Here is a 57,671-nt window from a genome sequence, read left to right as displayed (position 1 = left end):
GTCCAACCCCACCTCGATTTCGCAGGTGGCGGCGGAAGCGGCGTTAAACGGCGATCAATCCTTTATCGGAATGATGACCGAGGCGTTCAAAAAGCGGCACGATTACGTTTTCGGCGCGCTGAAGGCGATGTCGGGCGTTCAGGTCGCGCCCGCCGATGGCACCTTCTACATCTTCCCCAGCTTCCAGAAAGTGATCGAACGGCTGGGACTGGCGAACGATATCGCCTTCGCGGAATTGTTGCTCAATGAAGTCGGCGTGGCGCTGGTGCCGGGTTCGGCCTTCGGCGCGGAAGGCTGCGGGCGGATTTCCTTCGCCACCAGCATGGACAATCTGACCAAGGCGCTAGAGCGGATCGGCCGGGTCGTCGCCCGCTGATTCCCGATTGACAGGGTATACGGGTATCCATAGAATGCTCGTTCTCCCTTTCCCCGGTAGCTCAGTCGGTAGAGCAAGTGACTGTTAATCACTGGGTCCGTGGTTCGAGTCCGCGCCGGGGAGCCAATTCATTCAAAGCCTTGCGGCAGTGCAAGGCTTTTTTATTTCCGGTCGGGCACCCACTGAGGCATCGCGGACGGCCAAGCACTCAGGACGAATCTAGTCAACCCCGGTCAAACCGATTCCGACCCAACTCCCGCAAGCGTTCCTCACGCTCATGGCGAGTTTGCCGCTGCGTTTGATGAGCGCGTTTGTGTTGCGCCTCCCGCAAGCGGGATTCCCGCCGCCACGCAGATTGCGGCCCCTCGACCTCGTCCGAATCATCGGCTCGCGCCATCCTATTGAGAGTGAAGGTGAGCGACGCGCCAGCAGTGGCGGTCAACACGGTTTTCATAAAGCCTCCTGTCAAAAAGAGACCTTACGATAATCGATCCAAGCTGAACGCCAGCCAAATGACGCCCTGGTTTTGCCGGCGCCCGCGCGAACCACGAACCAAGTCCTACCTTCTCGCCAAGCCTGAGCGTCCCTCTATCCCAGAATGCGGGCTGGTCGTAGAATGAAGCTTGAGGCCCATCGCCGCACCCTCCAGCCAACGGATCACAGCGGACCTAAACTCTTTCAGGCACTATTGAGAGACAATCCGAAACCAGCCAGGAGTGACGATCATGAGTAAAAGCGCTGACATCAAAAAAGAAACCAAGAAAAAACCGGCTAAAACCATGAAGGAAAAGAAAGCGGAGAAGAAATCCAAGAAAGAAAGCAAAGGTTCCATGGAGTAGCGAAGCAAAGTTGTCCGGACCCTTTCACGATCGCCTATTTCCCAATACAAAAACTCGAAAAAATTCGCGACAACAAATCCTCACTACTGAAGTCGCCGGTAATTTCGGATAGCGCGTTTTGGGCTTCCCGCAATTCCTCGGCGACCAACTCACCCGCTCGGAAAATAGCTAACTGTTCCGCCGCTCGTTCCAGCGCCGCCGCCGCCCGTTCCAGGGCCTCCAAATGGCGGCGACGGGCCATGAAGGTTCCTTCTCCGCCGCCGTGATAGCCCATGCAAGATTTCAGATGCTCGCGCAGCAACTCCAATCCCGCCTCGGTTTTGGCCGATAACCGAACCTCGGTTCCCCATGCCCCTTCTCGAACCGACGGAGCTTGGCCGCTGAGGTCGATCTTGTTGTAAAGCACCGTCACCGGTGTCGCAGCCGGCAACCGCTCTCGCAAGCCCGCTTCTTCCGCCGCCAATCCCAACCGATCATCCACCACCATCAAAATCCGGTCGGCGGTGTCGATTTCCGCCCAAGCGCGGCGGATGCCTTCCCGTTCCACCGGATCGTCGCTGTCGCGCAAACCGGCGGTGTCGATCACATGCAGCGGCATTCCGTCGATGCTGATGTGTTCGCGCAGCACGTCGCGCGTCGTACCGGGGACGGCGGTGACGATGGCCGCCTCGCGGCCGGCCAAACGATTGAGCACGCTGGATTTACCGGCGTTCGGCCGCCCGGCGATCACCACCGTCATGCCATCGCGCAACAACCGCCCCTGCCCGGCGGCGGCTTGCAATACCCGCAAGCGTTCTTGCAACTCGGCCAAGCGCGCCGCAACCATTCCATCGGCCAGAAAATCGATTTCTTCTTCGGGAAAGTCGATAGCCGCTTCAACGTACATCCGTAACGCGATCAAGCCTTCAACCAACCCGTTGACCCGTTGCGAAAACTCGCCTTGCAGAGAACGAAGCGCGGCGCGAGCGGCGGCGGCGGTATCGCTGGCGATCAGATCGGCAATCGCTTCCGCTTGCGCCAAATCGAGCTTGTCATTAAGAAACGCGCGTTCGGAAAACTCGCCGGGCCGGGCCGGTCGCGCGCCCAGCTCGACTACCCGCTCCATCAGTAAATCCAGCACCATGGGCCCGCCGTGCCCCTGAAACTCCACCACATCCTCACCGGTGAAGGAATGCGGCGCGGGAAAATGCAGGATGACGCCTTCGTCGAGAATTTCTCCGTCACTCGAACGAAAGCGCCGCACGACAGCCTGACGGGGCGGGGGCAGAATGCCGCTAACAGCTTCAACGATAGCGGCACTGAGCGGACCGGAGACGCGAAGGACGCCGATGCCACCCCGTCCGGGCGGGGTGGCGACAGCGGCGATGGTATCGGTCATGATTAAAGACGCCCTCCCCGCCAGCGGGGCGGTGATCGGGCGGGGCGGATAAAGTTACTTCTTGCGATTGCCAGAATTCTTCTGATCGGGCAACGCCTGCTTGGCCAATGTCAACAGCTTCTTGGCCTGCTCGCCCACGACAGAACCTACTCCCGATTTTTCCTTGGCCTTGAGCGCAGCGGCGTCGGCCCCCGATTCCACCCGCTTGGTGATGACCCACTGCTGGGCGATGGAAAGGATGTTGTTCACCACCCAGTACAGCACCAAACCGGCCGGGAACCACAGGAACATGAAGGTGAACACCACCGGCAGCGCCATCATCACCTTGGCCTGCACCGGATCGGGTGGAGCCGGACTCAGCTTCTGCTGCACGAACATGGTCACGCCCATGATCAGCGGCAGCACGTAGTACGGATCCGGGATCGACATGTCCTTGATCCACAGCATGAACGGTGCCTGCCGCAACTGCACGCTTTCCACCAGCACCCAGTACAGCGCGATAAAGACTGGAATCTGCACCACAATCGGCAAACAGCCGCCCAGCGGATTGACCTTCTCCTTCTTGTACATGTCCATCATCGCCTGATTCATCTTCTGCTTGTCGTCGCCGTACAACTCCTTGAGGCGGCTCAGCTCCGGCGCCAGCCGGCGCATGTTGGCCATGGAGCGATAGCTGGTCTCCGACAATTTATAGAACGCCAACTTGATCAAGATGGTCAGGAAGATGATCGCCCAGCCCCAATTGCCGACCACCCAATGGATCGCCTTCAACAACCAAAACAGCGGCTCGGCGATGATGGTCAATATGCCGTAATCGACAGTCAGTTGCAGGTTGGGCGCGATCTTGGACAGCACATCCGTCAACTTCGGTCCCACGTACAAGCGGGTACGAAAATCGCCGGTTGCGCCGGGTGGCACGGTCTGGACCGCGCCGCGCATCCCCACCAAATACCGATTGCTGCCGACGGCTTTGGTGTAAAATTCCTCGGCTTCGCCCGGATTCGGCACCCATGCCCCCAGAAAATAATGCTGGATCATGGCGACCCAGCCGTCCTTGACGGTCTGGTTCAACTCCTGCTTGGCGATCTGGTCGAAAGAGATTTTCTCGTAGCGTTGTTCCGGGCTGGAAACCACGGCGCCGGTATAAGTCACTACACCGCTGCCAAAATAACTGCTGACGGCCTTGGGTGGTGTGCGTTGGAACTGGCGGTACTGGCCGCCCTGCCACGGCTCCAAACTGCCGTTCTCGACCCGCTGGTTCACATCCACCAGAAAGCTGCCCCGATGGAAGGTGTAGGTCTTGACCGCCTTCACGCCGGATGGATCCGACCAGTTCAGCCGCACCTCCAGCGTATCCTGGCCGTCCGCCAAACGGTATTCAGCCCGCTCGGGTATGAAGGTAGCGTAGTGATTGGGTGCGGGGCCATTGTTCGACGCCACCAAGCCGGATTGAGCGATGAACAAATCCGGCCCGGTGTCCTTCAGCAGTAGAAATGGTTGATCCGGCCGCTGCACGGAATCCGGATAGGTGCGCAAGCCGGCCTGACGCAGATCGCCGCCCACCGTATCGATCTCGATTTCAAACAGATCCGTGGTCACATGCACGCGCTGGCCGCCACCGAGCGCTTGCGAACCCGGTAGCGCGCCCGCGACCGGCGCGCCGGTCGGGATATCCTGACCGGGAACAGGCGCTGACACGCCGGCGGGAGCAGCGGAACCCGCCGGCGCCGCGGCGACTGTCGGCGCGGGTGGCGGATGCTTTTTGGCCTGAAATTCCAGCCAGTTCTGCCAGAGCAGAAACACGACGAACATCAGGGCCGCGAACAGAATCAAACGTTGGTTTTCCATCAACGGTCCTTCGGGGAAGGTTCGGGAACGGGATCGACACCGCCCGGATGCCAGGGATGGCAGCGCAGCACGCGCCGGATCGCCAGCCCCACACCGCGCGGGACGCCATGACGCTCGACGGCTTCACGGGCGTATTGCGAACAACTCGGATAAAAACGACAGTGGTTGCCCAGCAAAGGGCTCAATGACAGCTGATAAACGCGGATCAGTGCGATCAAGAAGGCGCGCACGGCCGAGCGAACCTCCGCCAATGCCGCTCCAGCGACGCAAACAGAACCGCGTTCTCCTGCTCGCTCGCACCGGGTCGGCCCACCACCACGCAATCCAAACCGCCGAGCGCTCGCTGGTGACGGCGGAAGCTTTCGCGCGCGATCCGTTTCAGCCGGTTGCGCGCCACGGCGGCCTTGGCGATCCTGCGGGACATGGCCAAGCCCAAGCGCGGGTAAGCCAGATCGTTGGGTCGAGTCAGCACGGTAAAATAGCGGTCGCTGGATTTGCTGGGCTGGGCGAAGACACCGGCAAAGGCGTTTCGGCCGGTCAGCCGGGCGCGACGCGGAAAGCAGGCGTCGCCGGCTGGGGCGTTCAGGGCGCCAAACGGGCGCGGCCCTTGGCGCGGCGCGCTTTCAGAACGAGGCGACCACCCTTGGTGGCCATCCGGGCGCGAAAGCCGTGAGTGCGCTTGCGGTGGATGATGCTGGGCTGGAACGTTCGCTTCATGGCGATTCCTTAAGAACGGTGCGGGACGACACGGGTTGTGCTATTCAACGAAAACGGCAAAATTACTGATTGAGAGGCAATTTTGTCAAGTGGTTCCCGCTGGCCGCGCGCGTGGCGCTGTGGATAACCGGAGCTTAAGCCATTAAACTGCATGGTTTCTTCCAAAGCATCGCAAGGAGGATCATTAGTGGACCATGCGTTGTGGAAATCCTGTTTGGAATGTCTGGAACGCGAACTGTCCGAACAACAACTGAGCACCTGGATCCGGCCGTTGCACGCCCGGCAGGAAGGCGATACGTTGCGCCTGCTCGCTCCCAACCGATTCGTGCTCGATTGGGTCAAGAAGCATCATCTGGCGCACATTCAGACGGTGTTGGAACGCCTCAACCCCGAACAACCCGCGCCGGTGCTGCTGGAAATCGGCAGTGGCGTCCTGACCGACGAACCCGCCATCGAGAGTGAAGAACAACCGCCAGAAGAACCGAGCGGCGCAGGCGCGGCCAACCTCAACGGTGGGGAGCTGCTGAAAAGCGGCGTTCTCAATCCCGATTTCACCTTCGCGACCTTCGTCGAGGGCAACTCCAACCAGATCGCCCGCGCCGCCTGCCTGCAAGTCACCCAAAACCCCGGCCGGGCCTATAATCCGCTGTTCATCTACGGCGGCACCGGTCTGGGCAAGACCCACCTCATCCATGCGGTCGGCAACATGCTGCGCGAGCGCAATCCCGAATCGCAGATCGTGTTTCAGAACTGCGAGCATTTCGTGGCCGACATGGTGCGCTCCCTGCAACATAACGCCATCAACGAATTCAAGCGGCGCTATCGGTCGCTGGATGCGCTGCTGATTGACGACGTGCAGTTTCTGGCCGGCAAGGAGCGCTCCCAGGAGGAATTTTTCTACACCTTCAACAGCCTGCTGGAAAGCCGCCAGCAGGTGATCCTGACCTGCGACCGCTACCCCAAGGAAGTGGCCGGCCTGGAAGACCGGCTGAAATCGCGGTTCGGTTCTGGCTTGACCGTCGCCATCGAGCCGCCGGAACTGGAAACGCGCGTCGCGATTCTCAAAAGCAAGGCCGAACAAGCTCAACTCGGCCTGCCGGATGAAGTGGCTTTCTTCATCGCCCAGCGCGTTCGCTCCAACGTCCGCGAATTGGAAGGGGCGCTGCGGCGGGTCTACGCCAACGCCCAGTTCACCGGAAAAGCGATCACCCTCGGTTTCGTCAAGGAGGCCTTGAGCGATCTGCTGACCTTGCAGGACAAGCTGGTCACCATCGAGAACATCCAGAAGACCGTCGCCGACTACTACAAGATCCCGGTCAGCGATCTGCTGTCCAACAGCCGGTTGCGCACCCTGTCGCGACCCCGGCAGATGGCGATGGCGCTGACCAAGGAACTGACCGCGCTCAGCCTGCCGGATATCGGTGAAGCGTTCGGCGGGCGCGATCACACCACGGTGCTGCACGCCTGCCGCAAAATTCGGGAACTCCAGCACCGCGACCCGGAAATCCGTGACGATTACACCAATTTGCTCGGGACGCTGACTAATTAGAAAATAGCCTGTGGATAAGTCCTGTGGATAAGTGGAATAACTTTTCCACCGGCGATTTCGGCCCGTTTAATGCTGAGACTATAATTTAAAAAAACAGTAAAATTATTGCCTTGAAACTGTAATATTCGAAAATAGCAGCCTGTCGAGCGCCCTAGATGTTTCACGCCGTTATAATAGCAAAAATGCCCTGTGGATAACTCTGTGGATAACTTGGCCATTTCTGTGGATAACTCGGCCAAACCTGTGGATAACTCTGTGGATAACTTTTGACCCCTAAAAAGTTATCCACAGGAAAAGTGACTTATCCACATTTTATCCACAGACTTATCCACAGGAAAAAATCGTCCAATTATTTGAATTGAAAAAAATAAAAAAAGTTATCCACAGAAAATGGGCTCCCTAATAATAATAATCTTTTATATATATAAGAGAAGTTCTTTACTGATTGGGGAACGGCAAAACTGACTCGCTTACAGGAACAAAAATTTTTTAACCCCTGACAACAGTCAGGAATTGACCGCCCCGGATCGAAGCCGTGGGCTTGGAACCTATCGGGAGAATCCATGAAACTGGAAGCCAAGCGCGAGCACTTGCTCAAACCGCTCCAGCAAGTGATCGGAGCGGTCGAGCGCCGGCAAACGCTGCCGATCCTGAGCAACGTGCTGCTGTCGGCCACCGAGCGTGAACTGACCCTGACCGCCACCGATCTGGAAGTCGAGCTGTCGGTCAGGCTCGAACTGCCGGTGGAGGCGCCGGGTGAAATCACCCTCCCCGCCCGCAAGCTGCACGACATTCTGCGCGCCTTGCCCGAAGACGCGATGGTCGCGCTGAGCGTCGAGGGGGAGAAGGCGACCGTGCGCTGCGGTCGCAGCCGCTTCACTCTGGTCGCGCTGCCGGCCGCTGATTTCCCCACGCTGGAGGATTTGCCGTTCGGCGTGGGCATCCCGCTAGAACAGGGAACCCTGCGCGGGCTGATCGAGCGCACCCACTTCGCCATGGCCCAACAGGACGTGCGCTACTACCTGAACGGCTTGCTGCTGGAAGTGAGTTCCGGCGTGCTGCGGGTGGTCGCCACCGACGGTCACCGGCTGGCCTTCCAGGAATTGCCCATCGGAGCCGAGGCGGTGGAGCACCGGCAAGTCATCATGCCGCGCAAGGGCGTGCTGGAACTGATGCGGCTGCTGGCCGACAGCGAGGCGGAAGCGGTGCTGGCGCTCGGCGCCAACCACATCCAGGTGGCCATGGGCGATATCCGCCTGACTTCCAAACTGATCGATGGCAAGTTTCCCGACTACCAGCGGGTCATCCCGCGCGATGCGGCGCGGACTGTGATCGCCGACCGCATGGTGCTGCGGGCCGCTCTGGCGCGGGCCGGCATCGTGCTCGACGACAAGAGCCAAGGAATTCGCCTGCAACTGGAAGACTGGACCCTGCGGGCGCAAGCCCAGAACTCGGAGCAGGAAGAAGCCGAGGAAGAAATCGAAATCAACTACAGCGGCGGCCCCATGGAAATCGGCTTCAACGTGAGCTACCTGCTCGACGCGCTGGGCGCGCTGGGCGGGGAACTGGCGAAACTGTCCTTCACCGATTCCGGCGGCAGTTGCCTGATCGAGGAAAGCGAAGGCGGTAACAGCAAGCACGTCATCATGCCCATGCGGCTGTAAGCCCGCGCCTCGGATGCGGGTCGCTTCGCTCGACATCGCCGGGTTTCGCAACCTGCGGCGGATCGACCTGCCGTGCGCGCCCGGCCTGAACCTGCTGATCGGTCCCAACGCCTCCGGCAAAACCAGCCTGCTGGAGGCGTTATATTTTCTGGGTCGGGGCCGTTCGTTTCGCACCCGTCAGCCGCGCGAATTGATCCAGACCGAGTCCGAGCTGTTCCGCATCGTGGCGATGATGGCCAGCAACGACGGTCGGCGGGTGCCGGTCGGGGTCGAGCGCGGACCGCGCGAACTGGTGGCCCGTGTCGGCGGCGTTCCAACCCGCTCGCTGGCCGACTTGGCCCGGCAGGTGCCGGTGTTGTTGCTCAATCCCGACAGCCATCGCTTGCTGGAAGATGGCCCGCAACTGCGGCGTCGCTTCATGGATTGGGGGTTGTTCCACGCCGAGCCAGCGTTTCTCGACGCTTGGCGGCGCTACGGCGCGGCCCTGCGCCACCGCAATGCCGCCTTGCGCGCTCGTTGTCCCGACCGGGTGGTGGATGCTTGGGACGGCGAACTGACGCTGGCCGCGGCGGCCCTCGACCGATTGCGCGAAACCTTCTGTAAGGCCCTAGAAAGCGTTTTAGGGCCTTTGGCGGAGTCGACCCTCTGTGGGGTAAGGGTCGAGGTCGATTATCGCCGTGGCTGGCCTCTAGAGCCGCCTGAGCGGGATTTTGCGGAGTGGTTGCACGCCGGTCGCGATCAGGATCGCCAGCAAAGCCATACCCGGCTGGGGCCGCACCGGGCGGATTTCAGTATCCGGGTCGACGGGCGGCCTTTGTCGGAAGCGCTGTCGCGCGGCCAGCAGAAGCTGCTGGTCATCGCTTTGTTGCTGGCGCAAGCGCAGTTGTACCGGCTCCGTGCGGGAGATGCCAGCATCTTGTTGATCGATGATCTGCCCTCCGAGCTCGACCCCGCCAATCGAGCGCGGGTGATGCGGGTGTTGGCGACGCTCGACAGCCAGTTGTTCGTGACCGCCATCGAGCCGGGCTTGCTGGATATCGCCGCTTGGAGCGAGGCGAAAACGTTTCATCTCACGCACGGAGAGCTGGGCAAAATGGTATAATCCGCGCCTACATTACGGATTGGAGAAGCGGAGTTTTATGAACGATTCGTCTTACACCTCGTCGAGCATTACGGTCCTGGAAGGGCTAGACGCGGTACGCAAACGGCCCGGCATGTACATCGGCGATACCGACGATGGCACCGGCTTGCATCACATGGTTTTCGAGGTGGTGGACAACTCCATCGACGAGGCGCTGGCCGGGTACTGCACCGAGATCAGCGTGGCCATTCACGCCGATGAATCGGTGACGGTGACCGACAACGGCCGCGGCATTCCCACCGACGAGCATTCCAAGGGCCGCTCCGCCGCGGAGGTCATCATGACCGTGCTGCACGCCGGCGGCAAATTCGACGACCGTTCCTACAAGGTGTCCGGCGGCCTGCACGGGGTCGGCGTGTCGGTGGTGAACGCGCTGTCCGAATACCTGCAACTGACCATCCACCGCGACGGCAAGCTCCACCGCCAGGATTACCGGCTCGGCGACCCGCAAGCGCCGTTGCAAGCCGTCGGCGAGACCGAGCAGACCGGCACCGAAATCCGCTTCAGGCCTAGCGCCACCGTTTTCACCAACATCGATTTTCATTACGACGTGCTGGCCAAGCGCTTGCGCGAGCTGTCTTTTCTCAACTCCGGGGTCTGTATCCGCCTGCGCGACGAGCGCACTGGCAAGGAAGATGTCTTTGAGTACCAAGGCGGTATCAAGGCGTTCGTCGAACACCTGAACCGCAACAAAACCCCGCTGCACGACAGTGTGTTCTACCTGAACACCGCCCGCGACGATATTCAGGTCGAACTGGCGATGCAGTGGAACGACTCCTATCAGGAAAACGTGTTTTGCTTCACCAACAACATCCCGCAACGCGACGGTGGCGCCCATCTGGCGGGCTTGCGCGGCGCGCTGACCCGCACCCTGAATCAGTACATGGACGCGGAAGGGATTCTCAAGAAAGCCAAGGTCGAAACCAGCGGCGATGACGCCCGCGAAGGGCTGACCGCCGTGCTGTCGGTGAAGCTGCACGATCCAAAATTCTCGTCGCAGACCAAGGACAAGCTGGTATCGTCCGAGGTCAAGCCGGCCGTCGAATCGGTGGTGGCGGAGAAGCTCCAGGAATTCTTGCTGGAAAATCCCAACGAGGCCAAGGCGATCACCGGCAAGATCATCGACGCCGCCCGCGCCCGCGAAGCCGCCCGCCGCGCCCGCGAGATGACCCGCCGCAAGGGGGCGTTGGACATCGCCGGGCTGCCGGGCAAGCTGGCGGATTGTCAAGAGAAAGACCCTGCGCTGTCAGAGCTGTTTCTGGTGGAGGGCGATTCCGCCGGCGGCTCGGCCAAGCAGGGCCGCGACCGGCGCTTTCAGGCGATCTTGCCGCTGAAAGGCAAGATTTTGAACGTTGAAAAAGCGCGTTTCGACAAGATGTTGGCCTCGGTGGAAGTCGGAACCTTGATCACCGCCCTGGGTTGCGGCATCGGCCGAGAAGAGTTCAACCCCGACAAGCTCCGTTATTTTCGCGTTATTCTGATGACCGATGCCGATGTCGATGGGTCGCATATTCGTACCTTATTACTGACATTTTTCTATCGACAGATGCCGGAGTTGATCGAGCGCGGCCATATCTACATCGCCCAGCCGCCGCTGTACAAGATCAAAAAAGGCAAACAGGAAAACTACGTCAAGGATGATACGGAACTGTCGGACAATCTGCTGCAAGCGGCGCTGGACGGCGCGGCGCTGGTTCCTAAAGGCGGCGCTGGCGTTCCTGTGACCGGTGAAGCACTAGAGGAGTTGGCGCGCGACTACATGGCCGCCACGGCGGTGATCCAGCGCTTGTCGCGCCGCTATGACAGCGTTGTGCTCGAACAGTTGATCTATATGCCGCCGTTGGACGCCGGTCGATTGCGCGGTGATGGCGCGTTTTTGAGCGGTTGGGTCAATACGTTGATCGGGCGATTGAACGCTAGCGCGGGCGAGCGCACGATTTACCAAGCGGCTAGCGAGCCGCGACTGGAAGGGGAAAGTTTTAGTTTGCTAGTCGGTCGCCGAACCCATGGGCTGGACCGTCAGTTTCGGCTTTCCGCCGAATTTTTCGGGTCTTCCGAATACGCCACCCTCGCCCGTTTGGGCGTGAGGTTGAGCGGCTTGTTCGACGGTGGGGCGGAAGTGCGGCGCGGCGAGCGCGAGCGCGCCGTTCGCGATTTTCGCGAGCTGATGGATTGGTTGTTGGAAGAAGCCAAGCGCGGCCAGCACATTCAGCGCTACAAAGGGTTGGGCGAGATGAACCCGGAGCAACTGTGGGAAACCACCATGAATCCGGCCACCCGCCGCCTCCTGCAAGTGCGGATCGAAGATGCAGTCGCCGCCGATGAGATTTTCACCACGCTGATGGGCGATCAGGTCGAGCCGCGGCGGGATTTCATCGAACAGAACGCCTTGGACGTGCTTAATTTAGATGTCTGAAGGAAGTGGGTTTTATCCGCTGCATAAAACCTAAAGAGCATCAGCCTCCGATCGAGATCGAGCGGTAGCGCCGTGCGTATCCTGTTTCGCGCGGGTGATCGCGCTTTTCTTATTTCCGCTGCCAGTCACCACCATTCTGAACAAAAACGAGACGTTCCGGTAAGGCATCGAGCGCGGAGCTGAAAACTTCTTTGCCGGCAATGGTGATGGCGGCCTGGGGTTCATCGATCAGAAAGAGAACCTTACCCGTTAAGGGGCTAGCAAGTTCCCAACAACCGCTGGCTTTGACATTCACGCCAGCTACACCTTTTCCGTCGGTATCGAGCAATTCCACGATGAGTTTTTTGGCGGCCATGGTGAATCCTCCAAACGGGTTGATAAAACTGCAAATCATTGTGTTAATTGGAAAAACTGAAAACAATCCCTGTTGAGGGCGGGGTCACCAACAGGTGTATCCGAGCGCCCTGACTAGCCACTTGAACCGACAGCAGTCAGTTCGCTCACCGATGGCTATCATATTAGTATTTTAGTCGGAAATTTGCAATTATTATAAGACATAATCTTATGTATAAGACAGAATCCGCTATAATGTATCCCTGTCTTGAGATACTGGCCGTACGATGCAATTCAGCGCCCAGGAAGTCCTGAAGCTTTCTCCCGATGAAGCCTCGGCGAAAGCCGCCAAAGGTTTGGTGACGTCCGCCAAATGGCCCGGCCTGCACCACGACGATCAAGCGGTCTGGGGCGAGTGTCAAGGCAGCGGCTCCAAACCTTATCAGGTGCAGGTGGATCAATCCGGCCCAGCCTTTCGTTGCTCTTGTCCCAGCCGCAAATTCCCTTGCAAACACGGTCTCGCCCTGCTGCTGTTACGGGCGCAACACGCGGAGCGCTTTACCGTTGTCGATCGACCTGCTTGGGTCAGCGAATGGTTGGAATCGCGCCGTAGAAAAGCGGAGAAGCAGACGACCAAAGCCGCCGAAACCACTGCGGAGAGCGAACCAGCCGGAAAACCGCAACCCGATCTGGCCGCCGCCGGCCGCCGCGAGTCGGCCCGCCTGGCCCGGATGAGCGCGGGGCTGGATGAGCTGGAACGCTGGTTGGGAGATCGCTTGCGTCAAGGGCTGGCGCAACTAGCCAACCAACCGGAACTGTGGGATGAACTGGCGACGCGGATGGTGGACGCGCAATTGCCCGGCATCGCTTATCGCTTGCGCCGGCTCGGAGGTTGGGTCAATCGCAGCGAGCAGTGGCCGGCGCGGGTCTTGGGGGGATTGGGCCAGTTGCAACTCTTGATCGACGCTTTTCGCCGGCTCGAAACGTTGCCGGCTCCCTTACAGGCGGATCTGCGCAACGCGCTCGGCTGGGTGGTGGATCGGGAGAGCGTGCTGGCGAGCGGCGAGCGGATCGAGGATAACTGGCTGGTGCTCGGCCAAAGCATTGAGGAGGAGGCCCGATTGTGGAGCCGGAAAGTCTGGTTGCAGGGCGCGAATTCCAAGCGGATGGCCCTGCTGCTCGACCACGCGCATGGCGGCCGCCGCTTTGAACGGAATTATGTGACTTCCGCCTGCCTTGGTCTGACCTTGGTCTTCTTTCCCGGCCATGGGCCGCTGCGTGCGATTTCCCTGGACGAGCACCGCCTGCAAGCACGGCGGCAAGCGCCCGCTGCGCCGACCCTGGATCAGGCGCTGGATAGCTTGGCGAGCGCGCTGGCGGCCAATCCGTGGCAATGGCCGCAGCCGTTGTTGTGTGGTGAGGGCATCCCCTGTCGCGGCGAGACGGGATGGCGTCTGCAAACCCCCACCCACCGGGTATTGCCGTTGACGGTGAGCGACGACAACGGTTGGATGCTGGTGGCGGAGAGCGGCGGGAGGCCGTTGACCGTATTCGGGGAATGGAACGGCGACGCGCTGCGTCCTCTAAGCGCTTGGTCATCAGAGCTGATTTGGACGGAGGAGGCTTTGCCCGCGTGAATCCTTTGCAGGAACTCGCCACGCAAGCCTTACTCGGCACGGAGCGCCGGCCGCCGGTGTTGGCCGCATTGGATGGCGCGCTTGGTGAGTTATTGGAAGCCGTCAGTCCCGCTGACGGCGCGCTGGAAATCAACATGCTGCGCCGCGCCGGCATCCTGGCGGCCTGCGCCGACGCCGGTTTCATGCCGGCGCTGTTTAGCGTCGATACGCCGCAGGCCAGTGCCTCGGAACCGTATCCCGCTGTGACTGACCCGAAATGGATTTCCGCATTGGGCGAGATTTTCCAAGACGGCCCTGACCGCCTGCGTGAGGAAGCCTTGTGCAAGCTCGCCGAAAACGGCGCGACCTTACCGCCCAGGCTGTTGCCCGCCGCTTTGGCCCTCGCCCACAAAACGCCGGTGCTGCAACCCGCGCTGTTGGAGGTGCTCGGCCAGCGCGGTCGGTGGCTGGCGCAATGGCAGCCCGATTGGGCTTACGCCCTACAAACCAGCGATGGCGAGCCGGATTTGGCGCTCTGGGAACAGGGGACGCTAGAGGCTCGTAAAGCGTTTTTGAAGCGATTGCGTGGCCGTGATCCGGTCTTGGCTAGAGCATTGTTCGATAAGGCGCTGGTGGAACTGGACGCCCGCGAGCGCCTGACCCTGCTCGAACCGTTCGCGGTCGGTCTCGATCCGGCGGACGAGGATTTTTTGGAACAACGGCTGACCGACCGCGGCAAGGAAGTTCGGCTGCTGGCCGCCAACCTGCTGGCGCGCTTGCCGGGCAGCCGCTACGTCGGCCGTATGACCGCCCGACTCGCGGCCTGCCTGACCCACGAGCGCAAGCTGCTCCGTCAAGTCTGGAACATCGAGCCGCCGGCCGCTTTCGAGGCGGATTGGAAAGCCGACGCCATCGAAGAAAGCCGCGTCAAAAGTGAACCGCTCGGAGAGCGGGCGTGGTGGCTGTATCAGATCGCCCGCGCCGTACCACTGGCCTGGTGGTCAGCCCATACCAGACTATCGCCCGCCGATCTGGTGAAGTGGGCTAAAAAAACCGATTGGAGCGAGGCGATTTTCAGGGCCTGGAACGAAGCGCTGGCGCGTGGCGGCCAGCCGGCCTGGGCCGAAGCCTTTTTGGCGGAACGCAAACTTCCCGGTCTGGCCGTCGATCTCTTCGAATGGCTCACCCAGTTGCCGGCGGCGCAACGCGAAAGTCACTGGCTCGACCTGCTCAAAAAAACCCGTCGGGGCGGAATCGGCGAATGGTTGAGTCGGATCGTGCAGGACGGTGCGCCTTGCTCGGCTGATTTCTCCCGCCAAGTGCTGCAAAACGCCGCCATCGAAGCAGCCAGCGACAACGCCAGATGGGATTATTCGCTGCGCAAGGCGTTACCTGACTTCATCTGCCAGATTCCCGTCGAGCTGCTCGACGAAGCCGGGCGGAACTGGCCTATCGACCAGCCGCGGGCCCAGTATTTCAGTGAAACGGTGGCGCGCGTGATCGCTATCGCGGAACTGCGCAAAACTCTCCATCGGCCTCCCAGTCCACGGAACCCCTCATGAGCGAAATCCTGCGCGAACACGCCGAATCTCAATTTGCCGAAGAACTGGCCGCGCTGCAACAGGCCGATAACCGCGAGCGGCCCGCCCACTGGGCATTGTCACCGTGGGCGGTCGTCACCTATTTGATGGGCGGCAAACTCGATAACGGTTTCACCATCAGCGCCAAGTACATCGGCAACCGGCGGTTGATGGAAACCGCCGTGTCCACGCTGACCACCGACCGGGCGCTGCTGCTGTTCGGGGTGCCGGGCACGGCGAAATCCTGGGTGTCGGAGCATCTGGCGGCGGCGATCAGCGGCGATTCGACCATGCTGATTCAAGGCACGGCGGGCACCAGCGAGGAACAACTGCGCTATGGCTGGAATTACGCGCAACTGCTGTCGAAAGGCCCGTCGAAAGAGGCACTGGTGCCGAGTCCGCTGATGCGGGCGATGGAACTGGGCAAAACCGCCCGCGTCGAGGAACTGACCCGCATTCCCGCCGACGTGCAGGATACGCTGATCACCATTTTGTCCGAAAAGTCGTTGCCGATCCCGGAGTTAGGGATGGAAGTGCAGGCGGTGCGTGGCTTCAACGTCATCGCCACCGCCAATAACCGCGACAAAGGTATCAACGAACTCTCCAGCGCCCTCAAACGTCGCTTCAATACCGTGGTGCTGCCGACGCCCGCCACCGAGGAGGAAGAAGTCGCCATCGTCTCCAAACGGGTTAGCGAACTGGGTCGCGCCCTGCAATTGCCCGGCGAACCGCCTGCCTTGAAGGAAGTCCGCCGGGTGGTGCAAATCTTCCGCGAACTGCGCAACGGCCAGACCGAGGACGGCAAGACCAAGCTGAAAACCTCTAGCGCCACCCTGAGCACGGCGGAAGCGATCTCGGTGATTAATAGCGGCATGGCGCTGGCCGGGCATTTCGGCGACGGCATTTTGCACGCCAGGGACATCGCCGCCAGCCTGGTCGGGGCCATCGTCAAAGACCCGGTGCAGGATGCGGTGGTCTGGCGCGAGTATCAGGAAACGGTGATGAAAGAACGCGGCGATTGGAAGGATTTGTATCGCGCGTGTCGGGAGTTTGAGTAGCTGATCCATTATTCTGCGAAATAAGAGTTTAATGAATAGAATCATATAGAAGGCCCAATCATGCTCTTTGCAATCAAAGAAAAAAGGCAAGAGCTTTCCAAGAGCACTGAGGTAAAAAAGAAATCGCAACTTGGTCAATTTTTCACGCCAGAAAGAATCGCGGTTTTCATGGCGAATCTCTTTGCGGATGTTGGTGGTCATTGCTGTCTGCTCGATGCCGGGGCTGGCATTGGCGCACTCTCGGCCGCATTTCTTGATCGCTGGCTTGCCAATAATTTGCATTTTGATCGTATCAACGTAGAAGCATTTGAAATCGATCAAACATTACATGCTAGTCTGAGCGATCTTTTTAAAAGATATAGACATAGTGAAAATTTTAACGCGACTATTTTTGGCGAGGATTTTATTCATAAAAGTGCTGAAGCTCTTTGTGATGAAAAGTCATCTTCGCTAAACCTATACACTCACGCTATTCTCAATCCGCCCTATAAGAAGCTGCACAGCCATTCCGCACATCGGCTGGACTTGCGCCGAGTTGGTATTGAGACGGTGAACCTATATTCGGCCTTTGTCGCTTTAGCCATCGCCCGACTTGCGCCGGGTGGACAGATTGTGGCGATTATTCCGCGCAGTTTCTGCAATGAGCCTTATTACCGTCCGTTCCGCCATTTTATTCTTGGGCGGACAGCGCTGCGCCACCTGCATTTATTTGAGTCGCGTAGCAGGATATTTAAGGATGATGCGGTGCTACAGGAGAATCTTATTATCCTTCTGGAACGGGATGGTCATCAGGGGCCGGTGACAATTTCGACTTCGACCGATAGTACTTTCACCGACGTTTCCACCTATCAGCACGCATTCGACCGGATCGTATTCCCGGATGATCCGACCGAAAATCCACTCATGGGCATTACTCCGATCATGGATTGGGCGCGGGAACACTACGCCAAAGATTATGCGCCAAACACCCGCGAGACCGTGCGGCGTCAGACCATGCACCAGTTCGTGGATGCGGGCCTTGCCCTTTACAATCCGGACAAACCTGACAGGCCGGTAAACAGCCCAAAAGCCGTCTATCAGATCGAACCAGTTGCTCTTACTTTGCTGCGTAATTTCGGTACGTCGCAGTGGCCCGATAACCTAAAAGTCTATCTTGCTGCGCGCGAGACGCTGGCTGCGCGCTACGCAAAGGAACGCGAGCAGAACTACACCCCGGTTGAGGTTGTACACGGTAAACGAATTACCCTGACTCCCGGCAAACACAACGAGCTGATCCGGGCGATCATTAAAGAATTCGCACCACGCTTCGTACCGGGTAGTTCGCTGGTTTATGCTGGGGATACCGGCGACAAGTGGGGATACTTTGACGCTCTTCTTTTGGCCGAGTTAGGGATCAAGGTGGATTCCCACGGCAAAATGCCGGATGTGGTGTTGTACTGTGCTGAGAAAAACTGGCTTTTATTGGTGGAGTGCGTCACCAGTCATGGGCCAGTTAATGGCAAACGGCATACCGAATTAGCTCGGCTGTTCGCTGAGTCAACCGCCGGGCTGGTCTATGTAACCGCCTTTCCAAATCGATCCATCATGGGTCGCTATCTTGGCGAAATAGCCTGGGAAACCGAAGTGTGGGTGGCCGACGCTCCCTCACATCTGATTCATTTCAATGGTGAGCGGTTCCTAGGGCCGTATTCACTCTCAGACAGGTTACTCCGGTAGATGCAAGCGCGCTGTTGATAAATATGACCAACACCCCCTTCTACCTCTTCGGCATCCGCCATCATGGGCCGGGTTGCGCCCGCAGTCTGATCCAGGCGCTGGAGCGTTTGCAGCCCGACTGCCTGCTGGTCGAAGGCCCACCGGAAGGCGAGGCGGTGTTGCCGATCATGGCCGACGCCGATCTGGAGCCGCCGGTCGCGCTGCTGGTCTACAACCCGGACGATTCCCGCCAGGCGGCGTTTTATCCCTTCGCGGTGTTTTCGCCGGAATGGAACGCACTGCATTACGGCCTGGCGCACGGCATCCCGACCCGCTTCATCGATTTGCCGATGAGCCATCAATTCGCCCTCGTGCCGCCGGAACCGGAAACCGTCGCGGCGGATGCGGCGGAAGCGGGCGACGATTCGGCGGAAGCGGTGAATGAAGCTGAAATCGAGGCCGAGCATGGCGAAACGTCGAAAACCGATCCCCGACTCGATCCGCTCGACTGGCTGGGCCGCGCCGCCGGTTATGGCGACGGCGAAAGCTGGTGGAATCATCTGGTTGAGGAACGGAGCAACAGCCTGGAGTTGTTCGCCGCCATCCGCGAGGCGATGACCACGGTGCGGGCGGAAACGCCCGGCCCGGAACGCTCGGCGGCGGCGCAACAGCGCGAAATTCTGCGTGAGGCGCACATGCGCAAATGTCTGCGGCAGGCGCAAAAAGACGGCTTTAGCCGCATCGCCGTGGTCTGCGGCGCGTGGCATGTCCCGGCGCTGACCGAATTGCCCTCCGCCAAAGCCGACAATGACTTGCTCAAGGGCTTGCCTCGCGTCAAGGTCGCCGCCACCTGGGCGCCGTGGTCGTATCGCAACCTCAGCAGCGCCAGCGGTTACGGCGCGGGTGTGACTTCGCCCGGTTGGTACGAACATTTGTGGCAATCGCCACCGGAACAACGAGCGGTCGGCTGGCTGGCGCGGGCGGCGCGGCTGTTCCGCGAGGAAGGGCTGGATTGTTCCTCGGCTCATATCATCGAAGCGGTGCGGCTGGCTGAAACCCTGGCAGCCTTGCGTGAACGGCCGCAACCCGGTTTGGACGAACTCAACGAGGCATTACAAACTGTGGTGTGCATGGGCGATGCTGCCCCGATGCGGCTGATCAACCGCGCCCTGACCGTCGGGGATCGGCTTGGTCGGATTCCCGCCAGCGCGCCGCTGGTGCCGCTGCAACACGATCTCAACCAGCAGCAAAAACGCCTGCGCCTCAAAGTGGAAGCAGTAGATCGGACGCTTGATCTGGATTTGCGCGAGCCGACCGATCTGGCGCGCAGTCATCTGTTGCATCGGTTAACGCTGCTGGCAATTCCCTGGGGCAAACCCCAGCGCACCGGACGCGGCGCGAAGGGCAGTTTCCACGAACTGTGGACGCTGCAATGGGAACCGGCGCTGGCCATCGCCGTGATTGAAGCCAGCCGCTGGGGCAATACCGTCGAAGACGCCGCCAGCGCCAAAGCCGTCGATCAGGCGCGCGCATTCACCGCCCTGCCGCCGCTGGCCGATCTGGTCCATCGGGTGTTGCTGGCCGATTTGCCAACCGCCATCGCGCCGGTCACACAAGCCTTGGAAGATTTAGCGGCGGTGGCCAGCGATCTGGTGCAATTGCTAGGCGCGATTCCGCCGCTGGTCACCGTAGCGCGTTACGGCAACGTCCGCCAGACCGATGTCGGCATGGTCGAGCAGGTGCTCAAAGGTTTGATTCCACGAGCGGCGATTGGTCTGCCCGGCGCGTGTACCGCGCTGGATGACGACGCGGCGCAGATTCTGCGCGAGGCCATCGCCGCCACCCATCAGGCGGTGCGGCTGCTGGCGGATGAGGCATTACGCGACGACTGGTTGCAGGCGCTGACGCGGGTGGCGGGGTTGCCCAACGCCCACGGCCTGCTGGGTGGCCTGGCGGCGCGGCTGCTGTTCGACGAGCAAATCGCCTCGGCGGATGCGGCCGCCCTGCACATGAGTCAGGCGCTATCGCCCGGCAATGAACCGGCGCTGGCGGCGGCCTGGCTGGACGGGTTTTTGAATCAAAGCGGGCTGGTGCTGCTGCACGACGATCAACTGTGGACGCTGGTTGATGGCTGGCTGACGGCGTTGAGCGAAGATCGCTTTCAGCAAATTTTGCCGCTGCTGCGCCGCGCCTTCGCCGGTTTCAACGCGCCCGAACGCCGCCAGCTCGGTGAGCGCGCCGCTCGGCCGGATGCCGCCGTTGCAGCCGTCAGCGCGCGGCCGGATTGGGATCAGGAACGCGCTGAACGGGTGTTGCCGCTGTTCCGCCAACTGTTGGGAGTCAGCTAATGAATGCCCCTGCTGCCGCGAACGACGCCCGTCTGCAACGCTGGCGGCTGGTGCTGGGCGAACCGGCTCAGGATGCCTGCGGCGTTTCGTTAAACGGCGATGCGCTGAACATCGACCGCGCCCTGACCGCGCTGTATGACGCCGATGGCCCCGGCGGTCTGCGCGGTGGCAGCAGCGCATCCTCGCCGCGCGTCGCCCGCTGGCTAGACGACATCCGCCGCTATTTTCCCGGTTCGGTGGTGCAGGTGATGCAGAAAGATGCCTTCGAGCGGCTCGATCTGAAAAACATGTTGTTCCAGCCGGAAATGCTACAGGCGGTGCAGCCGGACGTGCATCTGGTGGCGACTTTGATGTCCCTGCGCGGCATCATCCCGGCCAAGACCCGCGACACAGCCCGGCTGGTGGTGCGCAAGGTGGTCGATGCACTGATGAAGAAGCTGGAAGAGCCGCTGCGCAGCGCGGTGACTGGCGCGTTGAATCGGGCCGAACGCAACCGCCGTCCGCGTCACGCCGAAATCGACTGGAACCGCACCATCCGCGCCAATCTGCGCCACTGGCAGCAAGAACATCAAAGCATCATCCCCGAAACGCTGGTCGGCTACGGCCGCAAAGCCCGCCGCACCCAGCGCGAGGTGATTTTGTGCATCGATCAAAGTGGGTCGATGGCCTCATCGGTGGTGTATTCGAGCATTTTCGGCGCGGTGATGGCCTCGCTGCCCGCTGTCAAGACGCATCTGGTGGTGTTCGATACCGCCGTGGTCGATCTCACCGAGCAACTGGATGATCCGGTCGAGGTATTGTTCGGGGTGCAACTGGGCGGCGGCACCGATATCAACCGCGCGGTCGGTTATTGTCAGGGGCTGGTGCGCGAGCCGCGCAATACCATTGTGGTGCTGATTTCCGATTTGTACGAAGGCGGGGTCGAGAAAAACCTGTTGCAGCGGGCCAGCGAGCTGGTGCAATCCGGGGTGCAGTTCATAGCCCTGCTGGCGCTAAGCGACGAAGGCGCGCCGTCCTATGATCGACAACTGGCGGCGAAACTGGCGGCGCTCGGCGTGCCGTCCTTCGCTTGTACGCCAGATCAGTTTCCGGCGCTGATGGCGGCTGCCATTAAGCGTGAGGATATTGCGCTGTGGGCGGCGGGACAGAATATTGTGACGGCAAGGGCGGAACGGTAAGGCGGAGCGCCATCAAAACTAATTAATTCCAAACCGCTTAAAATCCTCATTTACCGTTTGCAGCGTCTCCAATAACTGACTGGCGACAAATTCTAGAAACGGGTCAATATCGCCCCGATCAGCGACAGCAAGAGTTTCAAGGTAGTTTCGTTTTTGTTCGCGGCGGATGATAGCTGGAAAAAATCCCGCTTTAAGCAAGATGAGATTCATCAGAATACGCGCCCCTCGACCGTTCCCATCGTCGAAGGGATGAATGCGCACCATGTTGTAATGGGCCGCGCCCGCTACAACAATGGGGTGAAGATCGGGCGGCCGATGCTCGTTGATCCAATTCACTAATTCCTGCATTTGTACGGCCACTTGCTCCGGTAAAACGTACTGATGCAACGTCCCATCCTGTTGGAGAACATGGTTAGGAAGCCGCTTGTACTGCCCCGCATGAACAGATTTTTTTACCGGCTGCCCGATCGGGCTTTGGCCGGGAGTATGCGATACGCCGCTCATCAACAGCGCATTAATCTCCTTGATCAGCCCCTCGCTGATCGGTCGGGCGCTGGCGACCACATCAAACAGTAAATCAATCGCTTCGGCATGATTTCGCGCGTCCAAAAAATCCCTAAACGGCTTTCCCTCAACCGTCAGTCCTTCTTGCAGAAAAAATAAGGTGTCGCCCCGACTTAAGGTAGAACCTTCAATGGCGTTGCTGTGATACGTCCAATCGACGCGCATTTTTTCCAGTATTTTCGGCCACAAATCGGATTCAGGATGTAACTGGGCTTTGCGGGCGTCGATCTGGGCTTTTAAGTCATCCGCCAGTCCTAGCAGCACCGTGATGGCGTCCGGATTTTGGTGAGGATAAAACCCGTTGCTGGGGTCACGAGCGATCAATGATTCTGAAGTGTTCATGACAACGAAGTGACTTAGGCGATATTGGCGAATCCTACAACGATAACGGCAGTACGAAGCATTTCAAAAAAATCAACAACAGGCTTGACTTTCTATTTTTTAAGTCTACACTCTGCGCCCCATGAATAAAACTCAGCCTAACTTCAATCATTTATCAGCTATCGGCCGACCACTGTCGGCGGCGCACTCTTGCGCGCTAACGATAGATCGGATGCGGACCTGACGAGCATACAGGCTCGGAAGGTCTGGCTTAGACGACCTTCCGAGCGGGACTACCAACCCCGGTCGGCGGTGTGCCTTCCGGGGTTTTTTATTGGCTGATGTTTTGTCTCAGACGTTCGGCGGAAAGATTTTGAAATCCCCGCCGATCAAGTTCGAAGTCAGCCTGTCGCCGCACAGCGGTACCGGTTCTGGATGCCGGTCCGGCGCGCTAACGCTAACCATCGCACGGCGTGTATCGGGCGGACGAGAGGTCTTCGAAGCTCGGAAAAGTAGCTCAGTGGTTGAGCATCTGATTTGTAATCAGACTGACGGGGGTTCGATTCCCTCCTTTTTCTCCATGGGAAAGACCTTTAAAGCTTAAAGGTTCGCGGTTCGAGTCCGCTCTATAGCAGTACCCCGGGAGCCACCCCGGTGGGCGGTAGCGTGCCCGGCGCTTCGGCGTCGGCATCGCGACTGACCGACAGCGTCTGCGCGGTTTTGCGCGGCGTGTGTCGAATTGAGCTAGGTTTCGGCCAGCTGAACGCCATCTGATTGGCAGGGATGCCGATCAGTGCGTGAGGCCCGCCGTTGCTCCGCGCGGTTTCGACCCGTCGTCCGCCGCATGGGCGTGGGGTGTGCGCCCACTCATTCAGGGGTTGATTCCTTACCCCTATTCCCTCTGCCAAAGGGCAGGGGAGATTTTTGTTAAGGAGATGTGCTGAATGACAGCCTTTTAATGCTCGGCAGTGGCGGGCCGGAAACGGTGCCGATGGCAACACGCCACGCTCGCGCCGCCGGAAACGGCGGAACAGGAAGATAAAACGTTCTCATACACAAGGAGCACCAAGATATGTTGGGTTACAAGCGAATCATCATCGCCCAGAACGAGCGTGGGCTGCATTTCCAGGATCGTCGGTTGACGGCCATTCTGGAGCCGGGTATTTACCGCTGGCTCGACCCCCAGAATCGCCACGAAGTCCAGCGTTACGACCTGTCCGTGGCCGAGTTCGAGCATCCCTGGCTGGATGTGCTGTTAAAGACCGATCCCCAGCGGGTCGAGCGCCACTTTCAGGTGGTGGAAACCGGTGAGCAACAGGTCGGTTTGATTTACAAGAACGGCCGCCTGGATGGCGTGTTGCCGCCTGCGACCCGTCGGGTGTACTGGCGCGGGCCGGTTGAAGTCCGGGTCGAGCTAATCGACATCGCCACCGATTACACGTTGTCGCGGGCGCACACCGCCGTGTTGGCGCGGCCATCGGCAGCCTTGGCCAAGAACCTGAACGGTGCGGTACAAAGCGCCGAGATCGAAGCCAACCACATCGGTTTGCTATTCGTGGATGGCGAATTGGCGCGCACCCTGCCGCCCGGTTTGCACGCCTTCTGGTGCTTCAATCGGGCAATCAAGGTAGACAGCATCGATCTACGCTTGCAGGCGCTGGAAGTCTCCGGTCAGGACATTCTGACCAAGGATAAAGTCAGCCTGCGGGTGAACCTGTCGGCGGTGTACCGGGTGGCCGATCCGGTGAAGGCCCGCTCGGAATTGGGCAACTTCATCGATTATCTGTACCGCGCCTTGCAGTTTGGGCTGCGCCAGACCATCGGCTCGCGCACCTTGGATGTGTTGCTCGGCGACAAGGACGAACTGGATCAGGAAATCTGGCGCTACGCCGCCGAGCGGGCGCGCCCATACGGCTTGGAAGTGGAGACGGTCGGCTTGAAGGACGTGATCTTGCCCGGTGAGATGAAGGAGATTCTCAACCAGGTGGTGCAGGCGGAGAAGGTGGCGCAGGCCAACGTCATCCGTCGGCGCGAGGAAACCGCCGCGACCCGTTCGTTGCTGAACACCGCCAAGCTTATGGAAGATAACCCGCTGCTGCTGCGCTTGAAAGAACTGGAAGCGCTGGAGAAGGTGGTGGATAAGGTCGAGCGGCTGACCGTGTTCGGCGGCCTGGACGGCGTGCTGAAGGATACGGTGCGCATCAACCTGCCGGCGCATTGAGCGTCGTGATTTCAGCTCGGCCGCAAGGCCGGGTTTTTCAGGCAATAAAAAATCAGGCGACCCAAAGGCCGCCTGATTTCCTAACTAAAGCGACAACGGTTTAGCCGAGATCCTTGATGCCCTGGATCAGGCCGGCCGCTACTTTCTGCGCGTCGCCGTACACCATCCGGGTGTTGTCGGCGAAGAACAGCGCGTTTTCGATGCCGGCGAAGCCGACGCCCTTGCCGCGCTTGATGACTTGCACGTTCTTGGCGTGATCGACGTTCAAAATCGGCATCCCGTAGATCGGACTGGCTTTATCGGTTCTCGCCGCCGGATTCACCACGTCGTTCGCGCCGATCACCAGCGCCACGTCGGCGGTCGAAAACTCTTCGTTGATTTCCTCCATGTCAAAGATCAGATCGTAAGGCACGCCCGCTTCGGCCAGCAGCACGTTCATGTGACCGGGCATCCGACCGGCGACCGGGTGGATGGCGAATTTGACTTCGGTTCCCCGCTCGATGAGCAGCTTGCTCATTTCCCAGATCTTGTGCTGCGCTTGGGCCACCGCCATGCCGTAACCGGGCACGATGATAACCTTGGCGGCATACGCCATCTGCACCGCCGCATCCGAGGCTTCCATCGGCTTGAGGCTGCCGGTAACGGCTTGCGCCTCGCCGCTGGCCAACGCCGCCCAGTTGCTGAACAGCACGTTGGAGACCGAGCGGTTCATCGCCTTGGCCATCATCAGCGTCAGCAGCGTACCGGACGAGCCGACGATGATGCCGGCGATGATCATGGCCGAGTTGCCGAGCACGAAGCCTTCCAGCGCTACCGCCAGACCGGTGAAGGCGTTGAACAGCGAGATCACCACCGGCATGTCCGCGCCGCCGATGGGCAACGCCATCATGGCGCCGAAGGCCAGGGCCAGCAGGAAGAAGAGGGTGATCAAACCACCGCTGGAGCTGTGGCCAATGGCGATGATAAGGCCCAGCAGCACTGCGGCGGCAAAGATCGCCGCATTGACTTTCTGCTGACCGGTAAAGCGGAACTTGGCGTCATCCTTAAAGAATTTCAGTTCCTGGAGCTTGCCGAAGGCCACCACCGAGCCGGAAAACGACACCGCGCCGATCAACGCGCCCGCCACGGCCATGATCAAGGTGGCGGTGCTCGGCGCATGGGCTTTGTCGGCATGATCCTTTAACAGCTCCACCGCCGCGATGGCCGCCGCCGCGCCGCCGCCCATGCCGTTGTAGATGGCGATCATCTGCGGCATGGCGGTCATCGCCACTTTCTTGGCGCCGTACCAGGCAATCGCCCCGCCGATGGCGATGGCGACGATCATCAGCAGATAATTGCCGGAGCCGGCTTGAATCTGCGGATGGATGAAGCTGACCACGGTCGCCATCACCATGCCGTAGCCCGCCCAAACGATACCGCTGCGGGCGGTGGTCGGATGCGACATCCGCTTGAGGCCGATGATGAACAGAACGGCCGTCAGGAAATAAATCGTTTCAATCACATAGCCCATGACTTACTTCTCCTGGCCCTTGCTGCTCTTGAACATTTCCAGCATCCGCTCCGTGACGAAATAACCGCCCACCGCGTTGCCGGCGCCCAACAGCACCCCGAGGAAACCGATGGTCTTCTCCAATCCGGTTTCGGCCTGACCCAACGCTACCATCGCGCCGACCAGCACGATGCCATGCACGAAGTTGGTGCCGGACATCAGCGGCGTGTGCAGGATGACCGGCACCTTGCTGATGATTTCATAACCGAGGAAAGCGGCCAGCATCAGGATGTAAATAGGGGAGAAGAACTCGACGACTTGCTTCATGATTTCCATAACGCTTCTCCGATTTTATGGTTATACCAGCTTGCTGGTGGGTTCGTGGACGATCTTGCCATCACGGGTCAGGGCGCTCTTGGCGATCACCTCGTCGTCCCAGTCCAAATTCATGTTGCCGTCTTTAATCATCGGCGACAGGAAATTAAACAGGTTCTTGGCGTACATCTCGCTGGCGGGAACCGGGAAGCTGCTGGGGATGTTGAGCGGGCCGGCGATGATGACGCCGTTGTGCTCGTAGGTCTCGCCCGGTTTGGTCAGCTCGCAGTTGCCGCCCGACTCAGCCGCCATGTCCACCACGACCGCGCCGCGCTTCATGCCTTCGACCATGGCGGTGGTGACGATCTTGGGGGCTTCGCGGCCGGGGATGGCGGCGGTGGTGATGACCGCGTTGGCGGCGGCGATGTGCTTGGCCAGCACGTCGGCCTGTTGCTTCTTTTCCTCGGCCGTCAGTTCGCGGGCGTAACCGCCTTCACCGGCGGCGCTGACCCCGGTGTCGATCATCTTGGCGCCGAGCGATTCGATTTCTTGACGGGCGGCGGGACGGACATCGTAAGCTTCCACCATCGCGCCCAAACGGCGGCAGGTGGCGATGGCCTGGAGGCCCGCGACGCCCGCGCCGATGATCACCACCTTGGAGGGCCGGATGGTGCCGGCGGCCGTGGTCAACATCGGGAAGAAGCCGCTGGCCAGATTGGCGGCCAACAGCGCTACCTTATAGCCGGACACCGCCGCCTGTGAAGACAGCACGTCCATCGACTGAGCGCGGGAAATGCGCGGGATCAACTCCATGGCGAAGCTGGTAATCTTCTTGTCGCGTAACCGCTTGACCATTTCCAGGTTGCGGTGCGGCTGCAACACGGCCAGCAGCGTCGAGCCATCCCTCAGTTGTTCCACCTCCTCCAGGGTAGGCGGCTGCACTTTGAAGACCACATCCGCTTCGGCATAAAGAGCGGTGGCATTGTCCACCAGCCGGCTGCTCTTGTAGGCTTCGTCAGGGAAAAAAGCGCTGAGTCCCGCGCCTTTCTCCAGCAGAATTTCCGCGCCGAGCTTGCTGAAGCGATCGGCCATGGTCGGATCCAAGGCGACCCGGCGTTCGCCCGAAATCATTTCTTTCGGGACGGCCATACGAACAGGCATGAGGTTGTCCTCCTGATTTTGTTATATCTGCCGGGCTTCCGCCTAGCCCGGAAGCAGGTACGAAAAAAGGCTTGTTTAGAGCCTCGTGGAGACGCTGGGTTTGTGTGGTCGGGCACGCGCGCCGGCGGCGAAGAACGCACGATACTGTTAGAATAGTAGCTTAGACTTGAAGCTGCTTAAAGGTGGCGAAGAAATAAGCCAGATTTGTCTGGAGGTTCGTAGGCTGAAGAAGGTAGCGCGGCCTCGCGTCGTTCAGGATGGTTTCACGGTTTTTGCCGAGAATGGGGTAAGAATAATAAGGAACGAGCATAGGTGAAATATGTACGGATTGGAGCAACAAGTCTTGCATACGGATGTCACCGGAATGCCACTGGAGTGGGTTGATTATCAGCAGGCGGTGCGCTTGTATCACGCCGAACAGGTCGCCTATACCTGCGGGATGGCCCTGTATACGGTGCGCGGTGGCATCAATGCGCGCAGCGGCCAACAAAGCCTGATTGTCGTGAACTCCATCATCGCCACCCAGGGCGGCGCCTACGCCCGGTTGCGCGCCCGCGAGGATTACGCGCCGCCGCTGTCGAACGCATCGCTGTTCCGGCGTGACTGCAATACCTGCCTGTATTGCGGTGAGACCTTCCATGTGCGAGATCTGTCGCGCGATCACGTCCGACCCATCGTTCAGGGTGGCGTCGATCACTGGAACAACGTGGTCACCGCCTGTAAGCCCTGCAATCACCACAAGGGCGGTAAAACTCCAGAGCAGTCCGGTATGCAGTTGCTGGCGATTCCGTTTACGCCCAATCACGCGGAGTACGTCTATCTGCAAGGCAAGCGGGTGCTGGCCGATCAGATGGATTTTTTACGCGCGCACTTCCCGCGCTCCAGCCCGTTGCACCAGCGGCTGGCGCGTTTGTCCTGAGGCCATGGCTGACCGCGCGTCCGGTTCGGGTTTCGTCCCGCTCGCCATCGGATCAGGTTTGCTGCTGGACTTGGGTAGCATCCAGATCGGGGGTTGGGCGGAAGAGCCGTTGCGCTTGCCGGCCGGAATGACCGTTTACGGCATGATCACGAGCGGCCAAGCCCGACTATCCGACGCCGAAACCGGCCCTTTTGCCTTGCGCGCGGGGATGTTTTTTGTAGTCCCCGACGGGGGAGAAATCAGCGGTGGCGGCGGCTTGTTCATCGCCCTGCCTGGCTATCGGGGTTTGCGGCAAATCGGCGGCCCGCTGGAAACGGCGGGCCGTCTGCGTTATATCGACGGCTGTAGCGATACGCTGCTGATTTGCCCTCCCCGTCTGGGTGATCCCTGTTTGAACCATCTGCATATTCCGCCGCATACCGATCAGACCCCTCACACGCACCCTTCGGTGCGGATCGGGGTCATTTTGCGCGGGTCCGGCGAATGCCGCACGCCAGGCGGCGTTTATCCCTTACAGCCAAGCATGGGTTGGTATATCCCGACCGGTTGCCTGCATTCTTTTTATACTGAAGATGAAGCGCTCGACGTGATCGCTTGGCATCCCGACAGCGATTTTGGGCCGCGCGACGACGATCATCCGATGATCAATCGCACGCTGATTCCCCGTTAGTTAGCGGCTCTCGCGCAATGGGGGAACCGGCCCGGAAGGCGATGGCGCTTCGACCATCTGCTCGTACCAGAGCAGGAAGGTCATCAGCATCCATAGCTTCAAGCCGTGTCGCAGGCCGGGAACGCCTTCCATCTGGTAATTCAGCAGACGTTTGACATAATCGGGATTGAAAAAACCGCAGTGCTGAAGGTTCTTGCGCGAGAGCAACTGCTCGCCGTAGCGGCGCAACTCGCCCTGGAACCAGAACCGTACCGGCACCATCATGCCTGATTTGGGCCGGTCGATGATCGGTTGCGGCACGATGTCCCGCGTTGCTTTTTTGAGAACGCTTTTTTCCACCGCCCCTTCCAGTTTGGTGTTGGGCGGGCACATCATGCTGGTTTCGATGATGCGCCGGGAAAACAGCGGCGGCAGCGCCAACACGCCATTGGCCGCCGTCATTTTCTCCACTTTCACCAGAATCAGATTGGCGCCCTTGAGCCGGATGTTCATGGCCATGAGTTTGTTGATGAAATCTCGTGGTTGCGAGGTCTGGAAAAAAGGTTCCAACAGACCGATCAAGGCGGCGTCGCCACCCGCTTCCCGGCGTAGCGCGGGGTCCAGCAAAGCATCGAGATCCTGATAACAACGTTGAAAAGCCCGCAGGTAGTTGCGTTCCAGCCAGCCGTTAGGCGGTTCGCCCGGCAAAGGCCCGTACAGGCGGGCCAGCAGCATCGGCAGATTTTTGGGGCCGCCGAAACACGGATCGCCACCCTCTCCGTTCAAGACGACATCGGCGACTTGAGCCGCCGTCCGCGCCAGCAGATAGTTGGGCATCGTCACCGGATCGCCGATGGGATCGTCCAATCGCCAGATGATCTCTCGCAGGTGTTCGAGAAAGCTGGCGGGACGAATTTCCAGCCAACGGTGCTCGGTGTCATAGCGATCCACCATCAATTGCACGAAGTCGTTTTCTCGCGCGTATTCCGCCCCGAAGTGTGCCGATAAGGTCGGAAAGGCCGTCTGTGGCTGCTGTTGGGCGGCGACGGCCAGCACCGCGCTGGAGTCGATTCCGCCAGACAGAAAGACGGCGGGGCGTTTTGCTCCGCTGACCGCCAAACACTCGGCGACAGAGTGCTCCAAAGCGGTGCGCACCAATGCCGGATATTCAGCGATGGGACGTCCAGGGTCCGCTTCCAATTCTTCAAAGCGGAAATGGCGGCGTATCTCTACCCGGCCGCGGCAGAAGCGCAAGATGGAGCCGGGTTGCAACTCCTCGATCCCCTCGAACATCGTGCCGACGTCTGGCACGAAACTGAAGGTCAAATACTCCGGCAACGCTCCGGCCCGCATCCGGCGGGGTACCGTGGGATCGGCAAACAGGGCTTTAATTTCGCTGGCGAACAACAACCGGTTCTGCCGCACAGTCCAATACACTACCTTGACGCCGGCCGGGTCGCGCACCAGATAAACGGTGTCATCTCGGCTTAAGGTCAGTACGAAAGCCCCGGTCAAACGTTCCAGTGAAGCTTCGGCGGCGGGCTTTTGGCGGAGAGCGGCTAACAGTTGGTCGGCGGTGTTGCCCTGCCCCGCTAAAATCTCGGTGGCGAACAAGACGCCGCCATAGCCGAGTAGATCGTCGCTCTGTCGGGCCAGTTGGGTTTCCTGGTTCCATGCGGCGATCCCGTGGCCGATTGCCACCGTCTCGCCGGTTGCGGTGCTACCGCTGGCGCGTTCCCACCCGAGGGGACAGCGATGCGCCAGTAAGGCCGCCATCCGTTCCAACAAGCCGTCCGCTGGGGGGCCGCAATAGCCGAACAGACACGACATGGCGTTACCGTTCTCCGACGGTTTCAACCATAGTCGGCTTCCACGCTGATATCGCTTCCGACCGACGCATCCGGTGCGGCCAGCAGCAACGCACCGCCGACTACCGCCGTTCCCAGCAAACTTAGCAACGGTTTTGGCCCGACATAATCGATCGGCATTCGGTGGCCGGTGCTCAGCATTTTAGTGGAGTTGCCGCTGAAAGCGCCGCGTTTGGCGGCGGGCGGAGGTAGCCAGGGAAGCAAGGAACCCCCTTGGAGCGACGTTCTGGAAATGCCTAGGTCAACCAGAGATCGCTGTGCGAAGTCCCATTTTGGCTCGGTGGACAGTTGCGCGGTCAGGGCGAATCCTGGCGGGGAGGCGTCATGGAGGATCTGTACCGGCGTGTTGGGATGGTTTTTCAGAAATTCCCGGCACGCGGCGAACACTTTTTCTGGATAACCCGTGCGGCTGACGACAACACTTTTATGATTCAAATGGAAGCGGTTGCGGATCAGCATATCGACCAGATCGTCGCGTTCCACCACCAAAATCCGCTCCGGTGCATACGATAAATCTTCAAGGTCGACCGATTCAGTGTTTCGCTGAAAAGCGCGGCCGTCCGCCAGGGCGGCGATGGGATGCGCTTGATGGTAGCGCTCCACCAGCTTGCGGGCCTCGCCGAAAGGAAGACCGGTTTTCCCCCAGCGGTGCAAGAGCATGGCAAGCACTGACAAGGCCAGAAACACGCCTAGCCCCACTTTGGGATGCGCCATCAAGCCGACGAACACCGAAATCAGCAGGATGATGATGCTGTAACCGATGGGCCCCAGGTAGTGTTTTCGCCAGTGCCGACAGATGGCTAGCGCGAGTTGAGTGACTGTAAATGCTTGGTGGCCATCATCCGATAAGCGTTGGCTGATCTGCCGGAAGGTGAAATCGCTGATCCGGTCATTTTTTTTTCGAAAGACAAATCGATAATTACACGTGCCACACCGTGTCCCATCTCGGTACTTCTGATTGTGCTTGCAGTCTGGACAACGCATCGGTCTGCTCTCCGTGGGATGGGCCGCCCTCAGCACGAGTGGAGGGATACTCGTTTTTTACCCGCTTTTGCGCAAAGCAAGTTTAGTCGGTGAATGTTTCACGTGAAACCTTCGTTTTTGGTTTCACGTGAAACCTTGATCCTAGGATGAATCCAACCCGGTCGCCGGGCTATACTTGGAAACTAGTGATCCAAGAACTGCACTCTGAAGGCGGCACAACCGTCCCCTTCGGATTTCGGAGATGCTCGTGCGCGATGTTTCAACTTTTCAGGGGCTGATTTTGGCCCTGCAAGACTATTGGGCTGCTCAAGGCTGCGTACTGCTGCAACCCTACGATATGGAAGTGGGCGCGGGGACCTTTCATCCCGCCACTTTCCTGCGCGCGATCGGCCCCGAACCGTGGAGCGCCGCCTACGTCCAACCCTCCCGCCGCCCCACCGACGGCCGCTACGGCGAAAATCCGAACCGCTTACAACACTATTATCAATATCAGGTGGTCATCAAACCCTCGCCGTTGGCGCTTCAGGAGCTTTACCTGGGATCGCTCAAGCAACTCGGCCTCGACCCATTGATTCACGATATTCGCTTCGTCGAAGACAATTGGGAATCTCCGACCCTAGGCGCGTGGGGGCTAGGCTGGGAAGTGTGGCTGAACGGCATGGAGATCACCCAATTCACTTATTTCCAGCAGGTCGGCGGCTTGGATTGCAAACCGGTCACCGGTGAGATCACCTATGGCCTGGAACGCATCGCCATGTACCTACAAGGCGTGGAAAGCGTGTTCGATCTGCTCTGGACCGACGGGCCGTTGGGGCGGGTGACCTATGGCGACGTGTTCCACCAAAACGAGGTGGAAATGTCCACCTACAATTTCGAGCAGGCTGATACCGCCGCGCTGTTTGGCTGGTTCGATACTTGCGAAGCCGAGAGCGCGCGGCTGATTGCGCTTGGCTTGCCCTTGCCGGCTTATGAGATGACCTTGAAAGCCTCCCATACCTTCAACTTGCTAGACGCCCGCAAGGCGATTTCTGTCACCGAGCGCCAGCGCTATATCCTGCGGGTCCGTACCCTGGCGCGGGCGGTGGCACAAGCCTATTACGATGCCCGTGCCGCCCTCGGTTTTCCGATGCGCGCCCGACAGACCGCCGCTCAGGGCCAAGAGGTCGCCCATGCCTGAGTTCCGCGATCTGCTCATTGAAATCGGCACCGAGGAACTGCCGCCAAAAGCGCTGTTCGATCTGGCGCTAGCGTTTGAAAAAGGCATCAGAGAGGGTCTGGCCAAGGCGGGGTTTCCGAACGACGCCATCCGACGTTTCGCTACTGCACGTCGTCTGGCGGTCCTGATCGATCGTCTGCCGGTCCGGCAACCCGACCGCCAGTTGGAACGGCGTGGGCCGGCCTTGAGCGCCGCCTTCGGCCCCGACGGCAAGCCCACGAATGCGGCGGAAGGTTTTGCTCGCTCCTGCGGGGTGAGCGTCGCCGAATTACAGCGGCTGGAAACCGCTAAGGGAGCCTGGCTGATCCACGTCAGTACCGAAGCAGGCGCGGCGACCGCTGACTTGATTCCCGGCGTGGTCGAAGCCGCGCTCGCGGGGTTGCCGATCCCGAAGCGGATGCGCTGGGGCGATCGCGACGAGGAGTTTGTCCGGCCGGTGCATTGGGTGGTATTGCTCTTTGGCGATGACATCATTCCCGCCAGCATCATGGGAGTCAAAACCGGTCGGGAGACGCGCGGCCATCGCTTCCACCGCCCGGAGCCGATCCTGCTGACTGCTCCAAGCGAGTATGCCCGACAACTCGCTCTTGAGGGTAAGGTGATCGCCGATTTCGCCGAGCGGCGCGATAAAGTGCGCGCCCAAGCGGAAGCGGTCGCCTCACAGTTGCATGGAACGGCGGTCATCAAACCGGAATTGCTCGATGAAGTGACGGCCTTGGTCGAGTGGCCGGTGGCGCTGGCCGGCAACTTCGAGCAACGTTTTCTTGATGTGCCTTCCGAAGCGTTGATCAGCACCATGCAGGATAATCAGCGCTATTTCCCGGTGGTGGACGCGAACGGTCAGATGTTGCCGCACTTCATTACCATGACGAATCTGGAAAGCCGTGATCCCGCGCAAGTGCGGGCCGGGAACGAACGAGTCATCCGGCCCCGCTTCAGCGACGCCGAATTTTTCTGGAATCAGGATCGCAAACAACCGCTAGCGGCGCGGCAGGCCGCCCTCGAACAGGTCGTTTTCCAGCAGAAGCTGGGGACTGTGGCCGATAAGAGCCGGCGGGTGGCCGTACTGGCGCGCTTTATCGCCGAGCACGGGCGCGGTAACCCGGATTGGGCGGAACGGGCGGCGCGATTGGCCAAGTGCGATCTACTGACCCAGATGGTGCAGGAGTTTCCAGAGCTCCAAGGGATCATGGGCCGCTATTACGCCCTGCACGACCAGGAAGACGCTGAAGTCGCGCAAGCTCAGGAAGAACAGTACTTACCGCGCTTCGCCGGCGATCGGTTGCCCGTTTCCGCCACCGGCCGCGCCCTGGCGCTGGCTGACCGAATCGATACCTTGCTGGGGATTTTCGCCATCGGCCAGCCGCCTTCCGGCGCCAAGGACCCCTTCGCGTTGCGACGGGCCGCGTTGGGTGTCTTACGAATTCTGATCGAGGGCGAATTGGATCTCGATCTGGCGGCTACGCTGGAGCGCGCCGCCGCCGGTTTCGAACCGGCCGTTCGGGCCGAGCAGGTGGTCAAGACCGTTTTTGAATTCATAGTGGAGCGGCTGCGCGGCTATTATCTGGATCAGGGGGTGCGCGCCGATACCGTCGAGGCGGTGCTGGAATGCCAGCCGAGCCGGCCGCTGGATTTCGACCGCCGCGTGCGCGCCGTCGATGCCTTCCGAGCGCTGCCGGAGGCGGCCAGCCTGACCGCCGCCAACAAACGGATCCGCAACATCCTCAAAAAAGTCGAAACCGTGTTGCCGTTTGCGATTCAACCCGAGCGCCTGGTCGAGGAGCCCGAACAGGCGCTGGCCGGCCGGTTGGCGGAATTGGCCTCCGAGGTGGTGCCGCTGATGGAAAGCGGGCTTTATGCGGAAGCGCTCCGTCGGCTGGCGGGCTTGCGCGAACCCGTGGATGTTTTCTTCGATAGGGTGATGGTCATGGCCGAGGATCCTGCCTTGCGCGACAATCGCCTGGCTTTGTTGAACGAGCTCAGCAGCTTGTTTCTGCGGGTGGCGGATTTTTCACGGCTCCAGGAATGAGGGGCCAATGGATTGTTTCACGTGAAACATTGTTTGGGAATGCGCTGCGGGATGTTCGAAAAATGCTGTTTCACGTGAAACAAACGCTCGTATGCTGATGCCAGATACAGGCGCTGATAGTCGATAGTTAGAATGAAATTGATCATCTTGGACCGTGATGGCGTCGTCAACGAAGAGTCGGACGCTTTTATCAAATCCCCTGAGGAGTGGATACCGCTCCCTGGCAGTCTCGAAGCCATCGCTCGCCTCAGCCATGCCGGTTACCGGGTCGTGGTGGCCACCAATCAGTCGGGGCTCGCCCGAGGGTTGTTCGACCTGCACACCCTCAACCTGATCCACCGGAAAATGCATCGGATGGCACAAGAGATGGGTGGCTTGATCGATGCGGTTTTTTTCTGCCCGGATGTGGATGAAGCCAACCCCTTTCGCAAGCCCAATCCAGGTATGTTTTTGGAGATCGGCCGGCGTTTGAAATGCGGTTTGACGGCGGTGCCGGTGGTGGGCGATAGCGCGCGGGATATTCGGGCGGCTCGCGCGGCCAACGCTTGGCCTTTGCTGGTGCGGACTGGTAAGGGCGCGAAAACGCTCGAACAGGATTTAGGGATTTGCGCCAATGTTGAGGTGTTCGATGATCTGGCCGCCGTGGCCGATTTCTTGATTGCCCGTAGTGGCTGAGGGTCCGAGCCGAACCGTTATGTCTGTCCGAGCCCATCGTTTTTCCTTCGCCGTTGTGAACTTATTCTTGCGATCGTTGCTATTTTCAGCGGGCATGTTGATCTCGGTCGGGATCGTCGGCCTTGCCATCGTATTGAGCTTTTTTCTTCCCTTCCTCTATCGCTATCGGATATCGCAGCTTTGGGCGCGCTTTAATATTTGGTGGCTGCGCGTGACGTGTGGGATCGCTTATCGTTTGAGCGGTACCGAACATATTCCCAACCGCCCGGTCGTCGTGATGGCCAAGCATCAGTCGACGTGGGAGACGATTTTTTTTCATCAATACCTGCCTCCCCTCGCATGGGTTTTGAAGCGCGAGCTGCTGTGGTTGCCGTTTTTCGGTTGGGCGCTGGCGTTGCTGCGCCCGATTGCGATTAACCGCGAGTCGGGCACCTCAGCGGTCAAACAGGTCATCCGGCAGGGCGTAAAGCATCTGCGGCAAGGGCAGTGGGTTCTGATCTTCCCCGAAGGGACCCGCACCTCACCCGGCGTCCGTAAGCGTTACGGGGTGGGAGGCGCGGTGCTCGCCACTCACAGTCAATATCCAGTGCTGCCGGTGGCGCTGAACGCCGGGGAATTTTGGCCCCGACGGGGATTTCTCAAGTATCCTGGAACGGTTCAGGTGGTCTTTGGTCCTTTGATTGAGAGTGCCGGCCATTCGGCTCAGGAGCTGAATCAGAAGGTAGAAGACTGGATCGAAGGCACCATGACGCAAATCAGTAATGTGCCGGTCGTTGTGCCATCGGGCACTAGTGGATAAATCCTAACAAGAGGAATTTCGTCCCATGGCGTTCGCCAACAGCCAACATACCGTCAAGCGCTTCGATGCGGAAATCCAGCAAATCGTCAATTTGGTGTTGGAGATGGGTCAGACGGTGGAACGGCAGGTCAGCCGCGCATGTGAGGTTTTTCGAACGGTCGACGCCGAGGCGGCGCGAGAAGTGATCGCCGGCGATCATGCGGTAAACCGCTGGGACATGGAAATCGATCGAAGCTGCGTGCGCTTGCTCAGCCGCCGGCAACCGATGAGCACTGATCTGCGCTTGGTGATGTCATTGAACAAGGCGGTCAACGACCTGGAGCGAATCGGTGATGAGGCTAAAACCATCGCCGAAAGAACGCTGAGCATTCATGAGCGCGGCGTTCGACTGCCTGGCGGCCTGCCTGAAGAAGTGGATCAATTGGCCGCAATAGCGAGCCAGCGGATCAAGCTGGCGCTCGATTGCTTGGTTCGACTGGACGTAGAGCAATCCTGGACGCTGGTTCGCACCGATAAAGCGGATGATGTATTTCAGGCTATCCTACGCGCGCTGAGCGCCAGCGTTCTCGATGGCGAACTGGCGGTGGCGACGATCATCGACATGGCGATCGCGCTGAAGGCCCTGAAGCGGGTCGCCGAACGGGCGCAAAATCTGGCCGAGTATGTGATCTATATCATCGAAGGGCAGGACGTTCGCCACAATATTGGCTGAAGAACCGCGCCGGAGCGGATGAGCCGCCCACGGCCAGACGCTTTACAGCGACAGCCCGCGAAGGTATTGGCCGAACTGCTGTTGAAGCTTATCCAAAGCAGCGCGTTTTTCCTGGGTGTTGGCATTTAGAGCTTCAAGGGCGTTTTCCTGAGCGTCGAGCTTTTTGAGATAACGCTTGGCGAGATCGCTGTTGGCCGGTGCGCGGCTGAGATTTTCCCGCAAGCGCTCCTGGTCCTTGAACAGCGCCTGCCGCTGTTCTTCCACTTGCTCGATGTCCCGCTTTAGGGCGTCGATTTGACCGCGCCACTCTCCCAGCTTGACAAACACCTGTTTCAGAGCGTCATCAAGCTCGCTAGCAGCCGCGTAAGCCAGCAGTTGTTCGGCGTTGAGATCGGTCAGCGCTATCGCTTCTTCCAGGTTGTATTGCAAGACGACCTGCGTCTGAGTTTCAGCATTCTTCTTCAGCACTTGTGGGACACGGTAAGCATCGGGCGTCAGTTGCACCGTCTTCGGATCGGGAGCGACCAGTTTCCAATCCTCTTGCTGAGGCTGTTCGATCCAGAGCAAGCGGTCGTCGGCATGGAGGCTCTTGATCCGGTAAGTGGTTGTGGCCTTTTCCAGCGTCGTTGAATGGAACACGCCATCGCTGAGCTTGCCTTGGCTGACAGTGCTGGTTTGGTCCTCGGTTTTATTGACGTTGATCTTGGTGTCGAGCGCGAAGCTGACCAGCCGTTGGTCGCCGACGGGCAGCGCGGATAAGCGGCCGTCGCCCAGATAATTCATTTGCTCGTAGATGGTGATGACGCCCGGCGGCAAGCTGGTTGGGGTGTCGTTGGTCAACTGGACTGAGGCCAGCGGATAATTTGCTTGAGTGGAAGGTTGAAACAGACTGACCCGCAACGTAGGGATGTTGCGGTCGGCGATGGGCAGCAAGACGGCATAACCGTTCTTGACGCTGACCGGGGTCGGCAGGGTAAACAGGACTTGCTCGACGCCTTCCGTACCGGTGGCGGTTTCTTGGTGAACCGCATCGCTCGCGCTCTCCTGGACGCCGCCATACATCTGCTTGCTGAATGATCGACGTAACTGATTTTCGGACGCGCCGAGGCGCCCCTCTGAATCCTGCGACGCCTGTGGAGACATGGCCGGAGCGGGAGGAGCGGCTTGCAAAGGCTTCGCCAGCTCCATTGCCACCGTGCCGGTATCCAGCCGTGGCAACACCCGTCCCAGCACTTCGACCGGCACTTCCGGGCGTTTGACGAAATACGCTTGATAAAGCGCTTGACGGAAAGTGACGGGATTGCCGGAGGCCAGCGTCAGTTCCACCCCTTCCCAATCCTGCCCGCTCATGTTTTCCAGCAGCGCCCAACCCTGTAGGCGACTTTGTACTGGGGTATTGGGCTGTAGGCTAGCGTCCAGATTCAGTCGATAGCTGGTTTTCCACAGCGGCGCTTCCACCACGTAACCGGCCCGCACAGTGCGCTTGCCAGCGCTTTTGACTTGCACGCGCAGGGTACGGCTGTTTTGCGCGCGGTGTTCGCTGACTGCGGTGAGCGCTTTTTGCATTTGCTCCTGCAAGACAGGGTCGGTAAAACGCAAGGCCTCGATGTCTTCCAAAACCGCTTGCCGCAAACCCTGCGGAGTCATGACGGTGATGCGGTGGCGGGTGGTGCTGCCGAGCTTGTCAGGCAAGAGTACGGTGTCCGCCGTCACCTTGAGCAAACGTCCTTGCAATGCGCTGCCTCCTTTGATTTCCACCTCCGCGCCCTGCAAGGTATTCAACAAGTCGACCGGTGAAGCCAAGGCGGCGGCATTGAACGGCAGGTCGCGGAAAATCTGATCGAGCGATTCTTTGCCGGGCAAAGTAATCGTATTGACGGCGCCGAGATCGTCGTAGACGATCAGGCTTTTCAAAATATCGTCCATCTGGTTTAAAGGAGCTTCCAGCGTCAATTCGGTTGCGCCCTCGACTTGCGCTTCGTATTCGAAATAACCCACGCCGCCGCTGGACAACAACACCCGCTTTAAGGTCAGGGGTGCGGCGGATAAAGACGTAGCCATAAGCCCTCCTAGAGCGATGATGAGCGAACAGCGTGCGAGCCGAGCCAAGCGCATTTTACTTTTCATGAATTTCCCGTGATAGGTTGCTGTTGTAACTCGCGGTCCAGTTCCGCCAGCCGTTGCGGCGTGCCGATATCGCGCCACGCGCCGGTAAAGTGCTCGCCACTGACCTGATTGATGGCCATGGCCCGGCGCAGCAGCGGTCCCAATGGAAAACGTCCCGGTCTACAACCGGCAAATAATTCGGGCCGCAAGACACTGATGCCGCTGAAGGTCAGCCGTGCCGTACCCGACTCCCTTACTCTGCCGCTGTCGTCCTCCAGCGAAAAATCCCCTTTGGCGTGGTGGGGCGGATTGTCCACCAGCACCAGATGCGCCAGTCCAGCCAGTTTGGCGGACAAGCGCGCAAACGGATAGCTTGTCCACACATCGCCGTTGACCACTAAAAACGGTCCCGGTCCGAGCAAGGGCAGCGCTTGAAAAATACCGCCGCCGGTTTCCAGAGCGTCAGGCGGTTCCGGTGAATAGGCGATCCGAACGCCCCACCGGTGACCATCGCCCAAAGCGGCCGGCAATTGTTCGCCGAGGTGGCCGGTATTGACGACGATCTCGCGAAAGCCCGCCGCTCGCAACGCTTCCAGATGGTGAAAGATCAACGGTTTGCCGGCGACTGGCAACAGCGGTTTGGGGCTGTGATCGGTGAGCGGGCGCATCCGTTCGCCGCGTCCGGCGGCCAGGATCATCGCCTTCACGCCGCCGGTTCCCAGCGGTCGATATGCTGGCTCAGCAGAAGATCGCGCAAACCCTTCAGGCCCGCATAGCGATCCGCAACCGCTGCCACATAGCCCAGAGTGCGAGGAATGTCTTGCAGATAGCCGGGCTTGCCGTCGCGCAAATTCAGCCGGGCGAAAATGCCGGTGGCTTTGAGATGGCGCTGTACGCCCATCAGATCGAACCAGCGCAGAAATTGTTCCGCATCGTCCAGACCGGTCATGCCAAGCGCCCGCAACCGCGCCCGATGCTGCAAGGCCCAGGCTTCGACCCGCTCGCGCGGCCAAGCGATATAACAATCGCGCAGCAAGGACACCAGATCGTAAGTTACCGCCCCCACCACCGCGTCTTGAAAATCCAGCACGCCCGGATTGTTCGGCTCGGTCACCATCAGATTGCGGGAGTGATAGTCCCGATGCACCCAAACGCGCGGCTGTTCCAGCGCGTTGTCAGCCAGCAGAGCAAAAGCCTGATCCAAGGTAAGATGCTCGTCCTCACTGAGGTTCAGGCCAACCTGACGGCCTAGGAACCAATCCCGAAACAGCTCCATTTCTCGGTGGAGCAGCGCCGAATCGTAGGGCGGCAGCAGGGATGAACCAGGATCGCCCCCGACCTGCAACCGCGCCAGCGCCTCCAGCGCATCGCCGTACAAGCCGGACACGCTATGCTCGCTCAGTTCCGCCAGATACTGGCGGTCGCCGAGATCGGTCAGCAGCAGCAAGCCCCGCTCGAAGTCGGCGGCCAGCACCTCGGGCGCATTCAAGCCCAGCCCACGCAGCGCCTGGGCGATGGCGACGAACGGCCGGCAATCCTCCTTATCCGGCGGCGCGTCCATGACGATGCGGGTTTGGCCGTCGTACCAAACGCGGAAATAACGGCGAAAACTGGCGTCGCTGGAAGCCGGAGCGATGCGGGCCGGAGCCGTTGGCAGTACGGTGCTCAGCCAGTCCAGCAGGAGAATCTGTCGGTCGTTCACGCAAACAAGCTCCATTCGGGTGTGATTGCAGCAGGCATCAATCTATGCGATGTTAAGAACTTTCAGCAACGTGTTAAACCGTGTTCCGTGATCCCTTTACGTTTACCCATTTTAGCGGCGTGCACGGCGTTGGCGCTTTGGCCGGTCTGCGATACCCAGGCCAAACCCCCGCCGCCCTCTTCCAGCGACTGGATTCAGTGCGACGCCGATGAGCTGATGCGGGAAATCGTTCCGCTCGATCCGAAGGCGCCGCCCGCGACCGCATCGCCGATCCAAGTCGAGGCCGGTCAGGTGGAATCCTCACCCACGCAATCCTTGCTGGAGGGCGATGTCAAGCTGAGCCGGGGCGCGCAGCGCTTGCGAGCCGAGCGTATGACCCTGGACCGCGCGACCGGCCGGGCGCGAATCGAAAGCCCGTTCACCTATGGCGATAACCGACAAGCCATCCGTGGCAAACAGGCCGAAGTCGATTTGAACGCCGAAACCGGTTGGTTCAAGGACGTTGACTATTATCTGCCGGAACGCAGCGCGCAGGGTTCCGCTGAAGAGATTCGTCTGGATCGGAACAAGCGTCAGAGCCAGCTGGGAGACGCCAGCTATTCCACCTGCAAGCGCGGCCATGAAGCCTGGGCGCTTCGCGCGCACAAGCTCGACCTGGACAGCGCGTCCGGTCGCGGCACGGCCCGCGATCTCGTCTTCGCGCTCTGGGGCGTACCGGTACTGTATCTGCCCTACTTGTCCTTTCCCCTCAACGACGAACGGCAATCCGGTTTCCTGTTTCCGCGCGTGGGCAGCACCAGCGCCACCGGTTTCGATCTGGCGGTTCCCTATTATTGGAACATCGCGCCGAATCAGGACATGACCATCACCCCGCGCGTTATGACCAAGCGCGGAGCCCTGCTGGGCGCGGAATATCGCTTTCTCAGCCCCAAGAACCAGGGCCAGATCAGGCTGGAGTACATGCCCACCGACCGCCATTACGACGGAGATCGCGGCTCGTTCAACATTACCGACCGCGCCGCGCCGGCACCAAATCTGTATACCGATCTGCGCTATGAATACGTGTCCGATGACGCCTACCTCCGAGACTTGAGCAACAATCTGGATTTCCTGACCGCCAATTATCTGGAGCGGCATCTGGAAGCGCGCTATTACGGCGACTGGTGGCAAGCGCTGGCGCGGGTGCAAGGCTATCAGATTCTGAACCCGACCCTCTTCGCGCAAACCGGCAAGCCCTATCAACGCTTGCCGCAGCTGTTGTTCGCCGGGGATTGGCCGGCCGGCACGAGCGGTTTGCACTATCAGCTGCACGGCGAACTGGTGAATTTCCAGCAGACCGATGTCGTGACCGGCGCGCGGCTGGATTTGTGGCCGAGCGTGGGTTGGGCGTTCGAACGGCCGGGTTGGTACGTCAAACCGCAAGCCGGGTTTCGCTATACGGGCTATCAGCTTGAGGACAACGCGCCGGGTGCCAATGATGCGCCCTCGCGGTCCGCCCCGGCCGCCAGCCTGGACAGCGGGCTGATTTTCGAAAAGCCGTTGCAAGCCGACTGGCTGGGTATCGGCGCTGGAACGCAGACCTTGGAACCACGCCTGTTCTATCTCTACGTACCCTATCGCAATCAAGACGATATCCCGATTTTCGACAGCAGCTTGATGGATCGTGATTACGATTGGCTGTTTCGCCGCAACCGCTTCACCGGCGCGGACCGGCTGGGTGACGCCAACCAACTGACCGCCGCATTGACGACCCGCCTCATCGACGGCGCCAGCGGCCGCGAGCGGCTACGCGCCAGCATCGGCCAGATTCAGTATTTCGCGGACCGCCGGGTGACCTTGAATCCGGCCGGGCCGCCTGAGACCTTCGATAATTCGGGGCTGATCGCCCAAGGGCAACTGAACCTGTCATCCCGCTGGTCGCTGCAAGGCGGCATCCAAATGGAACCCGATAACAGCGAGGTGCTGCGAACCGGTTTCGATGTGCGCTATTACGCCAATGCCCGACAGTTGCTCAACATCTCCTACTTGTTGGACCGCGATCAGCCCGGCCTCGATTTGGGCGATCAAGTCCACTCGGCGGACGTATCGGTGTTGTGGCCGCTGACTGCGCAATGGCGGTTCCTGGGGCGTTGGAATCACGCGCTGAATACCAGCCGCAATCTGGAAACCTTGGCCGGCTTGGAATATGAGGATTGCTGTTGGGCGGTGCGCGCCGTGGCGCGCCAGTATCGAAACAACGCCTCTGAAGTCGATTCGCAGACCGCCTTTTACATGGAATTGGAATTGAAAGGCTTGTCCCGCTTGGGCACCGGTTTGGAGGCGTTGCTGCAAAACTCGATTCTCGGCTATCAAACGTTCCGTTATTAGCATTCACTTCCCGAACTTCAAATGAAAAAGCTGCTTTTTTTCGTGATGCTTTGCGTGGTGGCGTCCACCACTCCCAGTACTGGATCGGCGCAACTGGTGTTCGGTCCCGGACAAGAGGCGCCGGGCAGCGCGCTGGACGCCATCGTGGCGGTGGTCAACGACGATGTGATTACCCGCCGGGAACTGGATGCCGGTATTCCGACCATCGAACGCCAGTTGCGGCAACGAAAAGTCCCGATCCCGCCGCGTCCGGTGCTGGAACGGCAAGCCTTGGAACGGATGATAGTGGCGCAATTGCAGGTGCGCGCGGCCGAGCGCAACGGCATCACCGTCGATGACGCGACGCTGAACGCGGCCATCGAAACGCTGGCTCGCAATAACAACATGAGTCTGGCTCAAATGCGGCAGACCGTCGAAAAGGACGGAATCAGCTACGGCAAATTTCGCGATGACGTGCGCCGGGAAATCATGGGCGTGCGCTTGCGGCAGAAACTGGTGGACAGCCAGCTTCAGGTTTCCGAACAGGACGTGGAAAGCCTGCAACGCCAGCTGGCCGGGCAAGGCGGGTTCGGCGCCGCTGCGGGAGAGACGGGCGGCGCTGGCGGCGCACGCCAGTACCATATCGCCCACATTTTGATCGCGCTGCCGGAAGGCTCCTCGTCGCAACAGGTCGAAGCGGCCCGGCGGCGGGCCGCCGGCGTGCTGGCCCAGTTGCGCAAAGGAGTGGATTTCCAGCAACTGGCGGTGAGTGAGTCCGCCGGCCGGCAGGCGCTGGAGGGTGGCGATCTCGGCTGGCGGAGCGCCGAGCAACTCCCGACGCTGTTTGCTAGTGTGGTTCCCAAGTTGCGACCCGGTCAGCTCAGCGAACCGATTCGTAGCCCCAGCGGTTTTCACATCGTCAAATTGCTGGAAGCCAGAGGCGGCGGCGAATCGTCCGCGCCCGCCGGGCCCGCGCCCGCGCCCGCCCGGCAAGGGCTGGTGACGGAAACCCACGCCCGCCACATCTTGCTCCAGAACTCCTCACAATTGTCCGACGATGAAGCGCGCCAACGGCTGGACCAGTTGCGGCAGCGCCTTCAAGGTGGCGAGGATTTCGCGGCGCTGGCTAAAGCCAATTCCGATGATGTGACCTCCGGCTCGCGCGGCGGCGACTTGGGTTGGGTGGCTCCGGGGATGATGGTTCCCCAGTTCGAGCAAGCGATGGCCGCCTTGCAGCCCAATCAAATCAGCGCCCCCTTCAAGACGCAATTCGGCTGGCATATCGTTCAAGTGCTCGAACGCCGCCAAGGTCGGGCTTCACCCGAAGTGGAGCGGGTTCGCGTCCGTGAGGCGTTGCTCCGGCGTCGCTCCGACGAAGAATGGGAGCTGTTGTTGCGTCGGTTGCGCAATGAAGCGTATGTGGAAATACGCTTGGAACCAACCGCCGCCGTACCGACCGGGCAAGAGCCGGCGTCGGCCGGGCGCTAAGCTCGGCGCTGAATTCGGCGTGAACCCGCGGGAACGGTCGCATCAGCCTCGCAAGCGCTTCGGCCAGCACTTCCTGCGCGATTCCAGCGTCATCGCCAGAATCGTGGCGGCAATTCAGCCAAAAGCGGGCGACCGACTGATTGAAATCGGTCCAGGACTGGGAGCGCTGACTCGACCGTTGCTGGAAGCGGCCGGCGAACTGGATGTGGTGGAGCTGGATCGCGATTTGTTGGAACCGTTGCGGGCGCGCTGCGCTGGGGCGGGGGTATTGCGCATCCATCAGGCCGATGCGCTGGAATTCGATTTCTCCGCGTTGCGCGGGGTTGGCCCTCGCCTGCGGCTGGCGGGCAACCTGCCCTACAACATTTCCACGCCGCTGCTGTTTCATCTGCTGGAACAGGCCGACCAAGTGCATGATCTACACTTCATGCTGCAACAGGAAGTGGTGGAACGGATGGCGGCAAAGCCGGGAGAGGGCGCTTACGGTCGCTTGTCGGTCATGCTGCAATACCGTTGTCGGGTGGATGCGTTATTCGAAGTCGAGCCGGAGGCATTCCGACCTCCGCCTAAAGTGCGGTCGGCGGTGGTGCGCTTGGTTCCACGTGAAACATTTTCGGTCGCGGTTCGCGACGGGCGCGGCTTTGCGGAGGTGGTGCGGCGGGCGTTCTCTCAACGCCGCAAGACCTTGCGCAACGCCCTGAGCGGCCTGCTGGATGCTGGCCGGATCGAGGCGGCGGGCATCGATCCGGGCGCTCGCGCCGAAACGCTCGATCTGGCGGCGTTTGCGGCGCTCGCCGATGCGGTCACTGACCCTTTGGAGTCGAAGCCATGAAAGCCAAATCCCCTTCAACCAGCGGCGGCGGTCTGGATCAGGTCGTGGCCGCCGCCCGGCGCAACCGCGACCAACGCGAACGCGATTATCGCGAACAAGCCTTGAAACTTTATCCGTGGATTTGCGGGCGGTGCGCGCGCGAATTCAATCGCCTGAACTTGCACGAGCTGACGGTCCACCATCGCGACCACAACCACGACAACAATCCGCCCGACGGCAGCAACTGGGAACTGTTGTGCTTGTATTGCCACGATAACGAACACCAACGTTATGAGGAAGCTCGCGCGGGGGCCGGGACCGACGGTGCGGCCAGCAGACAGGGCGCGGCGACTCATAGCCCCTTCGCGAATCTGAAAGCGCTGCTGGACGCCGGCAAGGAAGGTCGCGCCAAGTAGCCACCGCTCGGGCGGCGGCGCCGGCTGGTCAGATCGGGTAGCCTCCTCCATCAGCCGCTATTTTCCAGTGCCCAACTCGCTTGATCGCGGTTAAGATAGATCCCTCCATTGGCAGCCTTGCGGGGGCTTTCCATGACGTTTGTCGTTACCGAAAACTGCATCAAGTGCAAGTACACCGATTGCGTGGAAGTGTGTCCGGTGGACTGCTTTCACGAAGGGCCGAACTTTTTGGTCATCGATCCCGATGAATGTATCGACTGTACCTTGTGCGAACCGGAATGCCCGGCGCACGCCATTTTCTCCGAAGACGATCTGCCGGCCGATCAGGAACGATTTCTGGCGTTGAACGTCGAGCTGGCCAGGAAATGGCCGGTCATCACCACCAAGAAGGACGCGCCGCCCGACGCTGCCGAGTGGGACGGCAAGCCCGACAAATTGCCTTATCTCGAACGCTGATGGCGGTGGTTACAGCTGGCCCTTGAAACTTCGGTTCGCGTCCCTAATTCTCTGCCATGATTTGACTTTGCCGATGCCCTCCGGCGCGGCTTTTGCGGAAATCCAACAATGAGCGAATCGCCTTACGTCATTGAAGTCAACCAACATAACTTCGCCCAAGTGGTTGAAAGTTCCCAGCATGTGCCGGTGCTGGTGGATTTTTGGGCCGACTGGTGCCAGCCCTGTCAAGTGCTTTCGCCCTTGTTGACCAAGCTGGCGCAGGAATACCGGGGCGGGGTGATCGTCGCCAAGGTCAACGCCGACGCCGAGCAGGGGCTGGCGGCGCATTTTCGGGTTCGCAGCCTGCCCACGGTCATGGTGATCTGGCAAGGGCAGATCGTGGATCAGCTAGTGGGCGTGCAACCCGAATCCGCTTATCGCGAAATCATCGATCGGCTTGCGGGAGGCCAGCCACCCCAGCAAGCCGGCGATTTGATCGAGGAGCAAATTGAGGCGCTCTGGCAGCACGGTCGCCAGCAACAGGCCATCAAACTGTTGCGCGAGGCCATCAACCAAGAGCCGGACCACGGGCGCTTGAAAACGCTGCTGGCCGATAAGTTGTTGCAACTGGACCAGGCGGAAGAAGCGCGAACGCTGTTGCAAAGTTTGCCGGCTGAGGACCGCGAGCGGCAACCGGCCAGCGGATTGCTGGCGCGCCTGCAATTTGCCGATCTGGCGCAAGCTGCTCCCGATCTTGCCAAACTGGAGGCGCAAGTCAACGCCAAACCGGATGACTGGACCGCGCGCCGCCAATTGGCCGCGCGTTATGTCTTGGCCGGCAAGTACGAGGCGGCACTGGAACAGTTTATGGATATCTTGCGCCGCAATCCCCAATTCGAGGACGGCGCTGGCCGCCAGGGCTTGATTGCGATGTTCGAAATGCTCGGCAACGAAGACCCGCTGGTGACGACCTACCGGCGGCGGATGTTTTCGTTGCTGCATTGAGGATTTCAGCCTCGCCCACTATTTCGAGCGCCGATGATGGCCCCCGACCGGCAGGCGCTCGCCCGGCTACGGAGCTTGGCGCGGCACGCTCGCGCCGAGGGCCATTTCGTGCAAGCCGCCCGGCTGGAGCAGCAAGCCGTCGAACTGGCGAGCGCGTTGGGCTTGATCGGCGAACGGACCCGCGCTTTGTTGTGGCAGGGCTACAGCCTGCGCCAGGCGGGCCAGGACGATCTGGCGCTCGCGGTTTTGTTGTCGGCCGCCAACGAGCGCGCCGCGGCCGCCGATCCCGCCGATGTGTTCGCCGCCCTGACCGCGGTTATCCATGTCAGCCTCGACCGTAAATCTCCCACCTTCTGTCGCGCCTTGCTCGATCAGGGACGACGTTATCTCGCCGACCTTCGCCAGCCTTGGACCGCATTGCTGGATTATCTGGACGGTGAGCTAGCCTACCGTCAAGCCGATTTCGCTGCCGCCTGGGACTGGCATTCCCGCGCCTGGGCCGATTGGCGCGACCAGCATCCCCGCTTGACCGCCGCCACCCATCTGTGGTCGCTGTGCCGCGTCGCTTTCCGCCGTCGTGATGCGGCGGCACTGGAACGGTTGACAACGCAACTGAACGCGCTCGATATGACCCAAGCGCTAGAGCGGCAACTGGCGCAGCGGGCGCGCTTGCTGCTATGGCGGGCGCGGCGGGCCTCGGAGACGGTTGGGGGTACGGCCGCCGAGGTCGCGCCGGTGGAAGCGGCGTTAGCCTTGTTGGCGGACTCTGAAACTGACGCCTGTCGAGATACGGGCGCGCGTGAGGAGGCGCTGCGGGTGCTGGCGCTGGTGGGCTGTTGGGCGGAAATCGATGCAGCCTTACTCCCGCAGCCGCTCACGGATCATTCTGGTTCCGAACGGTTGCGAGCCAGCCTGCTTTCAAACCGCGCGCGGTCGGCGCGAGGATTAGCGGCCATAGACGATGAATTTTAAATAACTAAAAAGATACATACAATAGCTAAATTACAATTAATAAATGTCGTGTAAGCGACATTAAATCTATTATTAACCATGAAACGTTCAAAAATGCGAACTTCTTGTGTTCTATACTCTGTAATGTTGTTTAAGTAGCGCCTATTTTTAATGACAAGAGTTTATATTTCGTTTTGCTCGTATCCAGGTCCGACCATTTGTTGCTTATTTGGATGATGAGGGGTTGGCCAGAGTAGCCACCCAAACAGGATGTCGCGCTGCGTGGGAGTTCGGCGGTGGGACAATAACTTAATAAAAGTCAGAGAGAATATTTATGGCGTCCGAAGCTAAGGCATTCCGCTGGCTAGGTTGGCTCATCATACTGCTGGTCGCGGGATTGTTAGGGGGACGGCCAGCGTGGGCGACCGCAACGCCGGCGGCGCTGGTGCCCGGAAGCACTCACAACGAATTCATCGGCGAAGGCTTTACGCTCCCTAGCCCATCCGCCGACCCTCCCGCCAGCGATTCGGTGTGTTTCGACAACGCCGGCGATACCACCGGCTATCAACCCGCCTTTGAATTGGTGACGCCCGCCGGGGTGACCTTCAATTCCGCGACGTATCTGGGAAGCGCCATCAGCGTATCCGCCCCGCAAACTTGTTCGAGCGCCAGCGGTTGCACCTTTAAAAATCCCGACACCAATACCGACGTAACGCTCGCCGACGGGGAAACCTTGCGCATCTTGCGCTTTCCGCTCGGTTCCTTCACCGCCGCGCAGCCCGCGCAGTGCCTGGATTTGAGCTTCGCGCTCGGCAATGCGCCCAACATACAGTTGGGCGTATCTAAGACGCTGAAAGTCAAGCCTTTCTTCGATTTGGGCGGGGACGCTTTAGATAACCCGTCAACCGATCCCCCCATTTTCGGAACGTTGCAAACCATCTCGATCAACCCCACCGTCATCAAGCACACCAAAAATATCATTGCCCCTGAGGACGAAACCGCCACCGGGCCCGACTATCCGCGCACCGTGGAATTGACCGTTGACGTGGCCGCTGGGGAAACCGTCAATCCCGTCACCATCACCGATGTCTTGCCCAATCAATTTCAGTTCCTTGCGGTGACCAATGCGGCGGGGTGCACGCCGACCTCCACCCCGCCCACCAGTTCGCCGGGCGGCAACTTAAGCTTGGATTGCGGTCCGATTACCGGCGCGGCGGGCGTCGACAAGACCATCACGTTCACCTTCTATATTCCACAGGTGGATGCGGGGGGAATGCCGGTGCTGAACGCCACGACTCCCGCCCCCGTACCGATCACTAATAACTCCAGCGCCGCTGGAACTTATTCAGGCAGTCCGCTCCCGCCGGTTTCCGCTTCTGACACCATCACGGCCAAGGCCGTGGCGCTGCAAAAGAACGGTGTGATCGTGACGCCTACGGGACCCGCCGGTCTGTCGCCCGGCGACACCGTGGAATACACCCTGAACGGGCAGGTGTCGGATTATTTTACGGTTGAGGAGCTAACCGTCACGGACACCTTGGGCGACGGGCAAACCTATGATGCGGGGTTCACGCCAACCGTTGAGTTGCACTCCAATGGCACGACGGTGGGAGTCAGCGCTCTCAACCCAACTGAATTCACGGTGGGTGCCAAGGTTGCCGGGGAAACCACGGTTACCTTCGACCTGTCCGAGGCCATCATCCGCTTGATCGCCGGCAGCAACGGGCAACTGCTGGGAGTGATCGGCACCGACACTTCTTTTGTCATCAAGCTGCGCTCGACCATAGACAACGCCTATTCTGGTCCGGTTAACGGCACATCGACCTTGAGCGCCGGCGACATCGTTACCAACCGCAGCGCGGTGACCTTTAACGTTCCAGGCCGCTCCCCGGTGACCGAAGACACCTCGTCCGATTTAGCGGTCGCCACACCGGAACTCGCCAAAGCCAAGTACGCGCTCAACGGCAGCACCAGCCTGCCGAATCCCTTCCAGGTCGCGGCCGGCGATACCGTGACCTATCGATTGACCACCACCTTGCCGGTCTCGTCGGTCGAGAATTTCAGCCTGACCGACTACCTGCCGATCCCTTTGTACAGCGTTTCAAGCATGTCGGGCGCGGGCGCGTGCGCGGGCGGAGCCACGCCGACGCCGCCGGCGGACACTGCATGGTGTTACACCAGCGACGATACCATCAGCAGCACGGCTCCCACCGTTTCGACCGACAGCGGGTTAAACCGCATCACTTGGACTTACGGCAACCGCGAGCTGCCGAGCACGGGCGGCAAGATCGACATTCTTTACACCGTCCGCGCCACCGCTCAGCCGATGGCCGACCGTTTGAACCTCGCCAATCTGGCGATTCAATCCTATCGCGACAGTTTGAGCGGGACCGATCAAACGGCGGCGACCACCGCCCAAGTCGTCACCAAACAGCCGCAACTAGAGATCAAAAAGGAAATTACCGCTGTTTCGCACGGCTCGGTCAGCGCGACGCCCCCAGCGGGCTTCGACGCTCAGGCCACGGGTCTGGACGCGGGCGACACCATCACCTATCGGGTGCGGGTCACCAACACCGGCAGCGCCCCCGCTTACGGCATCCGCTTGAATGATGATGCTGGCACGCTCGGCGCCTTCGGCAGTCCTAATACCTGCACGGCTCCAGCCGTGACGTTGAGCGGGGGTACAGCCCTCGGCACTACCGGTACCCTAACGACCGGCTTGACGATGACCTCCCCGCTGTCCGGCAACGGCGACGGCGCGGTTCAAACCAACGAAGAAATTTGGGTCAGCTACACTTGCACCTTGGCCGCCAACGCCACGCCGCGCGCCGCCGACATCGATAACACGGCCGTCTTGCAAAATTACAGCAACGTCGACGTCGGAAACCCACAAGGGCTTACTCCGGTCAATTTCGCCACCAACACCGCACTGTTGACCCGTAAAGCCAAGCTTGTCACCCAAAGCACACCGACCATTACCAAAGCCATTACCGCATCATCCCTGCCCGGCTCCACGCCCGACAACAACATCAACAACGGCGAAACACTGACCTTCTTGATTACCGTCACCCTGACGGAAGGCGTATACGAAAGCTTCACGCTCGGTGACAGCGCTGGCCCAATCCCCGCCATCACCTGCGGCTCCAACGGCTTTACCTGCACGAATGCCACGGTCGTCGGGAGTCAGGTCACGGTTCCGGCCACGACCGGATCGGCGACAGGAACGATTACCTATACCTACTCGCAAGCCAAGACCGCCAGCGGCACCAACAGCGCCACGGTATCCGCGACTAACATGACCTCGCCGACGCCGGCCACCGCGACCTGGACGGTCGACAATCCCGACCCGGACCTCACCAAGACGCTGTCGCCCGCCGGCAGCGTCAACGCCGGGGACACGGTACAAATCCGGCTGGGCTGGCCCAATACCGATCCCAATAACCCGATGTTCCGGTGCGTGGTCACGGATGTTCTCGATCCCAACGTCTTCGATCTGGCCACGGTGACGGCGGTGACCACGCCGGTCGGTTACGCCTTCAACTACGTCAGCGGAACGGGAACGGTCACCTACACCGCCACCGATCCTGCCACGGTTTGTCCGACGGTGGCGGCGGGCGGCGCGGTGTTCAGCGCCAGAATCAGAACCAATGTTGTCACCGGCAATTACACCAACAACGCGTCGATCGCGACGTTCACCCTGCCGACCAGCGGCGGCGTGCAAGTCGACGACACCGCCAGCGCGCCCGTGCCCATCGGCGCGCCCACCGTCAATCAGAAAATCGTGAAAGCGACCTCGTTGGCGGATACAACCGGTCAAGCCGTGGCCATCGGCGAAACCGTTACCTACCAGCTCGATTTCCAGATGGCGGAAGGCGTCACCAACGGCGTCCAGTTGATCGACCAGTTGATCAACAGCACCACGGCGGCGCGCTTGGCGTACGTGCCTGGAACGGCGACGCTATCGCGCAGCAGCACCGATTTGACCGCCGCCAACAATCCCGACGGCATCAACAGCGCCGCTCCTAACGTCGCCATTCCGGTAAATCCCACCATCAGCGGCAACACGTTTTCCATCAATTTGGGCAACGTCACCAACGGCAATGCGACTTCGGGCACCGCCGAAACTTATAGGCTCATCCTGCAATTCCGCGTGACCAACGTCACCAGCAACACCGCCGGCAGCCTCCTGCAAAATCGCGCCCAGATTCGCTATAGCGATCAGAACAACAATACCCAGCTCGTCACCGGCCCCGGCGCTAACGTGCGCGTCGTCCTGCCGCAAGTGGCGATCAACAAGACGGTCACGCCGGTCGCGGCCGCGGGCGGCGACGTCGTGACTTACACCCTGACGGTGCGCAACAGCGCCACCGGCAGCAACGCCGCCACCGCTTACGATTACACGTTCAGCGATACGTTGCCGGCGGACATCACCCCGGTCGCCGGATCGGCCAGAGCCAATCCCGGCGCGACCGGCGCGACGGTCGGCGGCCTGGGATTCAGCGGTCAGGTCTTGTCCGGCACCATCGACAAACTCGATCCGGGCGAAGCGATCACGGTCACTTACCGGGCGCAGTTGCCCGCCTCGATCCCGTTCGGCAAGTTGCTGGTCAATTCCGCCAGCGCCGCCGCCACCACCTTGCCGGGCGCCGACGCCAACGAGCGCACCGGTTCGGGCAGCGGTCCGAACAATCTGTTCGCCGGAACCAGCGCCACGGTGACTTCGAACGCGGTCACCATGACCAAGGCGATCAAAAACGCCAAACCCTTCTACGCCATCGGCGAGGAGGTCGAATACGAATTGCGGCTGGCGCTACCGGTCGGGTCGGCGAGCGGGATGAGGGTGGAAGACACCCTGCCGACGGGCTTGAGTTATGTCGCCGGTAGCGCGGCCGTCAGCCTCGTGGGCGGCGTGACCGCTCCAGTCGCCGGCCCGATTGCGCCGACCGCCACCGCGCCCCTGACCTTCAATCTGGGCACCGCCACCGCCAGTCCGGCGGGCGAAGTCGTCATCGCTTATCGGGCGAAGGTGGATAACCTCAGCGCCAATCAGAATGGAACCTCGCTCACCAACAGCGCCCGCGTCAGTTACAACAACCCCAATCCGGGCGGCCCGACGCCGATTGTTTACACCGCGCCCAATCCGCCCACCGCGCGCGTCGGCGAGCCGAATCTGGAAATGACCAAGACCATCTTGTCCGGCGCGGCCAACGCGCAGGCGGGGTCCACGGTCCGCTGGCAATTCACGGTCAGCAACGTCGGCGCGACCGCCGCCCGGCGCGTGGCCATTAACGATGTGTTGCCGGCCAACGTAACCGTCAGCAATCCGGCCAATGTCGCAATCAGCGCGGTCGGTGGCGTGACGAAGGAAAGCGGCGGTCCGGTGGCGGAAGGCGACATCACGGCGGCTCCCGGCGCTACTGCTGTCTCGGTCGCCGATGTGGTCCTCGAACCGAATGCGGTCTTGACCATCGCCTATGATACCGTGATCGGCGTCGGCGCCACGGCGGGCCAGACCTTGAACAATGTGGTCACCGCCAATTACAACAGTCTGCCGGTCGGAAGCACCGGCGGGCGCGACGGCAGCAACGGCGGCGACGACGATAGCAACGCCGCGTTGAACAACTATCAGGAATCGGCCAGTCAAGCCCTGCAAATCGCCTCGACGGTCACCATCGACAAACAGGTGACGCCGGTGACGGCGGCGGTCGGTGAAATCATCACCTACCAACTGCGGATCGATTTCATTCAAGGCACCACCAACAGCGTGGTGGTGACCGACCAACTGCCCGACGGACTGGCGTATGTCGGCCACGCGGTCAGCGTCGGCCACATCGGCATGGCGTTGAGCAACCCCAGCCACAACACCAACGTCGGGTCCGGCCAGACCGTCCGCTTCGATCTGGGTAGCGTGCTCAACGAACCCAACGGCAGCGACAAGGACGACTTTGTTCTGGTCGAAATCTTCGCCCGCGTGCGCAATATCGTCGCCAATCAAAACGGCGGCTCCATTCTCAACGGCGAAGCCGCCGGATCGCCGGTGTCGGTCAGTTACAACGACGGCGCACCCCGGACCGTCGAGTTCGATCACGACCAAGCGACACCCGGCAATCAAGGCATCCCGTTCACGGTGATCGAACCGGTCTTGGGCGTGACCAAGGCCGCCAGTCCGGCCGCTCAGTCGCTCGGCGATGTGGTGACTTACACCTTGAATGTAAGCCATCAGCCCACCAGCACGGCGGACGCCTACGATGTGGTATTGACCGACACCCTGCCCGCCGGCTTGACCTACATCGCGGATTCCGTGAACCCGCCGCCGGCCTTCGTCTCGTTCGACGCCGGCACGCGCGTGCTGCGGCTCGGTTATGCCACTCTGCCGCTGGCCGAGGGCAGCCGGGCGGTCAGCTATCAGGCCCGCATCGAAACATCGGCCACGGTCGGCACGCCGCTCAACAACGCGGTCGCGATGACCTGGGCCAGCCAGCCTAACGCGGCCGGCACCCCGGACGACGGCCGCACTGGAGCCGACGGAGCCGGCGGCGCGCTCAACGATTACGCGACCACCACCAGCGCGCCGGTCACCCCGACCGCGAGTTCAGCCATCGATGCGGTCAAGACCGTCGCCGATCTCAACGGCGGTGTGGCGCTGCCTGACGACGTGTTGGAATATACGGTCGTTTTGACCAACACCGGCAGCACGCCGGCCACCAACGTCGTTTACATCGACCCGATTCCGGCCAATACAACCTACATTGACGGTTCGTTGTCGCTGAACGCCGCTCCAGCCGCCAATGCGGGCACGGCGACGCAATTGCAGCTCGCGGTCGGCAGCCTGCAACCTGGAGCCAGCGCCACCATCAAGTTCCAGGTCCGCATCAATGCCGGCGTGGCCAACGGCGTGGTGATCCGCAATCAAGGCTCCGTGGACTCGGATCAGACCGTACCCGAACCGACCGACAGCGATGGCGACGACAACAACGGCGACCAGCCGACCGACATTCCAGTCGGCGGTCAACCGCCGTTAACCGGGGCGCTCTATGCCGAGAAGACCCTCGCCTGGACCGACACCAACAATTCGGGCTCGGTCAATGCCGGCGACACCTTGCGCTATACCGTCACCCTGCGCAACCGGGGCGCGGCGACGCTCACCGGCTTGAGCTTCAGCGACACCATTCCAACCGGGCTGACCTATGTCGCTTCCTCCGCTTCCACCACCAGCGGAACGCCAGCGGTGACCGGACAAGCCGTCAGTTGGACCGGCATCGCCGACCTCGCCCCTGGCGCAAGCCAGACGCTGAACTTCAACGTAACGATCGGCGCGATCGCCGGCGCGAGTCAAACCTTCACCAACCAAGGTAGCGCCACCTCCACCCAAACCGGTGCTGTCCTCACCGACAGCAACGGCGACCCCGGCGACGGCAGCCAGCCGACCTCGATCACAGCGACCGGCACAGGCCCCGCCACGCCGGCGTTGAACGTACAAAAACGCTGGTCGCTGGCGGTGGATGCAAGCGCCATCGGCGTGGTCGATCCCGGCGATATGGTGCAATACACCCTCACCGTCACCAACACCGGCGCGCAAGCCGCCAGCAACGTGCGGCTGACCGACGCGCCGCTGCCGGCTCAGTTCACCTTCGTGCCGGGCAGCCTCACCACCAGCCTCGGCGCGGTGGTGACCGAGACGCCTATCGACGTCAACGTCGGCACTTTGAACCCCGGCCAGACCGCCACCATCAGCTTCCGGATGACGGTCAACGCGGGAACCAACGGCCAGATCGCCAGCAATCAGGCGAACGCGACGGCGGCCGGCGGCATTTCGGCCAACAGCGACGACAACGGCAATCCCGGCGACGGCCTCAATCCGACGCTGACCCCCATCGGTCCGGTCGCCACCTTCGCCGGCCTGAGCAAATCGCTGGTCGCTACTTCAAACGGTGGAGATACCAGTACAGCGGTTCAAATCGGCGAAATTCTGACCTATCAAATTCAGTTCAACGTTCCGGCCGGCACGACCGGCGAGGTGACGATGGTCGACACCTTGCCGGCGGGTCTGAGTTATGTGGTCGGTACGGCGCGGCTGGCGCGGCAGTTCGGCACGGGATTGACGGCTTCGCAGAATCCGGGCGGCGTCAACGCCGCCGCCAGCGGCGCTTTCGTGCCGTTGACCGACGGCGCTGAAGCCGTGGCGGCCGGTCAGACCGTCAGCGTGTTCCTCGGCAACGTCATCAACTCCGGCGGTAGTTCAAGCTACCTTCTCGAACTGCAAGCGCGGGTCGATAACATCGCCGGCAACCAAGCGGGTGCGGCGCTCACCGATCAAGCGGATCTCAGCTATCGGAACGCCGCCGGCCAACTGGGCAATCTGACTCCGGCGACGCAAACCGCCACGGTGGCGGAGCCGAACGTCCAAATCGCCAAGACCGCCTCGGTCAACGCCGTGCTGCCCAATACAGCCAGCACGATCCGCTTCACCGTGACGTTGACCAACCCCGCCGGCGCGAACGTCAGCGCGGCGCACGACATCAGCATCAGCGATATCTTGCCGGCGGCCTTTGCTTCCGCGACGCTGGTGAGCGCCACGCCGAGCAACGGCGTGACCGGCGAGACCTGCGCCTTTACCGGCACGACTCTCAATTGCGGCGCGACGCTGTTCCCGCCCGACGGTCAGTTGGTCGTCGTTTACGACGCCACCACCACCGCCGCGCTGGCGGAAGGCGCTAGCGTGACCAACAACAGCGGCGCGCAATGGACCAGCT

General features: G+C 60.6%; 43 protein-coding genes, 2 tRNA genes and 1 pseudogene (2 of these 46 running past the window's edge). 30 read left to right on the top strand and 16 right to left on the bottom strand.

Going from position 1 to position 57,671, the window contains the following annotated elements; translation table 11 throughout:
- Together IPK09_13000 and IPK09_12995 are read left to right on the top strand one after the other, a co-directional pair.
- Positions 1 to 376: the end of a pyridoxal phosphate-dependent aminotransferase gene (locus IPK09_13000; protein ID MBK7984530.1), read on the top strand. The gene continues 809 nt to the left of window position 1, outside the view; 376 of the gene's 1,185 nt are visible here — the last part of the coding sequence; its start codon lies beyond the left edge, outside the window; its stop codon occupies positions 374 to 376.
- A gap of 50 nt (positions 377 to 426) precedes the next feature.
- Positions 427 to 502: transfer RNA gene (locus IPK09_12995), tRNA-Asn, on the top strand.
- A gap of 97 nt (positions 503 to 599) precedes the next feature.
- On the opposite strand, the gene IPK09_12990 is transcribed toward IPK09_12995, so the two are convergent.
- The 6 genes from IPK09_12990 to rpmH all read right to left on the bottom strand — a co-directional run bounded on the left by IPK09_12990 (position 600) and on the right by rpmH (position 5,158).
- A complete protein-coding gene (locus IPK09_12990) occupies positions 600 to 830 on the bottom strand; it encodes a hypothetical protein (GenBank protein MBK7984529.1) in 231 nt (76 codons plus the stop codon).
- Between the two features lie 419 nt (positions 831 to 1,249).
- A complete protein-coding gene (mnmE, locus tag IPK09_12985; protein ID MBK7984528.1) occupies positions 1,250 to 2,593 on the bottom strand; it encodes a tRNA uridine-5-carboxymethylaminomethyl(34) synthesis GTPase MnmE in 1,344 nt (447 codons plus the stop codon).
- 54 nt (positions 2,594 to 2,647) lie between these two features.
- Positions 2,648 to 4,441 carry a membrane protein insertase YidC gene (gene yidC / locus IPK09_12980; GenBank protein MBK7984527.1) on the bottom strand — a complete coding sequence of 598 codons (1,794 nt, stop codon included), beginning with the start codon at positions 4,439 to 4,441 and terminating at the stop codon, positions 2,648 to 2,650.
- Complete coding sequence (gene yidD / locus IPK09_12975) at positions 4,441 to 4,671, bottom strand: membrane protein insertion efficiency factor YidD (GenBank protein ID MBK7984526.1); 231 nt, start codon at positions 4,669 to 4,671, stop codon at positions 4,441 to 4,443. The genes yidC and yidD overlap by 1 nt, the downstream gene beginning before the upstream one ends.
- Positions 4,656 to 5,027, bottom strand: coding sequence for a ribonuclease P protein component (rnpA, locus tag IPK09_12970; protein ID MBK7984525.1), 372 nt, complete (start codon positions 5,025 to 5,027; stop codon positions 4,656 to 4,658). Before rnpA ends, yidD begins: the two co-directional genes overlap by 16 nt.
- Complete coding sequence (rpmH, locus tag IPK09_12965) at positions 5,024 to 5,158, bottom strand: 50S ribosomal protein L34 (GenBank protein ID MBK7984524.1); 135 nt, start codon at positions 5,156 to 5,158, stop codon at positions 5,024 to 5,026. Before rpmH ends, rnpA begins: the two co-directional genes overlap by 4 nt.
- 187 nt (positions 5,159 to 5,345) lie before the next feature.
- Between rpmH and dnaA the strand changes: the two genes are divergently transcribed.
- From dnaA to gyrB, 4 genes are all read left to right on the top strand, one after another.
- Positions 5,346 to 6,707, top strand: coding sequence for a chromosomal replication initiator protein DnaA (dnaA, locus tag IPK09_12960; GenBank protein MBK7984523.1), 1,362 nt, complete (start codon positions 5,346 to 5,348; stop codon positions 6,705 to 6,707).
- A gap of 563 nt (positions 6,708 to 7,270) precedes the next feature.
- Positions 7,271 to 8,371 carry a DNA polymerase III subunit beta gene (gene dnaN / locus IPK09_12955; protein ID MBK7984522.1) on the top strand — a complete coding sequence of 367 codons (1,101 nt, stop codon included), beginning with the start codon at positions 7,271 to 7,273 and terminating at the stop codon, positions 8,369 to 8,371.
- Between the two features lie 13 nt (positions 8,372 to 8,384).
- Positions 8,385 to 9,473, top strand: a complete 1,089-nt coding sequence (gene recF, locus IPK09_12950; GenBank protein ID MBK7984521.1) for a DNA replication/repair protein RecF — start codon at positions 8,385 to 8,387, stop codon at positions 9,471 to 9,473.
- Between the two features lie 37 nt (positions 9,474 to 9,510).
- The gene (gyrB, locus tag IPK09_12945; protein MBK7984520.1) at positions 9,511 to 11,928 is read left to right on the top strand and encodes a DNA topoisomerase (ATP-hydrolyzing) subunit B; all 2,418 of its coding nucleotides are present in this window, start codon (positions 9,511 to 9,513) and stop codon (positions 11,926 to 11,928) included.
- A 109-nt stretch (positions 11,929 to 12,037) separates the two neighbouring features.
- Here the strand turns inward: gyrB and IPK09_12940 are convergent, their stop codons facing one another.
- Positions 12,038 to 12,283 carry a hypothetical protein gene (locus IPK09_12940; protein ID MBK7984519.1) on the bottom strand — a complete coding sequence of 82 codons (246 nt, stop codon included), beginning with the start codon at positions 12,281 to 12,283 and terminating at the stop codon, positions 12,038 to 12,040.
- A 265-nt stretch (positions 12,284 to 12,548) separates the two neighbouring features.
- Here IPK09_12940 and IPK09_12935 point away from each other — a divergent pair, with 265 nt between their 5' ends.
- From IPK09_12935 to IPK09_12905, 7 genes and pseudogenes are all read left to right on the top strand, one after another.
- Complete coding sequence (locus IPK09_12935; GenBank protein ID MBK7984518.1) at positions 12,549 to 13,898, top strand: SWIM zinc finger family protein; 1,350 nt, start codon at positions 12,549 to 12,551, stop codon at positions 13,896 to 13,898.
- Entirely contained in the window at positions 13,895 to 15,439 is a 1,545-nt protein-coding gene (locus IPK09_12930) for a hypothetical protein (GenBank protein ID MBK7984517.1), read from the top strand. Before IPK09_12935 ends, IPK09_12930 begins: the two co-directional genes overlap by 4 nt.
- Complete coding sequence (locus tag IPK09_12925) at positions 15,436 to 16,515, top strand: AAA family ATPase (GenBank protein MBK7984516.1); 1,080 nt, start codon at positions 15,436 to 15,438, stop codon at positions 16,513 to 16,515. The genes IPK09_12930 and IPK09_12925 overlap by 4 nt, the downstream gene beginning before the upstream one ends.
- Positions 16,516 to 16,683: 168 nt before the next feature.
- Positions 16,684 to 17,403 (top strand): annotated as a pseudogene (locus tag IPK09_12920) (Eco57I restriction-modification methylase domain-containing protein).
- Positions 17,404 to 17,418: 15 nt separating this feature from the next.
- Complete coding sequence (locus IPK09_12915; GenBank protein MBK7984515.1) at positions 17,419 to 18,231, top strand: restriction endonuclease; 813 nt, start codon at positions 17,419 to 17,421, stop codon at positions 18,229 to 18,231.
- A 23-nt stretch (positions 18,232 to 18,254) separates the two neighbouring features.
- Positions 18,255 to 20,558: a hypothetical protein gene (locus IPK09_12910; protein ID MBK7984514.1), complete on the top strand. Its 2,304-nt coding sequence runs from the start codon at positions 18,255 to 18,257 to the stop codon at positions 20,556 to 20,558.
- On the top strand, positions 20,558 to 21,736 hold the full coding sequence (locus IPK09_12905) for a VWA domain-containing protein (protein MBK7984513.1): 1,179 nt from the start codon (positions 20,558 to 20,560) through the stop codon (positions 21,734 to 21,736). Before IPK09_12910 ends, IPK09_12905 begins: the two co-directional genes overlap by 1 nt.
- Before the next feature lie 18 nt (positions 21,737 to 21,754).
- On the opposite strand, the gene IPK09_12900 is transcribed toward IPK09_12905, so the two are convergent.
- Entirely contained in the window at positions 21,755 to 22,642 is an 888-nt protein-coding gene (locus tag IPK09_12900; GenBank protein MBK7984512.1) for a Fic family protein, read from the bottom strand.
- Positions 22,643 to 23,127: 485 nt separating this feature from the next.
- Here IPK09_12900 and IPK09_12895 point away from each other — a divergent pair.
- Both IPK09_12895 and IPK09_12890 read left to right on the top strand, forming a co-directional pair.
- Positions 23,128 to 23,202 (top strand) — tRNA-Thr (locus IPK09_12895).
- A gap of 491 nt (positions 23,203 to 23,693) precedes the next feature.
- Entirely contained in the window at positions 23,694 to 24,842 is a 1,149-nt protein-coding gene (locus IPK09_12890; protein MBK7984511.1) for a slipin family protein, read from the top strand.
- Between the two features lie 100 nt (positions 24,843 to 24,942).
- Here IPK09_12890 and IPK09_12885 read toward each other — a convergent pair whose 3' ends face one another.
- Genes IPK09_12885 through IPK09_12875 form a run of 3 tightly spaced genes read right to left on the bottom strand, consistent with a single transcriptional unit; the run spans position 24,943 to position 27,807 of the window.
- The gene (locus tag IPK09_12885) at positions 24,943 to 26,352 is read right to left on the bottom strand and encodes an NAD(P)(+) transhydrogenase (Re/Si-specific) subunit beta (GenBank protein ID MBK7984510.1); all 1,410 of its coding nucleotides are present in this window, start codon (positions 26,350 to 26,352) and stop codon (positions 24,943 to 24,945) included.
- Positions 26,353 to 26,355: 3 nt separating this feature from the next.
- Positions 26,356 to 26,658: an NAD(P) transhydrogenase subunit alpha gene (locus tag IPK09_12880; protein MBK7984509.1), complete on the bottom strand. Its 303-nt coding sequence runs from the start codon at positions 26,656 to 26,658 to the stop codon at positions 26,356 to 26,358.
- Positions 26,659 to 26,688: 30 nt separating this feature from the next.
- Positions 26,689 to 27,807, bottom strand: a complete 1,119-nt coding sequence (locus IPK09_12875) for an NAD(P) transhydrogenase subunit alpha (protein MBK7984508.1) — start codon at positions 27,805 to 27,807, stop codon at positions 26,689 to 26,691.
- A gap of 319 nt (positions 27,808 to 28,126) precedes the next feature.
- Between IPK09_12875 and IPK09_12870 the strand changes: the two genes are divergently transcribed.
- Positions 28,127 to 28,726, top strand: a complete 600-nt coding sequence (locus IPK09_12870; protein ID MBK7984507.1) for an HNH endonuclease — start codon at positions 28,127 to 28,129, stop codon at positions 28,724 to 28,726.
- 4 nt (positions 28,727 to 28,730) lie between these two features.
- Positions 28,731 to 29,396: a cupin domain-containing protein gene (locus IPK09_12865; GenBank protein ID MBK7984506.1), complete on the top strand. Its 666-nt coding sequence runs from the start codon at positions 28,731 to 28,733 to the stop codon at positions 29,394 to 29,396.
- Here the strand turns inward: IPK09_12865 and IPK09_12860 are convergent, their stop codons facing one another.
- Together IPK09_12860 and IPK09_12855 are read right to left on the bottom strand one after the other, a co-directional pair.
- Positions 29,397 to 31,205, bottom strand: coding sequence for an asparagine synthase (locus IPK09_12860; protein ID MBK7984505.1), 1,809 nt, complete (start codon positions 31,203 to 31,205; stop codon positions 29,397 to 29,399).
- 23 nt (positions 31,206 to 31,228) lie between these two features.
- Positions 31,229 to 32,227 carry a hypothetical protein gene (locus tag IPK09_12855; GenBank protein MBK7984504.1) on the bottom strand — a complete coding sequence of 333 codons (999 nt, stop codon included), beginning with the start codon at positions 32,225 to 32,227 and terminating at the stop codon, positions 31,229 to 31,231.
- 241 nt (positions 32,228 to 32,468) lie between these two features.
- Here IPK09_12855 and glyQ point away from each other — a divergent pair, with 241 nt between their 5' ends.
- The 5 genes from glyQ to phoU all read left to right on the top strand — a co-directional run bounded on the left by glyQ (position 32,469) and on the right by phoU (position 37,658).
- A complete protein-coding gene (glyQ, locus tag IPK09_12850) occupies positions 32,469 to 33,404 on the top strand; it encodes a glycine--tRNA ligase subunit alpha (protein ID MBK7984503.1) in 936 nt (311 codons plus the stop codon).
- The gene (locus IPK09_12845; GenBank protein MBK7984502.1) at positions 33,397 to 35,472 is read left to right on the top strand and encodes a glycine--tRNA ligase subunit beta; all 2,076 of its coding nucleotides are present in this window, start codon (positions 33,397 to 33,399) and stop codon (positions 35,470 to 35,472) included. Before glyQ ends, IPK09_12845 begins: the two co-directional genes overlap by 8 nt.
- Before the next feature lie 132 nt (positions 35,473 to 35,604).
- Positions 35,605 to 36,147: a D-glycero-beta-D-manno-heptose 1,7-bisphosphate 7-phosphatase gene (gmhB, locus tag IPK09_12840; GenBank protein MBK7984501.1), complete on the top strand. Its 543-nt coding sequence runs from the start codon at positions 35,605 to 35,607 to the stop codon at positions 36,145 to 36,147.
- A gap of 19 nt (positions 36,148 to 36,166) precedes the next feature.
- Positions 36,167 to 36,946 carry a 1-acyl-sn-glycerol-3-phosphate acyltransferase gene (locus IPK09_12835; protein MBK7984500.1) on the top strand — a complete coding sequence of 260 codons (780 nt, stop codon included), beginning with the start codon at positions 36,167 to 36,169 and terminating at the stop codon, positions 36,944 to 36,946.
- A gap of 25 nt (positions 36,947 to 36,971) precedes the next feature.
- Positions 36,972 to 37,658 (top strand): phosphate signaling complex protein PhoU, encoded by a 687-nt coding sequence (phoU, locus tag IPK09_12830; protein ID MBK7984499.1) that lies wholly within the window; start codon positions 36,972 to 36,974, stop codon positions 37,656 to 37,658.
- Positions 37,659 to 37,700: 42 nt separating this feature from the next.
- On the opposite strand, the gene IPK09_12825 is transcribed toward phoU, so the two are convergent.
- The 3 genes from IPK09_12825 to IPK09_12815 form a co-directional block, all read right to left on the bottom strand.
- Positions 37,701 to 39,719: a hypothetical protein gene (locus tag IPK09_12825; GenBank protein MBK7984498.1), complete on the bottom strand. Its 2,019-nt coding sequence runs from the start codon at positions 39,717 to 39,719 to the stop codon at positions 37,701 to 37,703.
- 62 nt (positions 39,720 to 39,781) lie between these two features.
- The gene (locus tag IPK09_12820) at positions 39,782 to 40,471 is read right to left on the bottom strand and encodes a nucleotidyltransferase family protein (GenBank protein MBK7984497.1); all 690 of its coding nucleotides are present in this window, start codon (positions 40,469 to 40,471) and stop codon (positions 39,782 to 39,784) included.
- Positions 40,468 to 41,481, bottom strand: a complete 1,014-nt coding sequence (locus IPK09_12815; protein MBK7984496.1) for a phosphotransferase — start codon at positions 41,479 to 41,481, stop codon at positions 40,468 to 40,470. The genes IPK09_12820 and IPK09_12815 overlap by 4 nt, the downstream gene beginning before the upstream one ends.
- Positions 41,482 to 41,595: 114 nt before the next feature.
- On the opposite strand from IPK09_12815, the gene lptD reads away from it, so the two are divergent.
- The 8 genes from lptD to IPK09_12775 all read left to right on the top strand — a co-directional run.
- A complete protein-coding gene (gene lptD, locus IPK09_12810) occupies positions 41,596 to 43,833 on the top strand; it encodes an LPS assembly protein LptD (GenBank protein ID MBK7984495.1) in 2,238 nt (745 codons plus the stop codon).
- Between the two features lie 45 nt (positions 43,834 to 43,878).
- On the top strand, positions 43,879 to 45,300 hold the full coding sequence (locus IPK09_12805; protein ID MBK7984494.1) for a peptidylprolyl isomerase: 1,422 nt from the start codon (positions 43,879 to 43,881) through the stop codon (positions 45,298 to 45,300).
- Positions 45,230 to 46,132 (top strand): 16S rRNA (adenine(1518)-N(6)/adenine(1519)-N(6))-dimethyltransferase RsmA, encoded by a 903-nt coding sequence (gene rsmA / locus IPK09_12800; GenBank protein ID MBK7984493.1) that lies wholly within the window; start codon positions 45,230 to 45,232, stop codon positions 46,130 to 46,132. Before IPK09_12805 ends, rsmA begins: the two co-directional genes overlap by 71 nt.
- Positions 46,129 to 46,527: an HNH nuclease family protein gene (locus IPK09_12795; protein ID MBK7984492.1), complete on the top strand. Its 399-nt coding sequence runs from the start codon at positions 46,129 to 46,131 to the stop codon at positions 46,525 to 46,527. Before rsmA ends, IPK09_12795 begins: the two co-directional genes overlap by 4 nt.
- 132 nt (positions 46,528 to 46,659) lie before the next feature.
- A complete protein-coding gene (locus IPK09_12790) occupies positions 46,660 to 46,983 on the top strand; it encodes a ferredoxin family protein (GenBank protein ID MBK7984491.1) in 324 nt (107 codons plus the stop codon).
- 108 nt (positions 46,984 to 47,091) lie between these two features.
- Positions 47,092 to 47,967, top strand: coding sequence for a thioredoxin (gene trxA, locus IPK09_12785; GenBank protein ID MBK7984490.1), 876 nt, complete (start codon positions 47,092 to 47,094; stop codon positions 47,965 to 47,967).
- Between the two features lie 33 nt (positions 47,968 to 48,000).
- A complete protein-coding gene (locus IPK09_12780) occupies positions 48,001 to 48,939 on the top strand; it encodes a hypothetical protein (protein ID MBK7984489.1) in 939 nt (312 codons plus the stop codon).
- 313 nt (positions 48,940 to 49,252) lie between these two features.
- Positions 49,253 to 57,671 carry the 5' portion of a DUF11 domain-containing protein gene (locus tag IPK09_12775; GenBank protein ID MBK7984488.1) on the top strand. Its footprint extends 3,680 nt past the window's final position, so the window shows 8,419 of its 12,099 coding nt (coding positions 1–8,419); the start codon lies at positions 49,253 to 49,255; its stop codon lies beyond the right edge, outside the window.

This window comes from Candidatus Competibacteraceae bacterium (genome assembly GCA_016713505.1).
GTDB lineage: Bacteria > Pseudomonadota > Gammaproteobacteria > Competibacterales > Competibacteraceae > Competibacter_A.
This window is presented reverse-complemented; position numbering and strand designations above follow the sequence as displayed.

Excerpts from the sequence above, each read along its gene's own strand:
- IPK09_12835 (MBK7984500.1), top strand. The coding sequence starts at position 36,167 with ATGTCTGTCCGAGCCCATCGTTTTTCCTTCGCCGTTGTGAACTTATTC.
- rpmH (MBK7984524.1), bottom strand. The coding sequence starts at position 5,158 with ATGAAGCGAACGTTCCAGCCCAGCATCATCCACCGCAAGCGCACTCAC.
- IPK09_12900 (MBK7984512.1), bottom strand. The coding sequence starts at position 22,642 with ATGAACACTTCAGAATCATTGATCGCTCGTGACCCCAGCAACGGGTTT.
- IPK09_12910 (MBK7984514.1), top strand. The coding sequence starts at position 18,255 with ATGACCAACACCCCCTTCTACCTCTTCGGCATCCGCCATCATGGGCCG.
- rsmA (MBK7984493.1), top strand. The coding sequence starts at position 45,230 with ATGTGGAAATACGCTTGGAACCAACCGCCGCCGTACCGACCGGGCAAG.
- IPK09_12855 (MBK7984504.1), bottom strand. The coding sequence starts at position 32,227 with ATGCGTTGTCCAGACTGCAAGCACAATCAGAAGTACCGAGATGGGACA.
- IPK09_12875 (MBK7984508.1), bottom strand. The coding sequence starts at position 27,807 with ATGCCTGTTCGTATGGCCGTCCCGAAAGAAATGATTTCGGGCGAACGC.
- IPK09_12990 (MBK7984529.1), bottom strand. The coding sequence starts at position 830 with ATGAAAACCGTGTTGACCGCCACTGCTGGCGCGTCGCTCACCTTCACT.
- yidC (MBK7984527.1), bottom strand. The coding sequence starts at position 4,441 with ATGGAAAACCAACGTTTGATTCTGTTCGCGGCCCTGATGTTCGTCGTG.
- IPK09_12865 (MBK7984506.1), top strand. The coding sequence starts at position 28,731 with ATGGCTGACCGCGCGTCCGGTTCGGGTTTCGTCCCGCTCGCCATCGGA.
- IPK09_12925 (MBK7984516.1), top strand. The coding sequence starts at position 15,436 with ATGAGCGAAATCCTGCGCGAACACGCCGAATCTCAATTTGCCGAAGAA.
- phoU (MBK7984499.1), top strand. The coding sequence starts at position 36,972 with ATGGCGTTCGCCAACAGCCAACATACCGTCAAGCGCTTCGATGCGGAA.
- IPK09_12845 (MBK7984502.1), top strand. The coding sequence starts at position 33,397 with ATGCCTGAGTTCCGCGATCTGCTCATTGAAATCGGCACCGAGGAACTG.
- glyQ (MBK7984503.1), top strand. The coding sequence starts at position 32,469 with ATGCTCGTGCGCGATGTTTCAACTTTTCAGGGGCTGATTTTGGCCCTG.
- IPK09_12915 (MBK7984515.1), top strand. The coding sequence starts at position 17,419 with ATGGGCATTACTCCGATCATGGATTGGGCGCGGGAACACTACGCCAAA.
- IPK09_12790 (MBK7984491.1), top strand. The coding sequence starts at position 46,660 with ATGACGTTTGTCGTTACCGAAAACTGCATCAAGTGCAAGTACACCGAT.
- mnmE (MBK7984528.1), bottom strand. The coding sequence starts at position 2,593 with ATGACCGATACCATCGCCGCTGTCGCCACCCCGCCCGGACGGGGTGGC.
- recF (MBK7984521.1), top strand. The coding sequence starts at position 8,385 with ATGCGGGTCGCTTCGCTCGACATCGCCGGGTTTCGCAACCTGCGGCGG.
- IPK09_12860 (MBK7984505.1), bottom strand. The coding sequence starts at position 31,205 with ATGTCGTGTCTGTTCGGCTATTGCGGCCCCCCAGCGGACGGCTTGTTG.
- dnaN (MBK7984522.1), top strand. The coding sequence starts at position 7,271 with ATGAAACTGGAAGCCAAGCGCGAGCACTTGCTCAAACCGCTCCAGCAA.
- IPK09_12880 (MBK7984509.1), bottom strand. The coding sequence starts at position 26,658 with ATGAAGCAAGTCGTCGAGTTCTTCTCCCCTATTTACATCCTGATGCTG.
- gyrB (MBK7984520.1), top strand. The coding sequence starts at position 9,511 with ATGAACGATTCGTCTTACACCTCGTCGAGCATTACGGTCCTGGAAGGG.
- IPK09_12885 (MBK7984510.1), bottom strand. The coding sequence starts at position 26,352 with ATGGGCTATGTGATTGAAACGATTTATTTCCTGACGGCCGTTCTGTTC.
- IPK09_12890 (MBK7984511.1), top strand. The coding sequence starts at position 23,694 with ATGTTGGGTTACAAGCGAATCATCATCGCCCAGAACGAGCGTGGGCTG.
- IPK09_12870 (MBK7984507.1), top strand. The coding sequence starts at position 28,127 with ATGTACGGATTGGAGCAACAAGTCTTGCATACGGATGTCACCGGAATG.
- gmhB (MBK7984501.1), top strand. The coding sequence starts at position 35,605 with ATGAAATTGATCATCTTGGACCGTGATGGCGTCGTCAACGAAGAGTCG.
- IPK09_12935 (MBK7984518.1), top strand. The coding sequence starts at position 12,549 with ATGCAATTCAGCGCCCAGGAAGTCCTGAAGCTTTCTCCCGATGAAGCC.
- IPK09_12795 (MBK7984492.1), top strand. The coding sequence starts at position 46,129 with ATGAAAGCCAAATCCCCTTCAACCAGCGGCGGCGGTCTGGATCAGGTC.
- trxA (MBK7984490.1), top strand. The coding sequence starts at position 47,092 with ATGAGCGAATCGCCTTACGTCATTGAAGTCAACCAACATAACTTCGCC.
- IPK09_12940 (MBK7984519.1), bottom strand. The coding sequence starts at position 12,283 with ATGGCCGCCAAAAAACTCATCGTGGAATTGCTCGATACCGACGGAAAA.
- IPK09_12825 (MBK7984498.1), bottom strand. The coding sequence starts at position 39,719 with ATGGCTACGTCTTTATCCGCCGCACCCCTGACCTTAAAGCGGGTGTTG.
- IPK09_12805 (MBK7984494.1), top strand. The coding sequence starts at position 43,879 with ATGCTTTGCGTGGTGGCGTCCACCACTCCCAGTACTGGATCGGCGCAA.
- IPK09_12815 (MBK7984496.1), bottom strand. The coding sequence starts at position 41,481 with ATGGAGCTTGTTTGCGTGAACGACCGACAGATTCTCCTGCTGGACTGG.
- IPK09_12905 (MBK7984513.1), top strand. The coding sequence starts at position 20,558 with ATGAATGCCCCTGCTGCCGCGAACGACGCCCGTCTGCAACGCTGGCGG.
- IPK09_12780 (MBK7984489.1), top strand. The coding sequence starts at position 48,001 with ATGATGGCCCCCGACCGGCAGGCGCTCGCCCGGCTACGGAGCTTGGCG.